Genomic DNA, 44,404 nt, shown 5'->3' with positions numbered 1-44,404 from the left:
CCGCCCGCCAATGGCGCCGATAGCCTCCCTCCGACCGGACCCGCCGGCGCGCCGGCGCATCTCAGCGGACCGCATTCGGCGGCCCCGCCCGTAGGAAACCAGGGCGGCAATTTCCTGCCCTCCGCCGCTCCGCCCGGCGGAGGCGCGCCGCAGCCCAATAGCCCGCCGCCCGGAGGCCCGGCCGATCATGCGGGCGCCGGCGGACGCTTCCTGCCCCCGGGGGGCTCCGGCGCCGTTCCGCCCGCCACACCGTCCGCCGCAGCCCCGACCGGCATGGTCCCCAGCGCGGCAGCCCCCGGCGCCGCGGGCGCGGCTCATATTCCGCCCCAGGCCGGCGGCGCTCATGGAGCCGCTGGCCCGACTCCGCCTCTCGCCTCACAACCGGCTCCGCCTCTCGTCTCACAACCGGCTCCGCCTCTCGGCCCACCGCCGGCCCCGCCTCACGGCGGCGGGCCACGGGTGTCGCCGGCGGCTGCGGCGGCGATCGGCGCGGCGGCCGGCCTCGTCGGCGGCTTCGTGCTGAGCCAGCCCGGCGCGCATCGGCTAGACGATGTCCATGCCCGGCGCCAGCAATTCGAGCGTGACGGCGTGCTCGTCGTGCAGGAGCCCGGCCGCACCATCGTGCGCGAAGGCGGCGGCGCCTTCATCCGTCACGACGAGAACGAACGTTTCCGCGAGCTCGGCGGCAATTTGCGCAGCGAGCGTCACGGCGAGGAGTTTGTGAGCGTCTACGCCCGCCGCGATGGCGGCGAGGTGCTGACCTACACCGACGCCAATGGCGTGCTGCTGCGCCGCCTGCGCCGCTTCCCCGACGGCCGCGAGATCATTCTCATCGACAATGGCTTCCGCGGTCCGCCGCGCGGCTTTGCGGAGGAGGTGGTCGTGCTGCCGCCGCCGCCGGTGGAGATCGCGCCGGACGCCTATGTCGTCGATTACGGCGCCGCCGACGAACGTCTGATCTATGAGACGCTGACGGCGCCGCCGCTCGCGCCCATGCCGCGCCGCTACACGCTGGACGAGATTCGCTACAGCCCGTCTCTGCGCGCCTATACGCGCAGCGTCGATATAGACACGATCAATTTCGACACGGGCTCCTGGGCGATCACGCCGGATCAGGCGCAGCGTCTCGTATTGGTCGCTGAGGCGCTCAACGAGGCGATCAAGCGCGATCCCGCCGAAGTGTTCCTGATCGAAGGCCACACGGATGCGGTGGGCTCGGACGTCGACAATCTGTCGCTCTCCGATCGTCGCGCGCAGTCGGTGGCGACGATATTGTCGCGCGACTTCGGCGTGCCGCCGGAAAATCTGACGACGCAAGGCTATGGCGAGCAATATCTCAAAGTGCGGACGCAAGGCCCCTCGCGCGAGAATCGCCGCGTGACCGTGCGTCGAATCACGCCGCTGCTCTCCGGTCCGCAGGCCGAGACGCACCGACGCTGAGGAAAGACGAAAGAGACGGCGCGCATCTTCGCGCGCCGTCTCGATGAGCCGCCCGCGCGATGCGAGCCCGAAGGCTCGCAGTCCAAACGCCGCGCGTCGTCACAAAAGCTTCGCCCGCTCGTGATCTAACGCGCTGATCCGAAGCGCTCGAAAGCGCGAGCGCGACACGAGCGGAGACGATACGCGAAATGTGGGCGATCCACGCCGACGCCGGCCGCAAGATCATCGCCGGCGCTTTTCCCCTGCTGCAGCCGCAAAATCTCCTGAAGCCGAAAAAGAACAAGCATGGCGGACTCGACGGCGCGCTCGCGCGGCTCGGCTCGCTCGAGGTGCGGCTCGCCAACGGAAAAAAAGAAATCCGCAAGGCGCAGCGGCTGCGCTTCAAAGTGTTCTTTCGCAAGGGCGGCGCAATTCCCGACGCCAAAGCCGCGATCACGCGGCGCGACGCCGATCGCTTCGACAAATTCTGCGATCATCTCATCGTCATCGATCATGCGGCGCGCACGCGCTTCGGCAAGATCAAGCCCAAAGTGGTCGGGGCCTATCGGCTGCTACGCGACGATGTCGCGCAGAAGAAGAGCGGCTTCTATTCCGCTGGCGAATACGACATTGCGCCGCTCCTCGCCCGCCACGGTGGAACGCGTTTTCTCGAGCTCGGCCGCTCCTGCGTGCTCGAGCAATATCGCAGCAAGCGCACGATCGAGCTCTTGTGGCGCGGCATTCTCGCTTATGTGCGGCATTATCGCATCGATGCGATGATCGGCTGCGCGAGTCTCGAGGGCGCCAATCCGCTCGCCCATGCGGCGGCGCTGAGCTTTCTCGCGCATCATGCGCGCGCCGACGAGGATTGGCGCGTGAGCGCGCGGCGCGAAATGCATGTGCCGATGGAGATGCTGGCGAAAGAGGCCGTCGATCCGCGCAAGGCGATGAGCGCGCTGCCGCCGCTGATCAAAGGCTATCTGCGCTGCGGCGCCAAATTCGGCGACGGCGCCGTCGTCGATCGCAAGTTCAACACGACGGATGTGTTCGTCGTCTTGCGCGTCGCGGAGATCGAGGCGCGCTATCTCGATCATTTCGGACCGGCGGAAGCGCGCGACGCGGCGTGAACGGTCGAGCGGCCCTTCCCGACGCGCGATCGGGAATGGCTCTCAGCCGAAGGCGAAGCCGGAAATCGCCTTGCTCATGACCGCATCGCGAAAGACGCGGCGTCCGGCGTCCGCTCCAGCGGCGCCGGCGACGACCATCAGCGGCAGAAGATGCTCCTCGCGCGGATGGCACGCGCGCGCAAAAGGCGCCGCGCTCCACTGCGCGAGCAGCGCATTGCGCACCTCTGCGCTCGGCTTCGTCGCGGCCTCGGTCAGCCAGGCGTCGAAGCCGGCGGCGGCCTTCGCCTCGCCGTCGAAGAAAGTGTGCAGATTGTGGAAGCTGTTGCCGCTGCCGAGAATGAGAACGCCCTCATCGCGCAGAGGCTCGAGCGCCGCGCCGACGCCGATGTGAAAGGCGGGATCGAGATCGTCGCGCAAAGACAGAGTGAGAATCGGAATCGTCGCGCCGGGATCGACGATCAGCATGGGCACGAAGACGCCATGGTCGAAGCCGCGCGCGGCGTCCAGCGCCGTCTCGACGCCGGCCGCGGCCAGCAGGCCACGCGCCTGCTCGGCCAGTTCCGGCGCGCCGGGCGCGGGATAGCTCAGACGATAGGTGTGCTCGGGAAAGCCGTAGTAATCGAAGATCATGCCGGGCGCTCTCGCCGCGCCAAGAGTGACCCGCTTCTCCTCCCAATGCGCCGAGACGATGAGAATGGCGCGCGGACGCTCCGGCAGAGAGGCGAGCAGGCCGCTGAGATAGGCCTTCAGCCCGTCGAAGGCGCGACCCGAGGGGCCGTCGAGCCAGAAGCAGGGACCGCCGCCATGGGAGATGAAAATCGTCGGCTGCCGCATCGAAGCCTCCGCTGCAAGTGACCAGCAGATAGGCCGAGCGAGGCCGGGCCGCAACCGCGCGCCCTTTTCCTCGCCGCGCGCGCTTTTATATGAGCGCACCGAGGATTTCTGGAGGACGAAGCGATGGACTCCCAAATCACCGGATTGAAAGTGGCGGCGGTTGTTTTCGGCCTGATGGCGCTCGGACAGGCGGGGCGTCTGGCGACGCAGCCGGATATTCAGGTCGGCGGCTCCTCCATGCCGCTGTGGCCGAGCGCAGTGGCGCTGATCGTGCTGCTGGGCCTCTGCCTCTGGCTGTGGCGGCTGGCCAATCCGCGGCGCGGGGCGTAGACGGTCCAGAACGCCGGAAAGGCGCGAGGGCCGTGAATACACATCCTTTTGTTTCTCAGCTGCTTGGCGTGGATGGCCGGACAAGCCCGGCCATGACGGTCGCAGTGTCTCTGAATGTGTGACGCCGGTTTCTGCATTCACTTGCTCGTCCCGCCGGGCGGGCTTGCCAACCTCCTGTCTTTCCGCTTATAAGCCGCGCTTCCGAACCGCCCGGCCAGTGATGGGCTGCCGTGGCGGTTCTTTTCGCTCGCGCGAATAAAGCGCCGGGAGACCGGCGCGCAGAACAGGGCCTCGCGCCCAGGAGAGCAAAATGCCCAAGCTGAAGACCAAATCGGGCGCCAAAAAGCGCTTCAAGATCACCGGCACCGGCAAGGTGGTCTATGCCCAGAAGGGCAAGCGCCACGGCATGATCAAGCGCACCAACAAGCAGATCCGAAATCTGCGCGGGACCTCCGTCCTGTTCAAGACGGACGGCGACAACGTCAAGAAGTATTTCCTGCCCAACGGCTGAGCTTCTCCCCTTCCCCCGATTTCGGATTTCCTGAAAGGATCATGTCATGGCTCGCGTCAAACGCGGCGTCACCTCGCACGCCAAGCACAAGAAGACCCTGGATGCCGCCAAAGGCTTCTACGGCCGTCGCAAGAACACCATCCGCGCCGCCAAAGCCGCGGTCGACCGCTCGATGCAATATGCGACGCGCGACCGCAAGGCCAAGAAGCGCGTCTTCCGCGCCCTGTGGATTCAGCGCCTCAACGCCGCCGTGCGTGAGCTGGGCCTGACCTACAGCCGCTTCATCGACGGCCTCGCCAAGGCCGGCGTCACGGTGGACCGCAAGGTTCTGTCCGAGCTCGCCATCACCCAGCCGGAGGCCTTCAAGGCCATCGTCGAGAAGGCCAAGGCCGCGCTGCCGCAGACGGCCTGATCCATCGGCGCCGACGCTTCGACCCGGGAATCCTTTCGGATGAAATGGTATTCCTGCCTGAATGCGTCGGCTCTCGACCGCTATGCCGAGCATTTGCGCGTCGCCGTCCGCACGGCGATCGACATAGCGGGGCTCGAGCCGCATCTCGTCTTCGACGGCGAGGCGGACCGGCTCCGCGCCAGTCTCGGCCATGACGCGCCCGTCCATATCCACAGCCGGCGCTCCGGCCTCATCGAGGTCATAGAGGCGACGCCGGAGACGCCGGACTGGAGCCGCTCCATCGCCGCCGGCGCCTTTCTGCGGTTCGAGATTCCCCTCATCGAGACGAAGGACGAATTCGTCCTCTACACCGATTGCGACGTGCTGTTCGCGCGGCGGGTCGAGCTATCGCCGCTGCGGCCGCGCTATTTCGCCGCCGCGCCGCAGCACGAGCCGCATGAGTGGTCGCAATTCTGCTCGGGCGTGCTGCTCCTCAACATCCCGGCCATGCGCGCCGAATATGAGCCGCTGATGCGGCGGGCGCGGGATTTTCTCGGTCTCCCGCATCATTACGATCAGGAAGTCCTCAATGCGCATTTCGCCGGGCGCTGGGACCATCTGCCGCTCGCAATGCATTGGAAGCCCTATTGGGGCGTCGAATGGAGCGCATCCATCGTGCATTTCCACGGCCCCAAGGCGAAGGATGCGCGCCGTCTCGCGGCGGGGGCGCCGCCCGGCGACGATCTTCTCGGCCAGCTCTATCGGCGCGATCCGCGCGGCTATGCGCATTTTCTGCGCTTTCACGACATGGCCGCGCGCGCCCATGAGCACGGCGAGCGCATTGGTCCCGCGACGCTGGCGCCCTTGCGGCTCGAAGCGGCCATCGATTCCGGCGGCCGCGCTCTGCGCCGGCTCTGGTCCGGCCTGCGCGCTCTGGCGCCCGTAGCGCCGCACCACGGGGAGCCCACCCACAGGCTGCCTCCCGAAGCGACCTGCGCCGAAGTCGCGACGCTCGAGAATTTCGACGAGCGCGCCTATCTCTACGCCAATCCCGATGTGGCCGAATCGGTGCGGCGCGGCCGCATCCTCTCCGGTCGCGCGCATTTTGCGCGCTATGGCCGCATTGAAGGACGCGTGCAGATGATTCCGCACGACATCCTCGCGACGCCGGCGAATTTCGACGCCGAAGCCTATGTCGCGCGCAATCCCGATGTCGCTTTTCTGATCGCGCGCGGCCGCTATTCTTCCGCCCGCGCGCATTTCGAGCGGCGCGGGCGCGCCGAGCGGCGCCGGCAGCTGACGCGGCCCTGACGCCTCGCGCCTATGGCGCCCGGCGCGCGCATCGGCCACATAGGAGAGCGCTCGCGCTCGGACTGGCTCGAGCGACCCAAATTCGCTGCGAGCGATCGGATGAACGAGACGAGGCGCGTTTCCACCTCCCCCTAGAGGGGGAGGTCGAGCGCCGCAGGCGCTCGGGAGGGGATGACCGCCGAGTCTCGGCTGTAAACCCCACCCCGGATGGCTTCGCCATCCGACCCTCCGCCTGAAGGGGAGGGTGAGCAGCGCGCCTTTCCGCATCCACCCGAGCGCTCCGAGGCGAGAGACCGCCGAACGACTCGCGAGGGCTTCCATGGCCAATTCTTATGATCTCATCGTCATCGGCGGCGGGCCGGGCGGCTATGTCGCCGCCATCCGCGCCGCGCAGCTCGGGCTGAGGACGGCCATTGTCGAGCGCGAGCATTTGGGCGGCATTTGCCTCAATTGGGGCTGCATTCCCACCAAGGCGCTGCTGCGCTCGGCCGATGTCTTTCGTCTCGCGAAACATGCGAAGGATTTCGGCCTGCGCATAGAGGGCGAAGTCTCCTTCGACGCCGAGGCGCTGGTGAAACGCTCGCGCGCGGTCGCCGGGCGGCTCAACGCCGGCGTCGAGTTCCTGTGCAAGAAGAACAAGATCGATGTGATCTGGGGCGAGGCCGCGCTCGCCGCGCCGGGCGAGATTCGCGTCGCCGCGCCCAAGGGAACCGCGCGCCCGCAATTCCCCCGGCCGAAGAACATTCTCGGCGAAGGCGTCTATTCGGCCAAGCACATCATCATCGCGACCGGCGCGCGGCCACGCGCTCTGCCGGGCCTCGAGCCGGACGGCGAGCGCATCTGGACCTATTTCGAGGCGCTGCTGCCGCCTTCCATGCCGAAATCGCTGCTCGTCGTCGGCGGCGGCGCGATCGGCGTCGAATTCGCGTCCTTTTATTCGACCTTCGGGGCGCAGGTGACGCTGGTGGAGGCGCTGCCGCAAATCCTGCCGGCGGAGGACGCGGAGATCGCCGCGCTGGCGCGCAAATCCTTCGAGAAGCAGGGGATAAAAATCATCACCAGCGCCAAGCTCGCGAAGCTCGACAAGAGCGACAATGGCGTCGTTGCGACGATCGCGACCGAGAGCGGCGAGCAGAGCGTCGAGGCCGAGCGCGTCATCTCCGCCGTGGGCGTCGTTCCCAATAGCGAGGGGCTGGGGCTGGAGGCTCTGGGCGTGAAAACCGATCGCGGCGTCGTTCTCACCGACGGGTTCGGCCGCACCAATGTCTCAGGAATTTATGCGATCGGCGATGTCGCCGGCCCGCCCATGCTCGCCCATAAGGCGGAGCATGAAGGCGTCGTCTGCGCGGAGGCGATCGCCGGGCTGTCGCCGCATCCGATCGAGCGCACGCGCATTCCCGCCTGCACCTATTGCCATCCGCAGATCGCCTCGGTCGGCCTCACGGAAGCGGCGGCGAAAGCGGCCGGACATGAGCCGAAGATCGGACGCTTTCCCTATATCGCCAATGGCAAGGCCATCGCCATGGGCGAGACAGAGGGCCTGGTGAAGACCATCTTCGACGCAAAGAGCGGACGCCTGCTCGGCGCGCATCTCATCGGCGCGGAGGTGACGGAGCTGATTCAAGGCTTCGTGATCGCGATGAATCTGGAGACGACGGAGGCGGAGCTGATGGAGACCATTTTCCCGCATCCGACGCTATCGGAGACGATGCATGAGAGCGCGCTCGACGCCTTCGGGCGGGCGATTCATATTTGATGGGAGCGTGTCATCGTTTCGTGCTGAAAATAGAACCTCGAACAAGCGTTTCAGCCGAGGATGCAGTCGAGAGGGCCCCTCGAGCGCCGACATGAACGCGTCCCGGCCTGCCGCATCCAAAAGGATGACGTGGCAATCCGGGACGGGTTCGCGATTCTCCGTCGAACGCTGCTTCTTCGTACAGGAGCGTTTAGCCATTTTGCTCGGCTAACCCCGAAGACCGATATTGTCGAGGGTAGCGCCTGTGCGGCGCCTCGCTACCGCCCCGCGCCCTCCCAATAGGGAGCCGCGCCGTAATGGGCGTGGATGCGCGTCTCCCAGTCGCGATCGGCCCAGCTCGACTCGTCATATTCGGGCGCGTCCTCGAGCAGATGCTCGGTCACCGAGGTGACATAGCGGCGCTGATCGACGTCATAGCAGAGCGCATTCCAGGGCACGGCGTGATGCCCCTTGCGCAGGCACATGAAGCCGCAGAAGTTGACGATGGCGTAGCGCGCCTGGCCGGTCGCAGGATCGATCATCAGATGATCGATTTCGCCGATCTCCTTGCCGCTCTGATCGAAGACCTTCGCGCCGACGATATGCTCGCTCGAGATCATGTGGAGCTTCGGGATTGCGGTCGCCATTTTCGACCTCCCCTCGTGAGCCCCCGGCCCGCTCTGCATAAAAAACGCGGCGCGAGACGAAAAGTTGCCTCGCGTCACAGAAACCATGCGCCGAAGGCGATGGTGATCAGCGTCAGCGGCGCGCCGATCCTGAAATAGGCCCAGAAACCGATGGAGACGCCGGCGGCGCGGGCGCGCTCGGCGACGATGAGATTGGCGACGGAGCCGATGAGCGTCAGATTGCCGGCGAGCGTCGAAGCCATGGCGACGACGAGCCAGGCGCGCTGCGGATCGGCGGCGCCGGCGAGGAAAGGCTTCAACGCCAGCACCGCCGGCACATTGCTGACGAGATTGGAGAGAACCGCCGACACCACCGCCAGAACGCCGGCGTTGGCGAGATCGAAGCGGCCGATGGAAGCGACCGCCTCCGGCGTCAGCACAGTGGTCTCGAGTCCCTCGACGACGATGAACAGGCCGACGAACATCAAGAGCAGCGGCCAATCGATCTCGCGATAGACCTTCTCCGCCTTCACATGGCGCGTGACCAGCAGCAGCGCGCCGCCCACGATAGCGACCTTCGCCACCGGCTGGCCGGCGAAGAAGAGCGCCATCATGGCGAGCGTCACCAGCACGGATTTGACGACGAGAAAGCCGCGCGCACGCGCAGGCGCAGGCGCCGCGACGGGCAGAGGCTCCCGCGTGAGAAACTCGCCGCGGTAGAACAGCGCCACCAGAACGAAAGTGGCGAGCAGGCCAAAGGCGGCGACCGGCCACAGCGCCGCGGCGAAGGCGCCATAGGGAATATGCGACAGGCCGCCGATAATCATGTTCTGCGGATTGCCGGTGATCGTCGCCACGCTGCCGACATTGGAGGCCATGGGCACGGCGAGGAGATAGGGCAGCGGATCGCGTTTCAGGCGCTTCGTCAGCTCGAGCGTCAGTGGCGTCATCACCAGGCAGATGGCGTCATTGACGAGAAAGGCCGAGAAAGCGCCCGTCACCAGCACGATGGCGGCGAGCAGAGCGAGCGGCGTCTTCGCGCGCGCGACGACGAAATTGCTCGCCAAGCGAAAAAAGCCGGAGAGGCGCAGATTGGCGACGACGATCATCATGCCGAGCAGAAGAGTGATCGTGTCGAAATCAATGGCGCGATAGGCCGCGTCCAGCGGCAGCACGCCGAGCCCGACCATGAGGCTGGCGCCGAGCAGCGCCGCGCCGGCGCGATCGAGCCGCAGCCCCGGCGCCTCGCCGAGCGCGATGACGACATAGGTCCCCGCGAAGACGATGATGGCGATAGCGTGCGTCCAGGCCGGCGACGCGCCGCCGGCGAGCAGCGCCGGAAGCGAGGCGAGCAGCGTCGCGCCGGCCGAGGCCGCGAGCGCGCCGACGAAGACGAGCGCGACCGCCAGCAGCGCCGCGACAAAGGGCGAGCGTTCTCTTTCAGCCATTCGGACTCACGCGTTCAAGCGGCGGATCGCTCTGGCTTAGCGCTTTCCGGCATGCCGAGCCAGAGCAGCAGAAAAGCGAGCGCCGCGACGGCGGAGAGAAACAGAAAAGCGACGTTGAAACCGGCAGTGTCGACGAGCGCGCCGGCGACCACATTGCTGAGCGCGGCGCCCGCGCCCCAGCATGCGCCGGAGGCGCCGAGCGCGAGGCTGTAATGGCCCGTCCCCTCGGTGAGATCGTCGATCACGATGAAGAACAGAGCGCCGAACAGGCCTGCGCCGACGCCATCGAGCAGTTGGATGGAGACGAGATAGGCCGGATCGTCGAAAAATGTGTAGAGCAGCCCGCGGATCGGCAGCGCGGCGAAGCCAGCGAGCAGCAGCGGCTTGCGGCCCCAGAGATCGGCTTTCGCGCTGACGAGGGCGGCCATGGGAATCATCACCGCCTGGGCGGCGATGATGCAGGCGGCCATGAACAGCGAGCCGGTCTGGTCGCGCCCCTCGCTCAACCTTTCGCCGACGAGCGGCAGCATTGCGGCGTTGGCGAAATGAAACAGCGTGATCGCCGCGGTGAAGATCAGCAGCGGGCGCGATTCGAAGATCACGCGCAGCCCGCTCGGGCGCGCGCCATCGTCGGGGTCGTCGTCGCCGTCCGCGAGACCGCGCGCGGCGCGATGGTCGATCTCGCTCGCGTCGATCATCACCAGCGCGAGGGCGCTGGCGCAGGCGAGCAGCACGACGAGCCAGAGCACGGCGACCGGCGCGATCAGCCAGCCGGCGAGCCCGGCCGCGATCGCCGTCACGACATTGCCGGCATGGTTGAAGGCTTCATTGCGGCCGACGCGCTCGGCGAAGAACGCGCGGCCGACGACGCCGAGGCTGATCGCCGCTATGGCCGGCGGAAACACAGCGTCGCAGGCGCCGATGATGGTCTGCGCCGCGGCCGCGGGCCAGAAAAACGGAAAAAGACCGAGCGCCGCAGTGCCCGCCGCGACGAGCAGCGCGCCCGCGGCGATGAGCCCGCGCTTGCCGAGCGTCCAATCGACCAGCGCGCCGGCAGGGGCGCGCGCCGCCACTGTCGCCGCGCCGGCGATGGTCATGATGACGCCGATATGGGTGGCGTCCCAATGCTGGCTCGACCACAGATAAATGGCCAGAAACGGCCCGACGCCGCTCTGCACATCGGCGAGCAGAAAGCTCACCCAGTCGAGCCCTCTCTCGCTACGCATGGCTCGCGGCGCGCTTCACCGCGGCGGGCGTCGCGCGAAAGGAGATGGCCATGCGATTATAGGCGTTCATCAGGCTGATCGCGAGAGTGAGATCGGCGAGCTCCTTCCCGGAGAATTGCGCCGAGACCGCCGCGAATTCCGCGTCCGGCACGGTGGTCTCGGCGACTTTCGTCACCGTCTCCGCCCAGGCGAGAGCGGCCCGCTCACGCTCCGAGAACAGCGCCTCCGCCTCGCGCCAGACCGAGACCAGCGCGAGCTTTTCCACGGAAAAGCCTTCAGCCACGAGCGCGCGCGTATGCAGATCGAGACAATAGGCGCAGCCGTTGATCTGCGAGACGCGCAGATAGACGAGCTCGGCGAGCGCCTTGCCGAGGCTCGCGCCGACATAGCTATGCACGGCGCCGAGCGCCTTCATGCCCTCGGGCGCAGCGTGATTGTAATCGAGGCGGCTGGTCATTCTCTCTCTCCTGCATCGGGAAGGGTCAGAAGCGTCTCGCTCGAATCGACGACGAATATAGCGAGCAATCGCGCCGGCTCTGTGTCGCTCGCGTTCTCGCTCACCACATGGCGCGCGCCCGGCGGCTCGAACCAACTCTGGCCGGCGCGGAAAAGTTCCGCCGCGCCCGCGTCCGTGGCGCTGCGCATCGCGCCAGCGAGCACATAGGCGTAGATGAATCCGGAAGCGGCGTGGCGATGCGGCGGCGATTTGCCGCCGGGCGGATAGACGACCAGCACGCTGACGAGGCTCTTGCCGGGCAGATTTGGAATTTCCGCGCGCGACAGCAGAGTGACCTGCGGGCCGGAGGCGTCATGCGCCGCGGCGGGCGGCGCGAGGGCGAGCAGACCGAAGAGAAAAAATGCGACAGGGCGCATGGCTGGGCTCCATCATTCGGGGCGAGCGGACCATGCACGCCATTCGAGCCAGAAAAAAGCATCGAGATTCGAGCAAATTCTTGTACCATTCGCCGATGCAGCCGCTGCCGATCGACATTGACCGCAAGGCGAAGACGCCTCTCTCCGAGCAGATCTACGCCGCCATTCGCGCGGCCATCGTCGAGCAGCGGCTCGCGGCCGGCGCGCGCCTACCCTCCTGGACCGATCTCTCCGCTCAGCTCGGCGTCGCGCGCGGCACCACGCGAGCGGCCTATGAGCGGCTCGTCGACGAGCAATTGGCGGAGGCCGACGGCGCGCGCGGCACCCGCGTCGCCGAACGCCCGCCTCTGGACCCGAGGCAGGCCGAGGCGCCCGCTGCGCCGCCCCTGTCATGGCCGTTTCAGGATTACGAGCGCGCGCCGCTGCTCTTTCGGCCCTGCCTTCCGGCGCATGACGCCTTTCCACATGCGCTATGGTCGCGGCTCTCGGCGCAGGCCGCCCGCGCCGCTGCCGCCGCGCCGCTCGCCTATCCCGATCCGCGCGGCGAGATCGAGCTGCGCCGCACGATCTGCGCCTATCTCGCCGTAGCGCGCGGACTCCATTGCGCGCCGGAGCAGGTGATCGTGACGACGGGCTATTTCGGCGCGCTCGGCCTCGCGCTGCGCGCGCTGCCGCTCGCGGGGCGCGAGGTCTGGCTCGAAGAGCCGGCCTTTCCCGTCACGCGCGAGGCGCTGCGTTTCGCCGGATTGGAGGCCGTCCCCGTCCGGGTCGACGCGCAGGGCCTCGATGTCGCCGAGGCCGTCCGGCGAGCGCCGCGCGCCGCTCTCGCCGCGGTAACGCCGAGCCAGCAGGCGCCGCTCGGCATGGCCATGTCGCTTCCGCGTCGGCTCGCGCTGCTGCGCTGGGCGAGCGAGACGGGCGCTCATGTGATCGAGGATGATTATCTCGGCGAATTGCAGCTCGACGGCCGCGCCGCGCCAGCGCTCGCCTCGCTCGACCGCGACGGCCGCGTCGTCTACGCCGGCACATTCAGCAAGACGATGAGCCCCGCGCTGCGGCTCGGCTTCCTCATCGCGCCGCCGGCGCTCGCCGCCCGCTTCGCGCAGATCGCCGCCTGCCTCGCTCCGGCGCCAGCCCCTGCAACGCAGCGCGCGGTCGCAGCCTTCATCGCCGAGGGGCATTTCCTGCGCCATTTGCGGCGCATGAAACGCCTCTATGCAGCGCGACGACATGCGCTGACGATCGCGCTACGCGAAGCGGCGGGCGAAGACGCGAAGATTTCCGCCTGCGCCCTCTCATTGAAGCTCGATCTGCCGGAGGACGCCGACGATCTCGCCATCGCCGCGCGCGCCGTCGCCGCGGGATTGGCGCCGGCTCCCCTGTCGCCATGGTATGCGGAAGAGCCGCGGCCGCGCGGCCTGCTGCTCGGCGTCGCCAATATTCGCGAGGCCCGCCTCGCGGAAGATTGCCGACGGCTGCTCGCGCTCGCGCGCGACGGCTGACGCGCGTCACAGCTTCCGCAGCGCGACTTCCTCTATGCGATGGTCCGCGCCTTTGGTCAGCACCAGGCTGGCGCGCGGGCGCGTCGGCGAAATGTTGCGGCGCAGATTTTCGAGATTGATGCGCGTCCAAATATCTTTGGCGACGCGCATCGTCTCCTCGTCATCGAGATCCGCGTATTTCTTGAAATAGGAGAGTGGATCGCGGAAGGCCGTCTCGCGCAGGCGCTGGAAGCGCTCCACATACCATTGCTCGAGCACGCTCTCCTCGGCGTGGAGATAGACCGAGAAATCGAAGAAATCCGAGACGAAGGGAATCTCGCGCCCATCGCCGCGCGGACGGCTGGCGAGCAGCACATTCACGCCTTCTACGATGAGAATGTCCGGCCGATCGACATAGAAGAATTCATCGGGCACGACGTCATAGGTCAGATGCGAATAGACCGGCGCCGCGACATTGCGCTGGCCGGCCTTCACATCGGAGAGAAAGCGCAGCAGCGCGCGATTGTCATAGCTCTCGGGAAAGCCCTTCTTGTCCATCAGCCCGTCGCGCTCGAGCACGGCGTTTGGATAGAGAAAACCATCGGTGGTGACGAGCTCCACCTTCGGCGTGTTGGGCCAGCGCGACAGCAACGCCTTGAGGATGCGCGCCGTCGTGGATTTGCCCACGGCGACCGAGCCGGCGACGCCGATAATGTAGGGCATCTTGCCGTCCTCGGCGCCCAGAAACCGCTGCGTCGCTTTGAACAGGCCTTGCGTCGCCGCGACATAGAGCGCGAGCAGGCGCGAGAGCGGCAAATAGATCTCGATGACCTCTTCCAGCGAGATCGGATCGTCGAGCGATTTGAGCCGCGTGAGATCGTCGATCGTGAGCGTGAGCGGCGTGTCGGCGCGCAGGCTCGCCCATTCGGCGCGGGTGAAGCGCCGATAGGGCGACAGCGCGACGCCGGCTCCCAGATAAGCCTCGGCGTTCATTTCCGCTCTCCGCGCGACGCTTTTTCCGCATGGCCGGATTGGACCGTGCGCGTCTCCAGCTCGGCGAGAACTTCCGCGAGCGTGACGCCGCCCGCTTCCAACAGCACGAGCAGATGATAGAGCGTGTCGGCGGCCTCGCTCGTCAGATTTTTGCGGTCGCCCTCCATGGCGGCGATGACGGTCTCCACCGCCTCCTCGCCGAATTTCTTGGCGATGCGGGGCGTTCCGGCCTCGAACAAGCTCTTGGTGTAGGACTGCGCGGCGTCTGCGCCTCGCTTCGATGCGATGATTCGGGAGAGATCGGCGAGAGAAAAATCGCTCATGAGGGCTCCAGGCCGTCGAGACGCATCGGTATGCCCGCTTTCGCCATATATCGCTTCGCCTGCGGGATGGTGAACTCGCCGAAGTGGAAAATAGACGCCGCGAGAACGGCGGAAGCATGGCCTTCGCGCACGCCTTCGACGAGATGATCCAGCGTCCCGACGCCGCCCGAGGCGATGACCGGCACGTCGACGGCGTCCGCCACGGCGCGCGTCAGCTCTATGTCGAAGCCGATTTTGGCGCCGTCACGATCCATGGAGGTGAGCAATATCTCGCCGGCGCCGAGGCTCGTGACCTCCTTGGCGTATTCGACCGCATCTATGCCCGTCGGGCGGCGGCCGCCATGGGTGAAGATCTCCCAATGATCTCCGATGCGCTTGGCGTCTATGGCGACGACGATGCATTGCGAGCCGAATTTCTCGGCCGCCTCGCGCACGAATTGACGATCCGCCACAGCGGCCGAATTGATCGAGGCCTTGTCGGCGCCGGCGAGCAGGAGATTGCGAATATCGTCCTCGACGCGCACGCCGCCGCCAACGGTGAGCGGCATGAAGCAGGCCTCCGCCGTGCGCTGCACGACGTCGAGCATGATGCCGCGATTCTCGTGGCTCGCGGTGATATCGAGAAAGCACAGCTCGTCGGCGCCGGCGGCGTCATAGGCGATGGCGCATTCGACCGGATCGCCGGCGTCGCGCAGATCGACGAAATTGACGCCTTTGACGACGCGGCCCTCTTTCACGTCCAGGCAGGGGATGACGCGGGATTTGAGCATTCTATCCCTCGTTCGTCGACGCCTGCCGGGACTGGCGGATCAGCGCCAGCGCTTCCGCCGGATCGAGCCGCCCGTCATAGAGCGCGCGGCCGGTGATCGCGCCCGCGAGCTTTTTGCAGTCGGGTTGCAGCAGCCGCTCTATATCCGCGAGCGAAGCGAGGCCGCCCGAGGCGATGACCGGAATGCTCAGCGCATCGGCGAGCGCCAGCGTCGCCTCTATGTTGAGGCCCTTCAGCACGCCGTCGCGCGAAATGTCGGTGTAGACGATGGCGGCGACGCCGGCGTCCTCGAAGCTGCGCCCCAAATCTTGCGCCGAGACATGGGTGCGGCGCGCCCAGCCTTCGACGGCGACGAAGCCGTCCTTGGCGTCAATGCCCACCGCTATGCGGCCCGGATAGAGCCGCGCCGCCTCGCGCACCAAAGTCGGGTCGCGCACCGCGGCCGTGCCGATGATGACGCGCGAAATCCCCTTATCGAGCCAGCGCGAGATGGTGCGCATCTCGCGAATACCGCCGCCGAGCTGCACCGGAATCTTTATGTTGGCGAGAATGCCCTCGACGGCGAGCGCGTTCATCGGCGCGCCGGCGAAGGCGCCGTCGAGATCGACGACATGCAGATATTCGAAGCCTTGCGCGGCGAAGGCCTGCGCCTGCGCGGTCGGATCGTCGTTGAACACGGTCGCCGAGGACATTTCGCCTTCGACGAGGCGCACGCATTGACCCTCTTTGAGATCGATCGCAGGAAACAGGATCACGGACGCCACCTCAGAAAATTCGCGATGAGCGCGAGGCCGAGCCTCTGGCTCTTCTCGGGATGGAATTGCGTGCCGACGAGATTGTCACGCGCCACCGCCGCGGTCAGCGGAGCGCCGTAATCGGTCGTCGCCACGATATGGTCGGGCGATGTAGGCAGGAATTGGTAGGAGTGCACGAAATAGGCGTGCAGCCCGTCCTTTCCGGTGGGGATGCCGGAAAAGAGCGCATGCGGGCGCGTCAGCTCCAGCGTGTTCCAGCCCATATGGGGAATTTTCAGGCTCTTATCCGCGGGCTCGATGACCGCGACATCGCCGGCGATCCAGCCGAGACCTGCCGCCTCGCCATGCTCGAGGCCGCGCGTCGCCATCAGCTGCATCCCGACGCATATTCCGAGGAACGGCCGGCCGCGCTCGATCACCGCCTCGCGCAGCGCCTCGTCCAGCCCGGCGAGGGCGGAGAGGCCGCTGCGGCAGTCGCGAAAGGCGCCGACGCCCGGCAAGCAGATGCGCTCTGCCCGGCGCACGACATCCGGATCATTGGTGACGGTGATCTCCGCCCACTCCCCTTCCCGCGCAGCGCGCTCGAAGGCCTTGGCGGCGGAGTGCAGATTGCCCGATCCGTAATCGATGATCGCCGTGGTCACGCGCGCGGCTCCTCGAAAAGGCCGCCGATGACCGAACGCATCGCCGCCCGGCCGCCGGACGGCGGCGCGGTCGTCGGGAGGACGCCGGAGGGGCGCCAATTGGCGAAAAACACGTCCTCGGCCTCATCGATCCTAGCCGCGACCATTACGGCGCTCTCCGTGTAACCCTTGCGTTCGAGCGACCAGGCGACGAGCCGCGGCCCCTCGAGGCCGAGCAGCAGGCCGAGCGCCAGCTGCAAGACCGAGACCGCCGCGGGATTGATCCCCAGAGCCGCGCCGCCGCCGAGGATCAGCACGAGCGCGGCTGTCCATAGGACGGCCGGCAGCCACGCCCGCCGCCACAACAGCCACAAAGGCCCGAAGAGAAAGGCCGGCGTCGAGAAGCCGTCGCGCAGAAAAACGATTCGCTCCGGCGGCGGAGCCTCGCCCGGCGCGGCCTTGGGTATAAGGACGGTGTAGACGGCCATAGGCCCGCCTCCCTTTCAGCCGGTGAGCGTGCCTTTGGTGGAGGGCACCACGCCGCCGCGGCGCGGATCGGGCGCCGTCGCCTTGCCCAGGGCGCGGGCGAAGCCCTTGAAGCAGCACTCCGCGATATGATGCGAATTGACGCCGCGCAGCGCCTCCACATGCAGGCCGATACGCGCATTGGTGGCGAAAGCCTGGAAGAACTCGCGCACCAACTCCGTGTCGAACTCGCCGATCTTGGCCGCCGGAAAGGCGACGCCGAAGACGAGGAAAGGCCGGCCGGAGACGTCCACCACGACGCGGGAGAGCGCCTCGTCCAGCGGCACATGGGCGTCGCCATAGCGGGCGATGCCCTTGCGGTCGCCGAGCGCCTGATCCACCGCCTTGCCGAGCGCAATGCCCACATCCTCGACCGTATGATGGCCGTCTATGTGCAGATCGCCCTTGGCCGCGACGGTGAGGTCGAGCGGCGCATGGCGCGCGATCTGGTCGAGCATATGGTCGAAAAAGCCGATCCCGGTCGAAATATCGGATTTGCCCTCGCCGTCGAGATCGACGGCGACGGCGATACGGGTCTCTTTCGTGTCGCGCTCGTATTTGGCGCTGCGCATGGCTCGACTGGCTCGCGGTGAATCTCGAGGGGCTGGAACGGAATATAGACCGCTCCCTGCGCGGCTTGTAGCAATTCGACGGGCGCATGGCCAGAAGCGTGGGCGATCGGCGTGAACCGCCCTCTACCGCTTCTCGTCCAATTGTCCCCGCCCCCACAGCCCGGCGAGCCGGGCGACGCGCTCTTTCAGGCGGGGCGGGTCCAGCGCCTCGCACTCCCACAGGATCGCGACGCGAAACCCTAACGCCCTCAGAGCCTTGGCCTTGCGGGCGTCGCGGGCGCGATTGGCGGCGAATTTTTCCAGCCAGAAGGCGTTGTTTTGTTTGGGGATCGTGCCACGGCGGCAATTCTTGTGATGGTGCCAGAAGCAGCCATTGACGAAGAGCGCCCAGCGCCGGCTGCGATTGGCGAAATCCGGCGCGCCGGGCAGGCCCTTGGCGTTGCGCCGATAATGGAGCCCGGCCAGCCGCAGCGCCGCGGCGACGGCCTCCTCCGCTCCGGTGCGGGCCTGCCGCACCCGCTTCATCAGCGCCGAGCGCGCCGGATCGCTAGCCGGCGGCGTCCTCATTGGGCGGCGGCGAGGCCGGGGCGGACGCGCATCGCCTCGAGATGGGCGGCCACCGCCTCCCGAAAGCCGGGCTCGAATCGCAGCTTCGCCCGCATGGCGCGGGCGAGGAAGCCGGCGCTGGCGCGCTCGGATAGCGGCTTGCCCTCATGCTTCAAGAATAGATGCAGAGGCTCGCGCTCGCGCCAGACGGGAAAGGCCGAAATCTCGACGCCGATGCGCCGCTCGCCGTCATAGCGCGCGGCGCGGGGCCAGCGGGCGCCCTCCTCCAAAACCGCGCCGTCGCGGGCCGGATCATAGCGCCCCGGCGCCTCGAGCCGGCCGCCGACCCATTCCGCGACTGGAGTGCTCACCGCATTGCCGACGAGCGACCAGCGCCAGCCGGGACGGCCCAGCGCCTCGGCCGGCGCGGTCCAGTCGGCCGGAAAACCCTGCAGCCGCTCGGCGTCGCGAATATCGGGCGTCACCACCTCGCCGGAAGGCAAGAGAATCGCCGGCGGCGAGGCGATGCCGAGCGTCGAGCCGTTCTTCAATGTCGGCACGCAATCTTGTCCCCAGCCGAGGCCGCGCACGCCCTCCGTCCAATAAAAGCCGTGGGCGTGCGTCGCCAGCGCCGTCGCGCGTGGACGCGGCGTCGCCTCGTCCACCAGCAGAATGTCGGAAGGATCGGCGAGGCGGGAGGCCAGAAACAGCACGCGCTCGCGCCGCTGCGGCAGAAAGGCCAGCGTGTTGACGACGCGATAGGCCCAAAGATAGCCGCGCTCCTCGAAGGCCGAGACCAGCCGCGCCATGGCGAGTCCGCGATCGAGACTCAGCATGAAGGAGACATTCTCGAGCAGCGCATGGGGCGCGCGCGTCGCGTCGAGCAGGCGGAACACGTGGCTGACCAGCGAGGACTTGCGCCCGCCGATGCCCTGCGTGCGGCCGGCCTGGCTCAAATCTTGGCAAGGGAAGCCGGCGGTGACGAGTTCCGTCTCGCCCGGCAGAGCGCGCAGCGCGGCGACGTCGCCGACATTGGGCGTCTCCGAAAAATGCGTCGCGAGCACGCGCGCGGCGAGCGGCCAATTTTCGGAGACCATGACGCATTCATGTCCGGCGCGGGCGAGACCGAGCTCGAGCCCGCCGACGCCAGCGAAGAGGCCGACGATTTTCATGGGCGGCGGAAGACGCGACAAATGGCGATTCGTCTGTGCATGAAACGGAGTTGACCGCCGAGGGCGAAGCGCTGTCAAGCCGTCCTCCGTCGCGATGGAAAGCCTGCCTCTCCTGTTTTTGCGCGTCACTCGACGAATGGCGCCGCGCGCAGACGTCGGCGCCGCTCCGCCGACGACTCGCGCGTCATCGGCGGCGCCGGCGCGCGCATCGCCGACGCATCGACGTCGACGATCGCCTCGTCGCGAGAGTGCGAAACTTCCGCCGCTCGCTCGGCCTTCGCCCGGAAGCGGCCGACCGGACCGATCGGCGCGAAGCCTTCTGAAACAGGCTTCGCCGGCTCGATCGCGCGGGAAATCGGCAGCGCCGCGAACATGCGCGGCGGCGTCTCGACCGCGAGTATGGGCGTGGCCGACGGCTCGCGGCCGCCGACGGCGATTTCGACGCCGAGCAATGTCGGCCGATAGGACTCCCCGGCGTCGGCGTCCTTCTCGCAGAGACGATATTTCGACTGGCATTTCCGACGCGTCGCGAAGCTTTGGACCTTCTCGCGCAATTCGACCTGCGAATTGGCGAAAGCGTTCTTGCAGCCGTCTCGCGAGAAGCGCCCCGAAGCGATGCAGGCCCCCGGCGTGGCGAACAAATAGGACGCTCCCGCATCTGCCGCCGACGCGACGAGGCAAGCCGGCGCGACCGCTGCGAAAACGCATAAAATACGCGACCTGCGCCCCGCCCTCCCGAAGAGGCGGCGCCCCGGCCGGAACGACGCCGATGACATCACCGCTCGCTCATTCGCTATTCGGCGCCATCGCGCCCGGAACGACGCCAGGCTACCATCCGCCCTAGCGCTGCGCCAGAGCCTCGTTCGACTTCGCGGGGCCTTCGGCGCCGATGACGTTCTCCCGCTCGCCACACATGGCGAGAGCAAGCATCGCGAGAGCATGTCAAAACCCGCTCTGAGCCGTCTCGAGCGGCCCGAGGCTCCAACCGAGCCAGAAGCCGAGCGCGAGATGCGGGCCGAAGGGAATTGGCTGCGCCATTTGCGCGAGCCTGCCGTTCCGCGCCGCGATGAGGGCAGAGAGGAACGCTGAAACGACCGCAATGAGCAGACATCCGGGCAGAGCCGCCGGCCCCAGCCACAGGCCGGCGAGGCCCAGCAGATGCGCATCGGCGAGGCCGAGCCCTGCGCGTCCTCGCAGCAGTCGATAGGCGGCGTCGATCGCCCGCAATGTCCCATAGCCGCCGGCCGCCGCCGCTAGACGCAGCGCGGCCTCGCCGCCATCGGAGGGCAGGATGGCGAGGCCCTGCAGCAGCAGGACGATCAGCGGCCCATCGGGAATGATGAGAAAACGCGCATCGAAAACGGCGGCGAGCGCCAGGGCGCCGAACAAGACCAGCGTCGGCGCCGCCCACCATCCGAGCTGCGCGAAATCGAAACAGGCGACGGCGAGGCCGGCGAGCGCGAGCCAGCCGACATGCGTCAGCGCGCCCCCCTCTCCGCGCGCGATGACGATGGAGACCGCTGTTTCGGCGAGCACGACGCGGCGACGCGCCGAAATATTCAAATATCGACGAATATCTCGCAGCCGAAGGCCGAGACCGGATGACGCGCTTCGTCGAGAATCTTGCTCCAGCATCGTCCGCGAGACAGGGCGTCGAAAGAGAGGGCTCAGCGCGACGTCATGCTCGCGGAGCCGCGCATCGAAACGACCCGTTCCGAATCGATGTCGCCGACGCCGCGACGCCAGCGCGCAGCGAATTCTTTTTTAAGAGAAAGCCGCCGCCCGATCAAGGAAGCGCTCTCGACAAAAAGCGCGCCATTCTGCGCCTCGCGGTCGGGCGATCGGCGATCTCGCCGCGCGACGAAGTCCTGCGGCGGAATTCGAGGCGGCGGAATTCGGGGCGCCGGAATCCGGGAGCGAAAGTCGAAGCTCGGCCCCGCACGGATTTGCGCCGCACGAGCGCCACAATCGGAACCTATTCGAGGCCAAATCCTATTCCAGGCCAAGTCCTCGCCCCGATCCGCCCGACCAGGGACATCGCCGAAACCGAGTGGAGCTAGCCCATGTACGCCACGCAAAGCGCGACATCGGAGCTCATGGACGCCTTTCAGCGCCAGCGCCGCGTCATGTTCGCTGTCATTCTGCGCAATATTCGCACCCGGTTTTTCGGTCACGGCCTCGGCTATCTGATCGCGCTCGCCTGGCCGCTCGCGCATACTCTGATGATCATTACTTTGTTCGTATTCAACAGCCGCATGGCCCCTGTCGGAGAGAGCACGCTGCTGTTCATCGCGACCGGCGCCGTCCCATTCCAGGCGCAGGCCTATCTGTCGACCTTCATGATGATGTCTGTCCTTCAAAATCGCACGCTCTTCAGCCTGCCGGAAGTCAAGGTGATGGACGTCATGCTCGCGAGCATCGTGCTGGAGGTTCTCTCCTCCTGCGCCGTCGTCCTGCTCCTCCTCATCATCGGATGGTCCGTCGGCGAGAATCTGACGCCGCGCGACATAGAGCAAGCGGCTTACGCCTACGCCGCCTCTATCCTCCTCGGCATCGGCGTCGGCTTCTTCAACGGCACGCTGGCTCTGGCCGTGCCCATGTGGTCGCTGGTCTATTCGCTCCTCCGCATCCTGCTATGGTTCGCGTCTGGAACCATTTTTCTGCCGGACAATCTCCCGGAGCCCTATCGCACGATGCAATCCTATAATCCGATCGCGCAGTCGATCGAATGGATGCGTTTCGCCTATTACGACGGCGTGGGCGTGGGATTCTTGGACCGAGCCTATGTCATGGAGTTCGCAATCGGCGCGATCTTCATGAGCCTCTTGGTCGAGCGCATGACGCGCGGCCATCTTCTGGCCCTGCGCTGAGACCCGGGAAAAAACAAGCCGGCGCCGATCGTCATCGAACCGCATCAAAGCCACGATTTTGCATTTTTCGTGGCCTCGCAGTTCCGGCGCGACGGAAGCGGGAGCGAAACAGGCAGGGCGGATCGGGCGGCGCGAACGTTCAAACCGCGCATTCGGAAAGCTCGGCGCCGCGCGCGAAGCTTTTTGGAAATGGCGGATTTGGCCTCGGCGTCTCGCCCGAGGCCTCGCGTTCCGACGTCCGGGATATCATCGGCGATATTGCGCGACAAGGTCATCCGCGAGGAGGCTGTTTCCACGATCGTTGAAATGCACGTCGGCCCAAAAGAACAGATCCCGCACATAGTCGGAATGCGTGTCCTTATATTGGAAAAAGGCCGGGAAATGATCGAAGAACCGGCGGCATTTTCCCGCGCACCAATCGCGCCAGATTTGCGCTTGGCGTGAATTTTCGACATCGTAGAGCAGCTGGTGCGGCCAGGGATAGACACCGACCGAAAGCGCGACGCCCTGCGCCGACAAAAGCGCGTGGAGACGGTCCATCTGCCGCAGCGCTTTGCGAACGCCGCCGGCGACGCCCGCCTCGCCATAACAGCTCGCCTGATCGTCGAAGGTCCAGACCGCGCGGCTCCAGTCGCGACTATACACGCGCCCGGGCTGCATCAGCTCTCGCAGGCTGGCGCCGGCGTTCGCCGCATTGGCCTTTTTCACGAATATGAGATTGGAAACGAATTCTGCGACGAAAGACCTTTTCTCGAGCCAGCCCGGCGGCGAGCGCGTCAGCAGCTGATAGGCGCTCGGCAGGCATTGCTCCGGATTTGGCGTGAAAACCCCGATTTCCAGCGCTCCATTCTGATCATAGCGATAGGAAATGCTCTCGTCTTGAATGTCCGAAATGTCGATGTAGACGATCGCCTCGTCGAACTTCAGGCCTTTGTCCAGATAGAATTTCAGCTTCTCGTAATAGACGGATGGCGCATAGCTCGAGACTCCGGCGTTCAGCACGTCGAACTCGGGAAACGCCTGCGCGAAGCGGCCGACGAAGGTCTGCTCATAGGGCAGCCCGACGCCTTCGGTGAAGGAATCGCCGATGAAGACGATCCGCTTACGATCCGAAATCGCGGGAACGCTGCGCGTCGCGCCATCCTTGAAGCCCAGCGAATTGGTGAAAATCCGCGGCGTGACCGGCCCCCAGACGTCATAGCCGTCGAAATTGGGCCGCAGCGTATGGGTGAACACGGGATCGCGCGACCGCAGCGCATTCTCGCCGTGATCGAGGAACGGATTGGTCCAATTATAGAGACGATGGAGGATGAATTCCGTCGCGGCGAGCAGAGCGATCGCGAGCGCCACATTGACGAGAATGACGCGTGCGAGACGCAACGCGCGCGCATTTCCGGCCGAGACCGCCATCGCTTCCTCCGCTCGACGAGGACGCCTTTTGACGTCGATGACGAGGAGGCTTAGGCGACGACGACGGCGAGCGTCAATCTGCGTAGATTACGCGAGGGCCATCGGGGGAAGGCCGCTGTCGCGGTCGAAGCGAGCGAGCGGCCGACGACCGCTCGCTCCAAATCACGCGGCCTGTCTCAAGCAGCGACTCCCGCGGGCGCGTCGCGCGCCGGCGCATTGGCCGATATCTCTATGTCGATCTCCAGCAGCGACACTGCGTCGCCTTCGCGCAGCTTGATCTCCACCTTGTCCGGATCGATCTCTATATGCTTCGAGACGGCCGCGAGCACTTCTTTGTGCAGCAGCGCGACGAGGTTGGAATTGGACACCGACGCGCGCTCATGCGCGAGAAGAATTTGCAGGCGCTCGCGGGCGACCGGCGCGGATGTGCGGCGATTGAAGAAATTGAACAGCTTCATGCCGCCCTCCGTCCAAAGAGTCTGACGAGAAGTCCCTTCTTGTCGGAAGGAATGTCCATCGGCACTTGCGCGCCGCACAAGCGCCGCGCGGCGTCGGCGTAGGCGCGCGACGGCGCGCTCGTGCCGCTGTGGATCGTGACCGGCGTTCCGACATTGGAAGCACGCAGGACATCCTCGCTCTCGGGAATAATGCCGAGCAGCGGGATCGACAGAATCTCCAGCACATCATCGACATTCAGCATCTCGCCGCGCGCGGCGCGGCCGGCGTCATAGCGCGTGAGCAGCAAATGCTTCTCCATGCGACCGCCCTTCTCGGCGATCTCGGTCTTGGCGTCGAGAAGACCGATGATGCGATCGGAATCGCGCACGGAAGAGACTTCCGGATTGGCGACGACGACGGCCACATCGGCGAAGCGCATGGCGAGCGTCGCGCCGCGCTCTATGCCGGCCGGGCTGTCGCAGACGATCCAGTCGAACCGCTCGCGCAACTCGTCGATGACGCGACGCACGCCCTCTTCCGTCAGAGCGTCCTTGTCGCGCGTCTGGGACGCCGGAAGCAGATAGAGATTTTCGAGCCGCTTGTCGCGGATGAGCGCCTGATGCAGCTTGGCGTCGCCCTGCGCGACATTGATGAGATCATAGACGACCCGACGCTCCGCGCCCATGACGAGATCGAGATTGCGCAGGCCGACGTCGAAATCGACGACCGCGACCTTCTGATTCGACTGGGCCAGCGCCGCGCCGAGCGCGGCGGTCGACGTCGTTTTGCCGACGCCCCCTTTGCCGGAAGTGACGACCAATATCTTGGGCATTTTTTACCGTCCCTCTCAGTCGAGCTTGGTGATCTCGATCGTTTCGTCCTCGAGCCTTGCGTGAACCGCGCGTCCCCGCACCTCGTCTCGAATTTCGTCGGCGGTCATATAAAAGCCGCCCACGGCGAGAAGCTCCGCCTCGAGGCGGCGACAGAAGATGCGGGCGCGGGAGTCGCCATAGGCGCCGGCCATGACACGGCCACGGACGGTTCCATAGACATGGACAGAGCCGCCCGCGATCACATCGGCGCCGGAGGAGACGGAGCCGATCACGATCACGTCGCCGTCCGGATGGAAGATCGACTGTCCCGAACGCACCGCCGTCTCGACGACGAGCGGGGCGGCGCTCCTCGCCGCCGGATCGGCCGGCTCCGTCCCGCCCGCCTGGCCGCCGCCGAGGGTCTGAGCGATCTCGTCGAAGGCGGCGCGCTCGTCCAGCGTCAGCGTCGCCGCGCCTTCGACGCCCTCGGCGGGCCCCTCGCCCGACGCGATGGCCCGGCCATTGGTGAGAATCGGAGGCAGATCGTCGCAAGCCCAGCCAGGATCGACGCCGGTCAATCCCATGATGCGGACGCCCCGCCCGGACAGCTGCTCGACGAACTCCGACACGCTGTCGCGATCGAGGCCGAGCCTCGAAACGTCGATGACGATCGCTTTTCGGGAGAAGAATGCCGGCGAATGTTCGAGGCAGGCGTCGAGCCGCTCGAACCAGCCGGCGATCGGCGCATCCGGCTCGAGCGCCAAGACGGGAAAGGATCGGCCGCGAAAACGAATATGGGTCGAAGGTCGGGTCACGGCGGACGGGGCTCCAGCTGCGCCGATATTTCGCGCCCGCATGGTTAACAATGCGTTAAATTACCTAAAGGTGAATTCGGACCCGCCCGGCGGGGCGCCTCGGGCGCCGGACGCTCGAGAAAAGCGCGCTCACGGGATCGATCGCCGCCGATCCTGCGCTGTCGATCTCGAGACGCGACGACACGGAGCATGACAATATGTCGGCGTCCCCGGCGCGGGCGAGCGCGCGCGTCCAATTTGCCTAGCGCGTTTGCCTGGCGCGCGGGCGCCGAGATGGCAAAAAAGCGCTCTGCGCTCAATCCAACGGCGCCGTCTGCTCGCGACCCGAAACATCGCCGACGCCCCGCCCTCGAGCGTCGCGCCCGATATCTTCCGTGCGCGGAAGATTTGGTCTATCGCTATCGGCATAGGGCCGAACGCTCATTGACATATCGAGTGCGCACATTATACATCCGGCTGTAAGAGCAACGAAAATGGACTGCTCCAATGAATAAAGTAATGTCGGTGACGGAAAAGCGTCGACTGTCCGAATTCGCACATGCTCTGGTCACACGCGCGAGATCGCAACCTCAGGGCGAGACGTCGAGCGAATTGCCGCCACTTACGTTCACCGGCGGCGTTTCGACAATGGATTCCCTGCTGCTTCATTTGACCGAGCAGAGAAACTACCTCCTCAAATTTTCCGCGCAGGTTTCGGCGCAGATCACGACCCTCTCGGCGACGATCGATCGCCTTTCGTCCGAAATCGCCAAGATCGGCGGCGAAGTGGATGGCCTGCGGCGAGAAAGAGAGACGCTGCAGCAGGCCGTCGAGGACGCCAAACAGGAAATGAACGACGTCGCCGAAGCGGTCGTTGCCGGAGTGACGCAACAATTCGAGCAGCAGATGAAGGTTTTCGAACCTCTGGCGCGCTCCTCCTCCTCTTCGACGGCGCAGGAGACTTCCCGGCAGTGACGCGCCGTCCCGTCGAGATGAACGAATCAAAATGCTTCGCCTCGTTCGAATACGTCCGGACTTCGAACGAGACGCCGTCTCCATATCCTGGCGCCTCGATGTCGAAAATATCTTCTCAGTGAGGATGAATGTCACGTGTCGTTCAATATCATCCCTCGGTAATTAGCGCCGACGCAATCGGAGCCTCCATTTCTTCCCTGCATCAACTTCTTCGACAGCGGGGCGTTTCGTCCTATGTGGCCTGCGCAGATTCCAATCTGGCCAAAAGTGATTATGCGACGCTCTCGCTCTCCATGTTGAAGCGCCTCGATTGGCGCGACACGGACCTGCTATTGCTGCATTATTCGTTTTTCAATGAAGAATTCGAAAGCCTGCTGGACCTGCCTGTTCGCAAGATTCTGATCTATCACAACGTCACTCCGGGCCATTTTTTCCGCAACCAAGGCTCGATGAGCTGGCTCGGCGATATGTGCGACCACTCCCGCGCGCAGATGCGGCGCTTCGCGAGCGCTTTCGAGAAAGGCGTCGGCGATTCCGATTACAACACGGCGGAACTGAAAGAATTCGGCTTTCGCGCGCCGGAGACGATCCCGGTCTTCTTCAACGACGCTTTCTTCACGTCGCGCGAGCTCGACAATCAATTATACTTCGACATAAAGGCCGCATCCGAGGTCAATATCGTATTCGTCGGGCGCTTCGTCCCCAATAAACGGCACGACCTCCTGATCGACACTCTGGCGGCCTATAAGAAACTCTTCGGGCGGTCGGCGTCGCTGCATCTGGCCGGCAAAATCTGGGGCGACGAATATTTCCATGCTCTGCTCGGGCGGGCGGTGCAAGGCGGCGTCTTGTCCGATGTCAAAATCTATCAAAATGCGAGCGGACTCACGATCAAGACGCTGTTCGCGGCGGCCGACGCATTCCTTTCCATGAGCGAGCACGAAGGCTTCATGGTGCCGGTGCTCGAAGCCTTCGCCGTCGGTTGTCCCGTGCTCGCCTATGCGAGCACCGCCGTGGGCGAAACAATGGGGCCGGCCGGCGTCAAATTCGACGCGCTCGATCCTTCCGTCCCCGCGGGCTATCTGGAGCTGTTGCGTCGCGACAAGATGTTGCGCAACGATATCGTTCGCGAGCAGGCCGACCGAGCGACCGATTTCTACTCCGAAGCGACGGCGAGAAAGTGGCTTTCTTTCTTGAAGGGGTTCGTCGATATCTCCGCGGGGTTGAACGCATGATCATCGCATATGACGCCGGAGCCTTTCAGCAGTCGATCAGCGGTGGAATTTTCAACGTATCCGTCGGCTTCTTGAACGCCGCCGCCAGAATCGCCCCCGATGTCGAATTCGTTTTTGTCGCCGATCCTTTTTTCGGAGAGGTGCGGCCGGAGGCGATGGCGGCGCTGACCTTCACGCCGCGGATCATCTATCGCAGCGTCCTGAAGCCCGCGGGCTCTTTTCCGCTCCTCACCGACAAGGAGCGCGTGCGCTTCGAGATCGACGGCGAGGCCAAGCGGACCACGGCGACGGCGACGTCGGACGGATTGTGGCATCACTACGAGGGCGCCACGCCTCGACATGCGATGTATTTGTGCAGCCGACAGTCCCGCCCCTGCGACACGCTGAATTTGCCGGACAGCCGCAATCTCGGCGTGGCGTTCGACAAAATCGTCATCGAATGGGAGAAGGGATCGCAGGAATATTCCTTCGATGACGCCCGTTTCGTGAAAGGCTATCACCACGCGGAAGCCGCCTGGCGCTGGACCGACGGACGCGCCGAAATCCCGTTCGAGCTTTTCCCGCGCGCCGATCGCATTCGCATCGGAGTGCACATCCGGCAGAAGCTCCGGTATCGCTTGGCGGATGGACGTTTCGATCGTCGTTTCGACGCAGTCGCGCGCGCCGCAGCCGAGCAGCGGCGCGCGTCGAATTTGAACCTGCTGGGCCGCGAGCTTCGGGAAATGGGCGCGACCGTCTATTTTGCGAATCACTTCATTCCGATCGCTATTCCCGGGCTCGCTCTTGCGAGCTGGGCGCATGACGTGATCCCGATCCTGTTTCCGAATTTCTTCGGCAAAGATGCGGTCGAGAATTTCACCAATGTCGTCGATGTCTTCAAGCGAGCCGATCACATTTTCTGCAATTCCGACACGACCCGCAATGACGTCATCGACAATGTCGGCGTCGCCGCGGAGCGTTTGACGACCACATGGATCGGCCCCGGCGCGATCGGGCCGCGTCCCTCGTCCACAGTCGACGCCGCGCTCTCGAAATTTCTTCTGCGCCGAAACTATATTCTCAACGTTGGAACGCTCGAGCCGCGAAAGAATCATCTTCGTCTGGTTCAAGCCTATGATGAATTCCGCCGCAGCGTCGACGATGCGCCGATGCTGGTCATCGTCGGCTCCCACGGATGGGGATACGACGAATTGATGAGATTGATCGCCAACCGGGGGCTTTCGGAACATGTGAAGGTGCTGAGCGGCGTCGACAATGAGGATCTGTCGGCGCTCTACTCGGGCGCGATGTTCGTCGCCTATCCCAGCGTCTACGAAGGCTTCGGCATGCCCGTGCTGGAGGCGCTGGCGTGCGGCGTTCCCGTCTTGACCTCGCAGGAAACCAGTATGCAGGATATTGCGCAGAACGCCGCCGTTCTCGTCGATCCCTTGTCGGTGAGCTCCATCGCGAATGGGCTTTTCTCGCTGACGACAGACTCGGCGCTGCGCGCGCGCCTCGCCGCCAATGCGCCCAAGGCCGCTTCTCGCTTCGACTGGGATCGCGTCGCTGGAACGATCATCGACGTTTTGAAGGGAATGCGCCGATGAAAATCGTAGTCCTTTCTACATTCGATATTACCCCCGTCCGCGACGGCGGACAAACGCGCTGCTTATCCATTTACAGGAATATCGCGAAAGAGCACGATGTGACGCTCGTCGCCTATGATTTTCGGCAGAGCGACCACATAAGGCGCTACAAGCTCGCCGAGCGCTTCGACGCGGTCGTCTTTCCCGCTGCGTCGGGGGACGTGCACCACTTCTGGCATATTCTGGAGAAGACGCGCCGTCTCGCGCACGACGTGCTCTGTATCCGAGAATATCATTTTTCGGATGAGTTCGTGCATGATGCGCGGCAGATTATAGGCGCGGCGGACGTAGTCATCGCCTCGCATCCCTATCTCGCGCTGCTCGGCTTCGGCTTCACCAAGCGGAACGCGATCAAAATCTACGAGTCGCACAACATCGAATATGATATAAAGGAACAACATTTTCGCGGCGGTCTCGGCGTAATGCAGATCGATTCCTTTCTGGACGCGGTATTTTATGCGGAGAGAATGGCGTGTCGCGAGGCCCATTTCATCACGGTCGTAAGCGAGCGCGACGCAGAGCGCATGGTCCAACTGTACGATGTGCCACAAAGCATGGTGACCGTCGCCCCGAATGGGGCCGACTGCTCGAAATATCCGCTCTGGGACAAGGCGAGCCGCGCCGAGCTTCGCGGCAAACTGCAAATCGACGACAAGCCATTGGCGGCCTTCCTGGGCAGCGGCTACGGCCCGAATGTCGAATCCTACTTCAAAGCGCGTCAATTGCTGTCCGAGGCCGGCTTCGACGGCGCTGTAGCCTTGATCGGCTCGATCGCGCAAGCCGACCGCACCGGCTGGCCCGAGGTTCCCTTCGATGAGTTCTGGTTCGATTTTGTCGATGAGGATCTGAAAATCGCGCTGTTGAGCTCCGCAGATTTCGCTTTGCAATTGGTGTTTTCGGGCGGCGGGACCAATTTGAAGCTTTTCGACTATATGGCGGCGGGATGTCTCATCGTCGCCAATGAATTCGGCGCGCGCGGGGTCGGCGCGGACGGATGGAGCGTCTCCGCGCAGAATGTAACCGAATTGCGCGCGTTGCTGCAGTCGCGCGTTTGGGAAACGGATCGAGGCGATGCGATACGCGCAAAGGCGCGGGCGATCGCCAACGAACAATTCGATTGGGCGATCGTAGCCGAGAAAATATCCTCGCTGTTCGAACCGATGCCTATGGAGGAGTCCGCGATCGCAGACGGGTCCGAGAGTTCTTCGAAAGAGGTGGCGCCGCCGCCCGCTCTCTCGGAGGAGCCGAGACTACCCGCCCCCTCGACGCGCTGAGGAAAGCATAGCGAAGCAGAAGAGGAAATATATCCTGTCCAACTCGGTCGGCGATCACTCCGACGCCCGAGCCCCTCCTCATCCCTTCGCGGCGGCGGCGAAAGGCGCGCCGGACCTGCACGGGATCAGCGGCGCCGACGGCGAGCCGCGGCTCGAGGATAGGTTCGACGCCTCTACTTTTGGCCAGCTTTCGTCTGAACGGCGACTTTGGTGAAGTTCATCCGCTTTAGAATGTCTGCGACGTCTATGAAGCTCTGAAGAGCCACGGCGCGATCCGCGCGAATGAGGAAGGCGGTTTCGGGCGGCAGCCCCTCGAGGCGGCTCCGCAACTCCTCCTTCGCTGCAATTTGGCCGTCGAAATAAATATTGCCGTCGGCGGCGAGTTCGATCGTCTTGTCCTTCTGCTTTTCGACCTGTGTTTGAGAAGCGTGAGGCAGAGCGACTGGAATGCGCCCGGTCGCGATAAAATTCGCGGTCGTCAACACCATGGTGAGAAGCACCAGCATGACGTCGACGAGCGGAATCACATTGAGCGTCTCGAAAGGCCTCTCATCCATTGGCGATCTCCCATTTGAGCATCAGGACCTTCGTCCTGCGCAGCAGAATGTTGTAGGAGACCACCGCGAGAAGAGCGACGATCAGGCCGATGGCGGTGGCCTTGAGCGCGAGCGCCAGCCCAGCCATGATCTTGCCGGCGTCCGCCGAAGCGTCGAGGCCCAAATTATAGAAGGTCAGCATGATGCCGAGGACCGTGCCCAGCAGGCCGATATAGGGCGCATTGGACGCGACCGAGGCGATGACGATCAGCCGCTTGGTCAATTCCAGCTCGAGCGCCTTGATGCTGGTGAAAGTCGCTATATCGATCGCGCGGTAGGCGAAATGCCGCTCGAACGCCACAGCGACGACAATGACGCTGAGCGTCGCCAAAACTCCGATGACGCCGAAATCGATCGCCGTCGACAACCATTCCATCTGCATGGCGCAATTCTCCCGCTCGCAGCGGCAATTGTGTCGTTTCCGGCCACGACGGCGCAGCGACATCAATATTTATCTTCGTTACATTGCGCAGCGCCTCAGACCGCGTCAATGGGAAAATTCGGCCTCCGCTGAGGATCGAAGAAAAGTGGACGCTACATGAGCAATTTTCCTGTCGTCGAGCAGCCGGACGACCACAGGCGACTAGGCTCGATATCCGGAGCGGACATCCGCGCCACGCGCCATCGGCTCTCATTTCTACACGATAAAACAACATACTAACATCGCGCCCAGGTCCGTGCGCAGACGACCGCTGGAATACAGGACATGCTGATGCCTGCCGTAACATCGACCGATTTGCGTATTTTTTTGCCGCCTTGCATCAATTTTCCACGACGCCAAAAGCACGTCGTGATGTATTTTCTGTACATCTTCTATGGTGCCGGCTCTGACGCACGGCCGCCGCGCTATGCGGAGACGCGCGGCGAGAATATCGATGTCGAGACGGCGCAACGCCACTCCGCGACATGTCGTCGAGCCGGTCTCGCGAAGCATCGGCGATGAACGGCTTGCCCTTCGCCGGCGCAACGAAAAGCATGGGCGACAACGACGTCACGAGAATCGGTCAGTCCCAAAGCCGGGGCGCATCGAGCGCATGAGCGGACGGTTCCGACTGTCGACGGCCGCCGATATGCGATAAAATCAGCGCGCGCATACCTCTCCGCCGCCTCGGCGCGTAAGCCACGCTGCCGACGAGTCTGATCGAGGCGCCGTCGAGTTCGCTGAGCGTCTTCAACTCGCTGGCGTCGGTCTGCGCATCGCGATCGGCGTCGATCCTTCCGCCGTTGAAGAGGACGGAGATGGTTTTCTCGATGCCGTCGACCCTACCGTCGAGATCGAGCGTGAGAATTCCGTCGTGATCGACGACCCAGCCGGTCTGGCGCAGCTGTTGCTCAGGAGCTGGACAATCCGCGCGCGCTCATGATTTGGTCGACGCTTCATAGAAAGACTTTGGGCGGCGACGCGCGAAGCGAAGTCCAGCGATCTGGCGGCTCCGTTTCGGGTCGCTATCGGCGCCACAATAGAGGTGGATGGCGGATGAGATTTTTGCGTCCTCTTTTTTATGCGGCCCTCGGCGTCGTCGCGATCATTCCTGTCGCGCTCGTCGGCCTCGTCCATGCGCTGACCATCCCCGCGCCATCGGTTGTGACGGCGCCGGCCGATCTGCCCGTGACGCCCTTCACCCTTCAACAAAGCGGCGGCGTCCGCATTCGAAGCTGGTTCGTGGTGGGCACGTCCGAACGCGGCGGCGTATTGCTGTTGCACGGCGTGCGCGCCAACCGGCTCGCGATGATCGCTCGGATGCGTTTCTTGAACGCGGCCGGCTATTCCGTCGCCGCGATCGACTTTCGCGCGCATGGCGAGAGCAGCGGAGACAGAATCACTTTCGGCCGAGACGAGAGCCAGGACGCCGCCGCGGCGCTCGCCTATATGCGAGAGAAACTGCCGGGCCGAAAGATCGCAGTGATCGGACAGTCGCTCGGAGGCGCTGCGGCGCTCCTCGGGCAGGGGCCGATCGCGGCCGACGCTTTCGTGCTCGAATCGGTCTATCCGGACATCGACCGCGCCATCGACGACCGAATGACGGCCCCCTTCGGTCCGCTCGGCCATCTCGTGACGCCGGCGCTGCTTCTCGTCGGTCGGGCGATGACGGGCCTCGACCCCGCGTTTCTACGTCCGATCGACCGGATCGAGACGATCCAGGCACCGGTTTTCGTCATTTCGGGGGTGCGCGACCCGAACACGCACATAGACGAAGCGCGGGAGCTTTTCGCCCGGGCTCCAGAGCCGAAGGCCTTCTGGGCGGTGGAAGGCGTCGGCCACGAGGACATTTATTTCCGAACCAACGCCGAATATCGGGAGAAAATCCTGTGGTTTCTCGATCGGCATCTTTGAATCGGCGGTCAGCCGATGGATGCGTGGTCGATGAACGCCGCCGCCCGATGAACGAGGCTCCATGCGTCTCGAGCTCTCGCGGGCGGCGATAAATCCCTTTTGGGCGCGCATGTCGTCGCAACTAACATTGCCACGAGAATGCGCTTCATGATGACCTCACCTCGGTCGATCTGGAAGAAATAGGCCCGAAGGAGCGAGCGTCAAAGAGCGAGATGAGCGGGACGACCGGGATCGAGGCGCCCGGACGTCACGCTTTCAAAGCGCTGCGGCCGAATTAAATAGCCGATGCGCAAAGGAGCGGATCGATGGCGGCAGCGATTGGGCTTCGCCCTCTTTGCGAGCGATAACGAAGCGTTCGAAGGACGGCCTGCAAGCGCGTCGTCTCCTCGCCTCGGCGTCGATCTACGACGGCGATGCGCGCAGCGAGGCGGCGACTCGCGCCGCACCGACGCTCACCTGCCGAGCGATCGCGTGCTATTGCTCAGTCTCCATACGCTAAAGACGCACAACGCGACCGTCAGGAGCAAGAGTTCCGCCAAGCTCGTCGCGCGCCGCCAAATCCCGTGGCCGGAGCGCTCCTCCGTCCAGACGAAACGCGGCATGTCCCGCAGATCGGCTTCGCTAACGGCAGTTCCCGAGAGGATCATGGGAAACACATATGACAGCCTCTGGCGGTAGTAATCCGACGCCAAACGCTGGAAATGCCGATGTCGTCCGAGATTCGTGCCGGCGAGATCGCTCATCGCCTCGAAGGTGGTCGCGGCGGGCGAGAGAAACCGGTAAGTTTCGACGAACTGCTGCCGGCGATCGAGCGTCGCTTCGAAGTCGTCCATCCAGGGACGCATCATTTCGCTCACCTCCCGCTGTATATGGAAGTACCGAAGCGTGGTCGGCTGAATATACACCTTGCCGTTCCTGGGGCCGGGATCGCGAAGCGTCTCGTAGTCCGTTCGATCGAGATCGGCATAGTGGCGCATGGCGGCCTCATGCAGCTTGTGAAGCTTCTGAACCATCTCGATTCGACTCGGCGCTGGATGAATCACCTCGACAGCGAGACTCAATGTCACGGGAGCCACCAGGACGACGGCGACCCAGACGCCTGCGAGCACGATGGCGTTGAAGGCCGACGATTTGCCCAGCGCGTTCACCATGACCGCCACCGCGATCCAAAACAGCCCGTAGACGCACGCCGAGGTCGACCATAGGAGGCCCGAAGCGGCCACGTTCCAGAAGTCGGACGCGGAACGCGCGAGCAGCGCGACCGCGAGCGGCAGGACCGCCACCGGCGTCAGCAACGCCAGCCCCCTTACCGCGACCTTTGCCAGCACGACGACGGCGAGAGGCGCCGGCTGCGCCAGCAGCATTCGGAGCGTTCCTCGCTCGCGCTCGGCGGAGAGCAGATTGTAGCTCAACGCCAAGATCAGCAATGGGAGAAGATAGACCGCCACATAAGCCGCATCGAAATGACCGGCCGATAAATGCCAGGGGTTTTCGATATCGCTGTCATAGACGAAATTGACCTCGCTACGCCCCGAGATTCGAAAATAGCTCGGCAGAAGATCCGATTGGCCGAGGGTCAACGGAGCGAGAGGGGCCGACGGCATGATCGCGTAGCGCAGGCCCGCGCCCGAGGCGAGCAGCGACGACGGATTTGTCGGATTGGCGTAGACGTCGAGCTTGTCGGCTTCCGCTGTCCTCAACTGGGCCGCCAGATTGTCGACACGGCTGTCTTGCTCGCGCAGCAGCGCAACGAGAAGCTCGTCCCTTTCGTCGACGCGAAGCAATCCATTGTACAATCCGCCACAGATCAGCGCGAGCAAGAGCGCCACGGCGATCGGCAAGCTACGGTCTCGCCACAGCAGCAGGAGCTCATGGCGCGCCACGGTCCAAAACGCGCATGATGCGGAAACGGCGCGGACGGTCTCGGCCATTCGGCGGCTCCCTTCCCGATCAGAGCGGACGCAACCGGCGCACGGATGCGACGGCCGACAGCAACGACAAAACGAAACCGGCCGCCAACACGACCAGATTCGGCCAGCAACGCGCCAAGGCCCAACCGCTCGGCGGGCTCGCATAGTCGAACGGCGGAACTTTGCGCCATAGTTCCGCGTCGGCCTGATAATTGTACCCTTCGGCCCCGGCGTGGACGATGCGGTCGTCGCTCATCATGTCTTGAATGAGACGCCGGTGGCGCTCGGCGGCGGCGGCGAAGTCTCGTTGATGAGCGAGGTCGGTTCCCGCCATGCCGGTCGACAATCCTCGCAGCGCGACCAGAGGCGAGAGCAGGCCGATCGTTTCCTGCGCGCGCTGCTGGCGCGCGAAGACGTCCCAGAGGGCGCCGTAATGTTTGTCGAACACGAGGTAGGCGGCGTGATCGTCGATCTGCAGCGCCCTTCCTGTCTCCTCGATCGGGACGTCCTGGGAGCGCTTCACGTGGAAGTTCTCCTCCAGAGCCTGCCGACGCGCGTGCTCGAGCCCGTCAGCGACCGCGGAGTCGAACGCAAACGCCGTTGGAGTGGGATACTGAATCCGGGACAATTCGGATGCGGCTCGAGGAATGACGACCGTCGCGACGATCCAGGCGGCGAGAAGCACGATCAGCGCCACGCGCGAATTTGGAGCCGCGGCCGACACGGCCAGCGTCGAGAATAGGAACGTGCCGAGATAAAGGCAGTATCCCAGCAACAGCCAGGCAAGACGCGCGAGACTGTCGCCGAGGTCGCCGCTGGCGAACACGGCGGCCAGTAGGAGGACGACAGTCGGAACGAGAAGCGTCGCGACGCCCGCGGCGACCGCCGTCGCCTTGCCCCATAGCAAGCGATGCGGCGGCACGCCGAGGCTCGAGAGCTGACGCAGCGTCCCCTGCTCGCGCTCGCCGGCGAAAGCGTCGAAGCCGATCAGCAAGACGACCAGCGGGCCGATCATCTGCAGCACGAAGGCCGCCGACAAATCGCCGAAGCGACGCAATCCGGTCGCGTCTCGAGCCGGCCGAAATTTGAGATCGCTCTGTTCATGCGCTTCGAGCCAGACCGTCGCGCCGACATAAGGCTCGAGGCCAGGATCGAACAACGCCAAAGTCGTTTCGGGTTTGAACACGAACATGCCCAGATGCGCGGCGGAATGCGGGTTTTTACGGCCCTGCGCCACCCAGGTTTCATATCCTTCCAATTGCGCGGCTCGACGCTCCTGCGCCAGCTCGCTGTGATGCCGCCAGCCGACGGCGATCGAGGACAGCAAAAGAACGAGCGCGAGGCCGCCGACCCAGGAAAAGCGTCCGTCCCGGACGAATCCGATGAAATCTCTTTTAGCGACGACCGCGATCACGCCTTATCCTCCTCGACCATTCGAAGGGCGACGAAAAACTCTCATGCGCGCATGAGATCGAGATAGAGAGCCTCCAAATCGGCATGGCCGATGTCGCTGGCATCCAGATTGGCGACGATCTTGCCGCGCCTGGCGATGCCGATTCTCGTGCCGGTTTGTTTGGCGTGGAATAGATCATGCGTCGCCATCAGGATCGCGACGCCGCGATCGCTCGCCTTTTTCAGCAGGCGCGAGAACTCGTCGGCCGCCTGGGGGTCGAGCCCCGAGGTCGGCTCGTCCAGAAGCAAGGCCTTCGCGTCCTTGGCGAAAGCGATGGCGACGCCGACCTTTTGACGCATACCCTTGGAGTATTTCGCGACGCGCCTCTCGGCTGCATCGGCGGCCAGTCCCGCCTCCCCGAGCAGTTCCAGGAGACGCTCCCGTCCGAGACGCCGGCCGGTGGCCAAAGTGACAAAATAATCGAGATTTTCGACGCCCGAGAGCGTGCCGTAAAGCATGACCTGCTCGGGAATGTATGCGACGTATTTCTTGGTCTCCAGCGGCTCCACGCTGACGTCCAGGCCGTTGATCCAGGCGTTCCCCGAGCTCGCGGGGAGAAAATCGAGCAATATATTGATCAACGTCGTCTTACCCGCGCCATTGGCGCCGAGCAGGCAGTAGACCTCCCCCGGCGCTATGTCGAGGTCGACGGAATCGAGCGCGCGATCTCCGTCGAAATATTTGCAGAGCTTCCGAGTTCTGATCATGCGGGTCTATTTTTCTTCCCGAGAGTCTCTCCGGTTCAGATTGAACCGGAGAGACTCTATAATTATTTGCTTTATCGCGTGTTCTTTACGCGAACCGGTTCCCGCTTCGCTCGAAAACGCTTCAGAGCGTTTTCCGCTGAAATAGTCAGCGCCGGAAACGCGCCGAACACGGTCTGCGCCCGTCGCTTCGACTCGCGCGTCGACGAGCGCTCCGAAGTCTCGTTCTTGCCGACAATCCCGCCAGAACGCGCGGCCGAGTATTTTCGAGCGCGCCGCTTTTTCCACCAGATGTAGACGCCCGTGACCGACAGCATGATGACGAGGAAACCGAGCGCGCAGACGAAAATTTGAAACGGCCTGCCGAACACGCGCGTCATGTGCAGTGCATAGAGCCAGCTTTCGACCGTATTGCCGCTATGCTCGCCGGTCGGCAGGCGCAGGCTCGCCAAGGCGCCATCGTCGCCGTCGAACATGAGATAGGTCCCGCCCCCCTTTGGGGAGCGTTCGAAGACGTCGCGGCTCGAGCGAACCTCGTAGATATAGACGCCATGCGGCGCGCTATACGTCAGCCCCAGAGGCTGGATCACGGTGAAGCCGCCTTGCGCCGACAATTCCCCGATCAGCCGCTCGCCGGTCTGCTGCGCCGAGCGCCAGTCGAGACGCGGCGTGTCATTGCGCCTCTGCGGCGGCGCCCAAGCGCTACGCGGCGCATAGTCGAACACCGCCTTGGTCGCCCACTCGTAGACTGGCCGCATGTTGAACATCACGCTCGACCAGGCGAAGACGAAGAGAACCGGCCACAGCCACAAGCCGCCGGCGCGGTGCAGGTCCAAGTTGACGCGATAGGCGCCGCCGCGCCACTTGACGCGCCACGCGGTCATCCAGCGGCGAAAAAATCCGCCGAGCGAGACAGGCAGGGTCAGGTAGAAGCCGACGAAGCAGTCGATGGTCCAGGCGACCGCCACGACCCCCAGGATCGTCGAGCCGACAGCATCGAAAGTGAGCGTCCAATGCAGCTTGTAGATGAAAGGCATGACATTGATCAGCCCTTCCGAAATGTCGCCGCGCCTTCGCCGCCCGAGCTCCGCGCCGGTCCACGGGTCGACGAAGAGTTGGTCGAAGCCGAGCTTTCGAGCCTGCCCCGTCGTGGGATCCATGAGCGGCGCGAAAGTCACGAGCGCTTGATCGGGCTCCGCGTATAACACGCTGGCGACGCGGCCTTGCGGAACGATCGCCTGCGCGCGTTCGGCGAGGGTCGCGAGATCGAGCGGCGCGACGTCCGGGCGGGGCGTCGCGAACAGTTGCGGGGCGAACACGCGCTCCAGTTCCGTATTGAAGGCGAGCAGGCTGCCGGTCAGCGCGACGACCACGAGAAAACCCGTCATCGCCAAGCCGACCCATCGATGCAGCAGAACGAAAAATGGACGGATCACGGCGTCAAATCCTCACGGGCTCGAAAATCTCCCGCCGCCGCGCGGAAAGAGACGCCGCCCGATTCGGCCCTCGTTCCGCCATCGACGCCAGCGCAAACTCGCTGGACGATGCGCCAGTCCCAGACGACCCGCCGCCTCGCGGAAAGAAGGCGCAGAGGCGAGTCGACTTCGGTCACGGCCGACTGCGTTAGAATTTCACTTTTACCGACCCTGTGAAAGTCCGCGGCGCGCCATAATAAGCGTACATGCCCGAACCCGCCGCTTCGAAATATTTGGCGTCGCCGATATTGGTGACGTTGAGCTGAGCCTCGACGGGAACGCCCTGCAACACGGTGCGATATCCGACCATGGTGTCGAAGCGAACATAGCCTGGAAGCTGGAACGAATTGGTGTTGTTGCCTTGGCGCTCTCCGTTGGCGTAGAAGCCGGCGCCGAAGCTCCATCCCTCCTTCTGGCCGGGGGCCGTGTCGTATTTCGCCCAGAAATTGCCAGCGTGCCGCGGCACGCCCGGCCATCGCTTGCCGAGGACGGCGCCTGTGCCGGTCGTCGTGTCCTTGGTGATGATCGCGTCGTCGTAAGTATAGCTGCCGATCACGCTGATGTTGTCGGTCACCTGGCCGGCGAGGTCGACCTCGACGCCACGGCTGCGGACTTCGCCGGATTGGACGGAGAAACCGGTATGCTGAGGGTCGGCCGACAGTTGGTTGGTCAAATAGAGATCGAAGCCGACGATGGAGCCGGTCAGCCGGCCGTCGAAGAGGCTGGCTTTCAAACCGAGCTCATATTGCTTGCCCTGCTGCGGTTTGAACACTCGGCCGTCGTAACTCAACGCGCCTGCGTTCGAACTGGCGAAGGATTCTGAATAACTCACATATGCGGAGATTTCCGGAGTCAATTTGAACAGCAAGCCGCCATTCGGCGAAAATTTGCGTTCGGTCGGATTTCCTTTCCCCGACGGATTGTAGTGACCATCGCAGATGGGAAAACAAGCCCCCTCGCCAGTTCCGTAATAGAACTTGTTCGTGACCCCGTAGAGTTCCGAACCAGCGTCGAAGGCGACGTCGTAGCGGCCGCCAAGGAGCAGATAGATGAAGTCGTTATAAGAAATGCTGTCCTGAATATAATAGCCGAAGTCCTGCTGCTTCGTCCTCGAGAATATATTCCCACTAGCGATAGAATGCTCCGCCTGGAGGACCGGCCAGGCGACGCCGCCATAGACCGGCGCAAAGACGTTGAGGCTGGGAATTTCCGGCCCCGCGCCCTGCGGATTGTCGCCCTTGCCCAAGTAGCGATAGTCGTAATAATCGAAGCCGACCAAGAGATTATGCTTGAGAATGCCGGTCTCGAACTCGCCGTTGACATCGAGATTGAGCGACCAGGTATCGCGCGTAATCTGACTCCAGCTGAGTCGTCGAGACATGACGCCGGTCGCGAGATTGAACCCGCGGCTGACGATGTATTCCTGGTCTTCGTCCGAATGAGAATAATGAACCTTGCTGCTCACCTTCCAGGCGTTGTTGAAACGATAGGTCAAATCCCCGTAGACGAGAACGCGCTCCGTCACGCTCGGGTAATTCGCATAGAGCGCAGAATCGCTCTGCGACCAGTTGCGCGGCAGATTGGCCGGCCGGCCGGCGATGCCCGGCACGGCGTAGGACAGCGCGAGGGCTGGCACCTGTTGACGATAGTAGCCCGTATTGGTTCCGCTGTCGTGGTAATACTCGACTTGCAGATTGGATTCGAACTGCTCCGTCGGCTTCCAGGTGAGCGCGCCGTAGGCCCTGCCATTGTCGCGGTGCAGGAAATCGACGAAATCGTCGGCGTGATCGAAGACGCCGATGACGCGATAGAGAAGCGTCTTGTCTTGGTCCAAGGGGCCGGTGGCGTCGACCGTCGTGCGAGAGAGTCCCCAGCTCCCGAATTGTTCCTGTATGCTATAGGCCGCCTCGGCTTGCGGTTTCTTGGTCACGAAATTGACGAGGCCGCCCGGCTGAATGCGTCCGTAGAGCATGGCGGCGGGGCCTTTGACGACCTCGACGCGATCGATGAAGGCCACGTCTACCGTGCCGGCGACGCCGTAAAGCTTCAGGCTGTTGCGATATGTGTTGTCGCCGGTCGAAAAGCCGCGAATCGCATAGCGATCGTGGTAGGCGGCCGGACCGGTTTGCACGCCGGAAACAAATTTGACCGCCTCCTGCGTGTTGAGAATCTGGCGGTCCTCCAATACCTCGTGCGGAATGATCTGCACCGAGCGCGGCGTGTCGAGGATCGGCACATTGGTTTTGGTCGCCGAGACCGCCTTGGCGCGCGCATAGCCGGTCTCGCCGGCTTTTCCCTGAAGCCCGGAGGTCGGAGCGCCGCCGCCCGCCCCGGCGGCGATGTCGATCGTCGGCAGCGCCTCCTGCGCAGGCGCAGAAGCGGCGGACATGAAAGCGAGCGCGAACGCGCCGGCGGAAACGCCGCGCAACAAAGTCGAACGAAGCATAACGAGGTTCTCCTGAGCAGCCCGACGGGCCGTCGATAAAGATTTGAAAGACAGGAAAGGCGACCGCTCGGGCCGCGGTCGGGTCAGGAGATCGAAGGCGGCGCGCGCGATGACCAGGAACTCGTCCAGCCGACCAGCTGCGCGACAGGGTCGTCGAGGAAACGCCAGCCTATCTCGGCGGCGGTTCGCGGCGCCGGAAAGAAGGCGATCTTGCACACGACCGCGGCAAAACGGGACAGCCCGCCATAAACGCTCGACGAGCAGAGAATACAACATTGCGAATGGTCGTGCTGCGTCGACCCCTCGCCGCCTCCATGCGTATTTGCGCGACAATAATCACTGACGGAAACGGCGACGCCCGACTCGGCGCTCGCATGAGCGAAGCGCCCTTGCATGGACATGACGAGGATGAAGGCCTGCAAAAGACAAACGCATGCCACCGTGCTCGCGATAAGCGCGCGCGTCGACATTCGCTTTGTCCTCGACTGCCTCATAACCTCGTTCCCCGCACTATACAAAACAATTACGTAGTCGGATACTCAAGTCAACTCGAAAATCATTCTCCTGTCGTCACGCCTCACAGCATTACGGCAAAGCGCGCGACGACACGGGATGAGCCCGCCGCCTCGTCGCCGACGAGCGCTCGGAACGAGGCGTCTTTTCCGCTCTTGTCGAAATGCGACCGCGCAACGGCTCACGTTCTCGACCGAATTCGTCTGGACGCCTCGCCGATCGCGCTTGTCGTCAATAGCCGATCTTCTGACTGCGAAAGACCGGATCGGACTCTATCTCCTGCTCCGAGAAGGGAAGACGCACCCATTCCTTCTTGGAAAACATCTCTGTCTGATCGGCGAAATATCGCGAGTCCGGGTTCAAAGATTCCGAGAACGCCAGCAGGGCCTCCACACGCGGGCCGCTCTGGTCGAAAGAGACGAGCTGAATGTAACTCGACCCGGAAACCACTTCTCGCTTGCCACCGCGGGACGGCGCGCTTCGTATGACGTTGTAGACGCCCAATGCGCCATTGCCGCCATGAATCGGAATAGCGCGTGCGCCTTTGGAAGCAATTTGGATGTCCCCCCAGGTCGCGTCGGGCGACAAACCAGCGCTGGCGGCGTCTCTTTGCGAAGCCGCCAGAGCCGACCTCAATTGCGCCGCGATCTCGGGATCGCCGACGTTCAACCCATAGGGCGTATCGACAGGGCGCGAAGGGTCGAACGGAACCCGCCATACGTTGGCGATCTTACGCGCGCGCTCCATGAAGCCTTCGAAGTAGACATAGCCGATGTTGGCGTCGAGATTGGCGGTTCGATCCCAGACGCGCAATTTTTCACAGGCGATCGACACATCTCTCGTCTCTGCGTTTTCGGCGCCGAGGTCTCTCTCGTTCGGACACAACGTCAGGAGATCGTCCATGACCAAGGAGGCGAAATAGACGTCGTCGCGCATGAGAAGGTCTTTCAGCTCCTCGGCGCCCAGCCCTTCGCCTCGCGACGTCGGCTCCTTCGCTCGGCGCTGGAGCCATCCGAGCGCATAGCGAGCCCTGCCCCCCAACTCGACGTTCTCTCGGCTCACGAGGGGCGAATATCCCGTCATAGGCTGCGCCGGATTGGCGAGCCAGGCGCTGTCGTTCGAATTGAGAACAAAGTCCTCTCGCCGCAAAATGGGCAGACTGTCACCGGGAAAGAGACCCGCCTGCGGTTCGTTGGACGCAGCGCTCCGATCACAGACCTTTCGCGTTCCGTCGAGAACATGAAAGTCCAACCCCAATTTCTCGAAATCCGGCAGACGACAATCCCCGAGCGTGCCGGCGTCGATGTTCGGGATCGCCGAAACGTTCATGAACAAGGCGGTTCCGTCGGCGTCGACCGCTATCGTGTCGACCCACGGAATGCCCAAGATCCGCGTGACGCTCGCTTGAAACTCGTCGAGCGAGCTCGCTTGGTTCATCGCATACCATTGCTGCAACGCCCTGGCGTTCTCCAGGTTGGCGTCTGCGATGACGAAGGCTTGGCTTTCGTCCCAGGCGAGCCGATCGGAGAGATCGACCGCGAAGCCGAATCTCGACCGATAGAAATCATGCGAGCGCTGCGAGAGAGTTCCGTCTTTCTCGAGCGCATCGACGACGACCGATATTTTTTGCATCGGCGCCGATTCGCCGTCGACGACATAGCGGGTGGGATCGGCGGGGTCGAGCCGCAAGCGATAAGCGACGAAATGGCTCGACGCGTCGACCGTATGCGTCCAGGCCAAATTGCGGGTGAAGCCGATGTTGATGAACGGCAGCCCCGGTAGAGCGGCTCCCATGACATCGAGCTTTCCGGGAATCGTCAGATGCATCTGGTAGAACCGCAAGGAGCCGGACCACGGAAAGTGCGGATTGGCGAGCAGCGCCCCTTTTCCGTTGCGGGTGAGAGCTTTTCCCAAGGCGAGCGCGTTGCTTCCATGGCTGCTCGCGAAAT

General features: G+C 64.2%; 44 protein-coding genes (1 of these 44 running past the window's edge). 14 read left to right on the top strand and 30 right to left on the bottom strand.

Annotated elements, in window-relative coordinates:
* The first annotated feature begins 459 nt into the window (after positions 1-459).
* Together C5689_RS08095 and olsB are read left to right on the top strand one after the other, a co-directional pair.
* Positions 460-1,440: an OmpA family protein gene (locus C5689_RS08095; RefSeq protein WP_244594632.1), complete on the top strand. Its 981-nt coding sequence runs from the start codon at positions 460-462 to the stop codon at positions 1,438-1,440.
* Positions 1,441-1,628: 188 nt separating this feature from the next.
* On the top strand, positions 1,629-2,546 hold the full coding sequence (olsB, locus tag C5689_RS08090; protein WP_108916765.1) for a l-ornithine N(alpha)-acyltransferase: 918 nt from the start codon (positions 1,629-1,631) through the stop codon (positions 2,544-2,546).
* Positions 2,547-2,588: 42 nt separating this feature from the next.
* Here olsB and C5689_RS08085 read toward each other — a convergent pair whose 3' ends face one another.
* Positions 2,589-3,380, bottom strand: a complete 792-nt coding sequence (locus tag C5689_RS08085; protein ID WP_108916764.1) for a DODA-type extradiol aromatic ring-opening family dioxygenase — start codon at positions 3,378-3,380, stop codon at positions 2,589-2,591.
* 123 nt (positions 3,381-3,503) lie between these two features.
* Between C5689_RS08085 and C5689_RS08080 the strand changes: the two genes are divergently transcribed.
* The 5 genes from C5689_RS08080 to lpdA all read left to right on the top strand — a co-directional run bounded on the left by C5689_RS08080 (position 3,504) and on the right by lpdA (position 7,679).
* The gene (locus tag C5689_RS08080; RefSeq protein WP_244594631.1) at positions 3,504-3,710 is read left to right on the top strand and encodes a hypothetical protein; all 207 of its coding nucleotides are present in this window, start codon (positions 3,504-3,506) and stop codon (positions 3,708-3,710) included.
* A gap of 310 nt (positions 3,711-4,020) precedes the next feature.
* The gene (rpmI, locus tag C5689_RS08075) at positions 4,021-4,221 is read left to right on the top strand and encodes a 50S ribosomal protein L35 (protein WP_018264712.1); all 201 of its coding nucleotides are present in this window, start codon (positions 4,021-4,023) and stop codon (positions 4,219-4,221) included.
* Between the two features lie 46 nt (positions 4,222-4,267).
* Complete coding sequence (gene rplT / locus C5689_RS08070; RefSeq protein ID WP_018264711.1) at positions 4,268-4,633, top strand: 50S ribosomal protein L20; 366 nt, start codon at positions 4,268-4,270, stop codon at positions 4,631-4,633.
* A gap of 39 nt (positions 4,634-4,672) precedes the next feature.
* Positions 4,673-5,923: a glycosyltransferase family protein gene (locus tag C5689_RS08065; protein ID WP_108916763.1), complete on the top strand. Its 1,251-nt coding sequence runs from the start codon at positions 4,673-4,675 to the stop codon at positions 5,921-5,923.
* 319 nt (positions 5,924-6,242) lie between these two features.
* Positions 6,243-7,679: a dihydrolipoyl dehydrogenase gene (gene lpdA, locus C5689_RS08060; protein ID WP_108916762.1), complete on the top strand. Its 1,437-nt coding sequence runs from the start codon at positions 6,243-6,245 to the stop codon at positions 7,677-7,679.
* 257 nt (positions 7,680-7,936) lie between these two features.
* Here the strand turns inward: lpdA and C5689_RS08055 are convergent, their stop codons facing one another.
* From C5689_RS08055 to C5689_RS08035, 5 genes are all read right to left on the bottom strand, one after another.
* Positions 7,937-8,305, bottom strand: coding sequence for a PRC-barrel domain-containing protein (locus C5689_RS08055; protein ID WP_166142997.1), 369 nt, complete (start codon positions 8,303-8,305; stop codon positions 7,937-7,939).
* Positions 8,306-8,379: 74 nt separating this feature from the next.
* The gene (locus C5689_RS08050; RefSeq protein WP_108916760.1) at positions 8,380-9,732 is read right to left on the bottom strand and encodes an anion transporter; all 1,353 of its coding nucleotides are present in this window, start codon (positions 9,730-9,732) and stop codon (positions 8,380-8,382) included.
* Between the two features lie 14 nt (positions 9,733-9,746).
* Complete coding sequence (locus C5689_RS08045) at positions 9,747-10,958, bottom strand: MFS transporter (protein ID WP_108916759.1); 1,212 nt, start codon at positions 10,956-10,958, stop codon at positions 9,747-9,749.
* On the bottom strand, positions 10,951-11,415 hold the full coding sequence (locus tag C5689_RS08040) for a carboxymuconolactone decarboxylase family protein (RefSeq protein WP_108916758.1): 465 nt from the start codon (positions 11,413-11,415) through the stop codon (positions 10,951-10,953). The genes C5689_RS08045 and C5689_RS08040 overlap by 8 nt, the downstream gene beginning before the upstream one ends.
* Positions 11,412-11,831 carry a cupin domain-containing protein gene (locus tag C5689_RS08035; protein ID WP_108916757.1) on the bottom strand — a complete coding sequence of 140 codons (420 nt, stop codon included), beginning with the start codon at positions 11,829-11,831 and terminating at the stop codon, positions 11,412-11,414. The genes C5689_RS08040 and C5689_RS08035 overlap by 4 nt, the downstream gene beginning before the upstream one ends.
* A gap of 95 nt (positions 11,832-11,926) precedes the next feature.
* Between C5689_RS08035 and pdxR the strand changes: the two genes are divergently transcribed.
* Complete coding sequence (gene pdxR, locus C5689_RS08030; protein WP_108916756.1) at positions 11,927-13,333, top strand: MocR-like pyridoxine biosynthesis transcription factor PdxR; 1,407 nt, start codon at positions 11,927-11,929, stop codon at positions 13,331-13,333.
* A gap of 6 nt (positions 13,334-13,339) precedes the next feature.
* Here the strand turns inward: pdxR and coaA are convergent, their stop codons facing one another.
* The 11 genes from coaA to C5689_RS07975 form a co-directional block, all read right to left on the bottom strand.
* Positions 13,340-14,305: a type I pantothenate kinase gene (coaA, locus tag C5689_RS08025; protein WP_108916755.1), complete on the bottom strand. Its 966-nt coding sequence runs from the start codon at positions 14,303-14,305 to the stop codon at positions 13,340-13,342.
* Positions 14,302-14,628, bottom strand: coding sequence for a phosphoribosyl-ATP diphosphatase (locus tag C5689_RS08020; RefSeq protein WP_108916754.1), 327 nt, complete (start codon positions 14,626-14,628; stop codon positions 14,302-14,304). The genes coaA and C5689_RS08020 overlap by 4 nt, the downstream gene beginning before the upstream one ends.
* Positions 14,625-15,398 (bottom strand): imidazole glycerol phosphate synthase subunit HisF, encoded by a 774-nt coding sequence (gene hisF / locus C5689_RS08015; RefSeq protein ID WP_108916753.1) that lies wholly within the window; start codon positions 15,396-15,398, stop codon positions 14,625-14,627. Before hisF ends, C5689_RS08020 begins: the two co-directional genes overlap by 4 nt.
* A gap of 1 nt (position 15,399) precedes the next feature.
* Positions 15,400-16,161 (bottom strand): 1-(5-phosphoribosyl)-5-[(5-phosphoribosylamino)methylideneamino]imidazole-4-carboxamide isomerase, encoded by a 762-nt coding sequence (hisA, locus tag C5689_RS08010; protein ID WP_108916752.1) that lies wholly within the window; start codon positions 16,159-16,161, stop codon positions 15,400-15,402.
* The gene (gene hisH / locus C5689_RS08005; RefSeq protein WP_108916751.1) at positions 16,149-16,796 is read right to left on the bottom strand and encodes an imidazole glycerol phosphate synthase subunit HisH; all 648 of its coding nucleotides are present in this window, start codon (positions 16,794-16,796) and stop codon (positions 16,149-16,151) included. Before hisH ends, hisA begins: the two co-directional genes overlap by 13 nt.
* Positions 16,793-17,263 (bottom strand): DUF2628 domain-containing protein, encoded by a 471-nt coding sequence (locus C5689_RS08000; protein ID WP_108916750.1) that lies wholly within the window; start codon positions 17,261-17,263, stop codon positions 16,793-16,795. Before C5689_RS08000 ends, hisH begins: the two co-directional genes overlap by 4 nt.
* Before the next feature lie 15 nt (positions 17,264-17,278).
* Positions 17,279-17,872, bottom strand: a complete 594-nt coding sequence (gene hisB / locus C5689_RS07995) for an imidazoleglycerol-phosphate dehydratase HisB (protein ID WP_108916749.1) — start codon at positions 17,870-17,872, stop codon at positions 17,279-17,281.
* 123 nt (positions 17,873-17,995) lie between these two features.
* A complete protein-coding gene (locus tag C5689_RS07990; RefSeq protein ID WP_108916748.1) occupies positions 17,996-18,439 on the bottom strand; it encodes a very short patch repair endonuclease in 444 nt (147 codons plus the stop codon).
* Complete coding sequence (locus C5689_RS07985; protein ID WP_244594630.1) at positions 18,436-19,611, bottom strand: DNA cytosine methyltransferase; 1,176 nt, start codon at positions 19,609-19,611, stop codon at positions 18,436-18,438. The genes C5689_RS07990 and C5689_RS07985 overlap by 4 nt, the downstream gene beginning before the upstream one ends.
* A gap of 104 nt (positions 19,612-19,715) precedes the next feature.
* Positions 19,716-20,231, bottom strand: coding sequence for a hypothetical protein (locus C5689_RS07980; RefSeq protein ID WP_108916746.1), 516 nt, complete (start codon positions 20,229-20,231; stop codon positions 19,716-19,718).
* Between the two features lie 301 nt (positions 20,232-20,532).
* Entirely contained in the window at positions 20,533-21,126 is a 594-nt protein-coding gene (locus C5689_RS07975) for a prepilin peptidase (RefSeq protein ID WP_244594629.1), read from the bottom strand.
* 527 nt (positions 21,127-21,653) lie between these two features.
* Between C5689_RS07975 and C5689_RS07965 the strand changes: the two genes are divergently transcribed.
* On the top strand, positions 21,654-22,460 hold the full coding sequence (locus C5689_RS07965; protein ID WP_108916743.1) for an ABC transporter permease: 807 nt from the start codon (positions 21,654-21,656) through the stop codon (positions 22,458-22,460).
* A gap of 246 nt (positions 22,461-22,706) precedes the next feature.
* Here C5689_RS07965 and C5689_RS07955 read toward each other — a convergent pair whose 3' ends face one another.
* The 4 genes from C5689_RS07955 to minC all read right to left on the bottom strand — a co-directional run bounded on the left by C5689_RS07955 (position 22,707) and on the right by minC (position 25,935).
* The gene (locus C5689_RS07955) at positions 22,707-23,870 is read right to left on the bottom strand and encodes an SGNH/GDSL hydrolase family protein (RefSeq protein WP_108916741.1); all 1,164 of its coding nucleotides are present in this window, start codon (positions 23,868-23,870) and stop codon (positions 22,707-22,709) included.
* A gap of 176 nt (positions 23,871-24,046) precedes the next feature.
* On the bottom strand, positions 24,047-24,328 hold the full coding sequence (gene minE / locus C5689_RS07950; RefSeq protein ID WP_108916740.1) for a cell division topological specificity factor MinE: 282 nt from the start codon (positions 24,326-24,328) through the stop codon (positions 24,047-24,049).
* The gene (gene minD, locus C5689_RS07945) at positions 24,325-25,140 is read right to left on the bottom strand and encodes a septum site-determining protein MinD (RefSeq protein WP_108916739.1); all 816 of its coding nucleotides are present in this window, start codon (positions 25,138-25,140) and stop codon (positions 24,325-24,327) included. Before minD ends, minE begins: the two co-directional genes overlap by 4 nt.
* A 15-nt stretch (positions 25,141-25,155) precedes the next feature.
* The gene (gene minC, locus C5689_RS07940; protein ID WP_244594628.1) at positions 25,156-25,935 is read right to left on the bottom strand and encodes a septum site-determining protein MinC; all 780 of its coding nucleotides are present in this window, start codon (positions 25,933-25,935) and stop codon (positions 25,156-25,158) included.
* A gap of 486 nt (positions 25,936-26,421) precedes the next feature.
* On the opposite strand from minC, the gene C5689_RS07935 reads away from it, so the two are divergent.
* The 4 genes from C5689_RS07935 to C5689_RS07920 all read left to right on the top strand — a co-directional run bounded on the left by C5689_RS07935 (position 26,422) and on the right by C5689_RS07920 (position 31,023).
* The gene (locus C5689_RS07935; protein ID WP_146188359.1) at positions 26,422-26,889 is read left to right on the top strand and encodes a hypothetical protein; all 468 of its coding nucleotides are present in this window, start codon (positions 26,422-26,424) and stop codon (positions 26,887-26,889) included.
* 236 nt (positions 26,890-27,125) lie between these two features.
* Positions 27,126-28,124: a glycosyltransferase family 4 protein gene (locus C5689_RS07930; protein WP_158271788.1), complete on the top strand. Its 999-nt coding sequence runs from the start codon at positions 27,126-27,128 to the stop codon at positions 28,122-28,124.
* Positions 28,121-29,710, top strand: a complete 1,590-nt coding sequence (locus tag C5689_RS07925) for a glycosyltransferase family 4 protein (RefSeq protein WP_108916735.1) — start codon at positions 28,121-28,123, stop codon at positions 29,708-29,710. Before C5689_RS07930 ends, C5689_RS07925 begins: the two co-directional genes overlap by 4 nt.
* Positions 29,707-31,023, top strand: a complete 1,317-nt coding sequence (locus C5689_RS07920) for a glycosyltransferase (RefSeq protein WP_108916734.1) — start codon at positions 29,707-29,709, stop codon at positions 31,021-31,023. The genes C5689_RS07925 and C5689_RS07920 overlap by 4 nt, the downstream gene beginning before the upstream one ends.
* A gap of 173 nt (positions 31,024-31,196) precedes the next feature.
* Here the strand turns inward: C5689_RS07920 and C5689_RS07915 are convergent, their stop codons facing one another.
* On the bottom strand, positions 31,197-31,580 hold the full coding sequence (locus C5689_RS07915; protein WP_108916733.1) for an ExbD/TolR family protein: 384 nt from the start codon (positions 31,578-31,580) through the stop codon (positions 31,197-31,199).
* Complete coding sequence (gene exbB, locus C5689_RS07910; protein WP_108916732.1) at positions 31,573-32,001, bottom strand: TonB-system energizer ExbB; 429 nt, start codon at positions 31,999-32,001, stop codon at positions 31,573-31,575. Before exbB ends, C5689_RS07915 begins: the two co-directional genes overlap by 8 nt.
* A 1,104-nt stretch (positions 32,002-33,105) precedes the next feature.
* On the opposite strand from exbB, the gene C5689_RS07905 reads away from it, so the two are divergent.
* Positions 33,106-33,954, top strand: coding sequence for an alpha/beta hydrolase (locus tag C5689_RS07905; RefSeq protein ID WP_158271787.1), 849 nt, complete (start codon positions 33,106-33,108; stop codon positions 33,952-33,954).
* Between the two features lie 452 nt (positions 33,955-34,406).
* Here C5689_RS07905 and C5689_RS07900 read toward each other — a convergent pair whose 3' ends face one another.
* From C5689_RS07900 to pvdQ, 7 genes are all read right to left on the bottom strand, one after another.
* Positions 34,407-35,885, bottom strand: coding sequence for an ABC transporter permease subunit (locus C5689_RS07900; RefSeq protein ID WP_108916730.1), 1,479 nt, complete (start codon positions 35,883-35,885; stop codon positions 34,407-34,409).
* Positions 35,886-35,904: 19 nt separating this feature from the next.
* Positions 35,905-37,278 carry a DUF3526 domain-containing protein gene (locus C5689_RS07895; protein WP_108916729.1) on the bottom strand — a complete coding sequence of 458 codons (1,374 nt, stop codon included), beginning with the start codon at positions 37,276-37,278 and terminating at the stop codon, positions 35,905-35,907.
* A 41-nt stretch (positions 37,279-37,319) separates the two neighbouring features.
* Positions 37,320-38,024, bottom strand: coding sequence for an ABC transporter ATP-binding protein (locus C5689_RS07890; RefSeq protein WP_108916728.1), 705 nt, complete (start codon positions 38,022-38,024; stop codon positions 37,320-37,322).
* Positions 38,025-38,095: 71 nt separating this feature from the next.
* Positions 38,096-39,457, bottom strand: a complete 1,362-nt coding sequence (locus tag C5689_RS07885; RefSeq protein ID WP_108916727.1) for a PepSY-associated TM helix domain-containing protein — start codon at positions 39,455-39,457, stop codon at positions 38,096-38,098.
* Between the two features lie 187 nt (positions 39,458-39,644).
* Positions 39,645-41,942: a TonB-dependent siderophore receptor gene (locus tag C5689_RS07880; protein WP_158271786.1), complete on the bottom strand. Its 2,298-nt coding sequence runs from the start codon at positions 41,940-41,942 to the stop codon at positions 39,645-39,647.
* Between the two features lie 83 nt (positions 41,943-42,025).
* A complete protein-coding gene (locus C5689_RS18705) occupies positions 42,026-42,382 on the bottom strand; it encodes a DUF2946 family protein (RefSeq protein WP_206605361.1) in 357 nt (118 codons plus the stop codon).
* Positions 42,383-42,686: 304 nt separating this feature from the next.
* A protein-coding gene (gene pvdQ, locus C5689_RS07875; RefSeq protein ID WP_108916725.1) for a bifunctional acylase PvdQ crosses the window boundary here: on the bottom strand, positions 42,687-44,404 show its 3' portion. The gene runs 670 nt beyond the window's last position; only the last 1,718 of its 2,388 coding nucleotides appear in the window; its start codon lies beyond the right edge, outside the window — the gene reads right to left on this strand; it ends in the stop codon at positions 42,687-42,689.

The sequence above is a fragment of the Methylosinus sporium genome (assembly GCF_003113265.1).
GTDB classification, from domain to species: domain Bacteria; phylum Pseudomonadota; class Alphaproteobacteria; order Rhizobiales; family Beijerinckiaceae; genus Methylosinus; species Methylosinus sporium.
The sequence above is the reverse complement of the archived record's forward strand: the minus strand, read 5'-3'. Positions and strand labels throughout refer to the sequence as shown.

Excerpts from the sequence above, each read along its gene's own strand:
- C5689_RS07965 (WP_108916743.1), top strand. The coding sequence starts at position 21,654 with ATGTACGCCACGCAAAGCGCGACATCGGAGCTCATGGACGCCTTTCAG.
- hisB (WP_108916749.1), bottom strand. The coding sequence starts at position 17,872 with ATGCGCAGCGCCAAATACGAGCGCGACACGAAAGAGACCCGTATCGCC.
- minD (WP_108916739.1), bottom strand. The coding sequence starts at position 25,140 with ATGCCCAAGATATTGGTCGTCACTTCCGGCAAAGGGGGCGTCGGCAAA.
- C5689_RS08040 (WP_108916758.1), bottom strand. The coding sequence starts at position 11,415 with ATGACCAGCCGCCTCGATTACAATCACGCTGCGCCCGAGGGCATGAAG.
- C5689_RS08035 (WP_108916757.1), bottom strand. The coding sequence starts at position 11,831 with ATGCGCCCTGTCGCATTTTTTCTCTTCGGTCTGCTCGCCCTCGCGCCG.
- C5689_RS08020 (WP_108916754.1), bottom strand. The coding sequence starts at position 14,628 with ATGAGCGATTTTTCTCTCGCCGATCTCTCCCGAATCATCGCATCGAAG.
- coaA (WP_108916755.1), bottom strand. The coding sequence starts at position 14,305 with ATGAACGCCGAGGCTTATCTGGGAGCCGGCGTCGCGCTGTCGCCCTAT.
- C5689_RS07990 (WP_108916748.1), bottom strand. The coding sequence starts at position 18,439 with ATGAGGACGCCGCCGGCTAGCGATCCGGCGCGCTCGGCGCTGATGAAG.
- hisF (WP_108916753.1), bottom strand. The coding sequence starts at position 15,398 with ATGCTCAAATCCCGCGTCATCCCCTGCCTGGACGTGAAAGAGGGCCGC.
- C5689_RS07890 (WP_108916728.1), bottom strand. The coding sequence starts at position 38,024 with ATGATCAGAACTCGGAAGCTCTGCAAATATTTCGACGGAGATCGCGCG.
- C5689_RS08065 (WP_108916763.1), top strand. The coding sequence starts at position 4,673 with ATGAAATGGTATTCCTGCCTGAATGCGTCGGCTCTCGACCGCTATGCC.
- olsB (WP_108916765.1), top strand. The coding sequence starts at position 1,629 with ATGTGGGCGATCCACGCCGACGCCGGCCGCAAGATCATCGCCGGCGCT.
- rpmI (WP_018264712.1), top strand. The coding sequence starts at position 4,021 with ATGCCCAAGCTGAAGACCAAATCGGGCGCCAAAAAGCGCTTCAAGATC.
- C5689_RS08080 (WP_244594631.1), top strand. The coding sequence starts at position 3,504 with ATGGACTCCCAAATCACCGGATTGAAAGTGGCGGCGGTTGTTTTCGGC.
- C5689_RS08045 (WP_108916759.1), bottom strand. The coding sequence starts at position 10,958 with ATGCGTAGCGAGAGAGGGCTCGACTGGGTGAGCTTTCTGCTCGCCGAT.
- minE (WP_108916740.1), bottom strand. The coding sequence starts at position 24,328 with ATGAAGCTGTTCAATTTCTTCAATCGCCGCACATCCGCGCCGGTCGCC.
- C5689_RS07955 (WP_108916741.1), bottom strand. The coding sequence starts at position 23,870 with ATGGCGGTCTCGGCCGGAAATGCGCGCGCGTTGCGTCTCGCACGCGTC.
- C5689_RS07920 (WP_108916734.1), top strand. The coding sequence starts at position 29,707 with ATGAAAATCGTAGTCCTTTCTACATTCGATATTACCCCCGTCCGCGAC.
- lpdA (WP_108916762.1), top strand. The coding sequence starts at position 6,243 with ATGGCCAATTCTTATGATCTCATCGTCATCGGCGGCGGGCCGGGCGGC.
- rplT (WP_018264711.1), top strand. The coding sequence starts at position 4,268 with ATGGCTCGCGTCAAACGCGGCGTCACCTCGCACGCCAAGCACAAGAAG.
- C5689_RS07915 (WP_108916733.1), bottom strand. The coding sequence starts at position 31,580 with ATGGATGAGAGGCCTTTCGAGACGCTCAATGTGATTCCGCTCGTCGAC.
- exbB (WP_108916732.1), bottom strand. The coding sequence starts at position 32,001 with ATGCAGATGGAATGGTTGTCGACGGCGATCGATTTCGGCGTCATCGGA.
- C5689_RS08000 (WP_108916750.1), bottom strand. The coding sequence starts at position 17,263 with ATGGCCGTCTACACCGTCCTTATACCCAAGGCCGCGCCGGGCGAGGCT.
- C5689_RS08050 (WP_108916760.1), bottom strand. The coding sequence starts at position 9,732 with ATGGCTGAAAGAGAACGCTCGCCCTTTGTCGCGGCGCTGCTGGCGGTC.
- C5689_RS08055 (WP_166142997.1), bottom strand. The coding sequence starts at position 8,305 with ATGGCGACCGCAATCCCGAAGCTCCACATGATCTCGAGCGAGCATATC.
- pdxR (WP_108916756.1), top strand. The coding sequence starts at position 11,927 with ATGCAGCCGCTGCCGATCGACATTGACCGCAAGGCGAAGACGCCTCTC.
- C5689_RS07935 (WP_146188359.1), top strand. The coding sequence starts at position 26,422 with ATGAATAAAGTAATGTCGGTGACGGAAAAGCGTCGACTGTCCGAATTC.
- C5689_RS08085 (WP_108916764.1), bottom strand. The coding sequence starts at position 3,380 with ATGCGGCAGCCGACGATTTTCATCTCCCATGGCGGCGGTCCCTGCTTC.
- C5689_RS07900 (WP_108916730.1), bottom strand. The coding sequence starts at position 35,885 with ATGGCCGAGACCGTCCGCGCCGTTTCCGCATCATGCGCGTTTTGGACC.
- C5689_RS07880 (WP_158271786.1), bottom strand. The coding sequence starts at position 41,942 with ATGCTTCGTTCGACTTTGTTGCGCGGCGTTTCCGCCGGCGCGTTCGCG.
- C5689_RS07925 (WP_108916735.1), top strand. The coding sequence starts at position 28,121 with ATGATCATCGCATATGACGCCGGAGCCTTTCAGCAGTCGATCAGCGGT.